The following is a 55350-nucleotide window of genomic DNA, read 5'->3' as shown; positions in this document are numbered from 1 at the left end:
CGAAAAATAAAAAAACTTGGCGGGGCTTCGGTTGGAACCTCTGTGAGGTCGAGCCTTATAGTGAATCGCACATCTCGACCAGTTCGTAAGAGTTTGGACAGATCGGCGTCGATGCTGTGGTCTTCACTCTCTGGGCCAAAAATGACTTTCGGCCTGGTATTACTCATAGCGTTGGAGTCTTCGGACGCCGCTAGGTAGTTAGCAAAACCAGAACCAATCAATCGTACGGTATCGATCAACATATCCCATTCGCGGACATCCGCCGAAAGGGCCTCCTGATACTGCTCCTCAAGCCTGTTCAAACGAAACATTATCGTGCTCCATACATTTTGGCTGCTGAATAGAGCACAACAGAAAGCTTGAAGCAATGGCTTGGCTTGATCGTAAATACCTGCATCACTCTGCCTTTCTCAGCAATGCGTTTACCGTACCAATGCACAAGGCAACAGGGGCATCGAGGGATGGGAAGGCAAACATATTCCCAGATCCACTCTCCGTTACTCGATACAGGTCCTCATGCGCGATACGGTCCGCAAGGTCCTTAGCTACACAGTAGGCGACCACCTTTTCGCCGCATTCGACTCGCCACAGATTTTTATGCCCGAGCAGCGGGCCAACGTCGTCTTTAATCGCTGCACTGGAGATTAGGCTCAGCGTGTAAGTGGTGCTCATCTCTACTTCCTTTTGAGTGAAAGCGAGGATCATACAGTCAACAAACAAAAACCCGACGCAGCGGCCGGGTTTACTCTGTGGTGTCGCGCTGAAAAAGCTGAACACCGTGTCATGAAAACAGGTCGTTATCCGCGTGGAAAGACTTTTTTACGCTGCCTCGCGAATCGCCTCTACAGCGCAATCGATCCAAGCGACTCCAGCCTTAATGACCTCCCGCGCCTTTGCCTCACCGATGCCATTTTCCCTGCCAATTCTCAAAGCTGGCCATTTCGCGCCAAAGTACAACCAGATGAAATTCCCCATCTGTTGATCACGAATTGTCAGGCGGGCGACAGCCCCGTCCAACACCAGGGCCAGATCATCGGTTAATGAGTAGTTCTTAACCCCTCCCTCGCATGGTGTGTTGTCACGTATCAGTGCGTAAAGCGGGGATATGTAACTTGGCACACCCATTCCATCCATTCGCCAAAAACCCCATTGCTCCAACAGCCACTCGGTATCTCCCAACGGTTTGCCGACGTACGTTCGCTTTTTCATGCGGCCTTCCTCGGGTCAGGATCAATTAGTCCAAATAGATCACGCAGTAACCGATCAGCAGGTTTGTTCTTGGCGTTACCTTCGATCAACCAGCGTTGGCCGAAGTCGTGGAAACTGATCTGAGCTCGGCTACCGTGCCAGCTGGCGACCATGTCGAGCAAATACGCCATCGCGATCGGACCTCCAATCTTGGCCTTGGCCAACTCTTCGCCTGCGATCTTCAAAAACTGGCGCTCCAAATCACTCATACTCTTGCGCGGAAGCATTGCAGAAACTCGATCATTCATTGAGTGTTTCCCCTGTACTTACTAGCGAAGGGGCGATTCATCTCGATCTCTTCGTCAGATGGCTCTCGGTGACCGGCGAAGGTGACGAAGCGGGCGTACTGGCCTTGCTGCTGAACGAGACAGGAGCCGACCGGCGCGTGTCTGCACTTGGGCATGATCAGTTCAGTAACGCCGTTCTGCCCCTCTTCGGATTCGTTGTCGCGGTGAACGAGGATAATGCAGTGGGCATCCGCCTCAATCTGGCCGGAGTCGCGTAGGTCGGAGGCGATTGGCTTCTTACCCGGGCGGTTCGTCGAATTGCGGTTCAGTTGCGCCAGCAGGATCACAGGCACCTCCAGCTCCTTGGCAATGTTCACGATGCCGGTCGAGATTTTTCCCAGCTCCGAAGTGCGGTTGAACGCCTTGCCATCGGAGCCGATCAGTCCGATGTAATCGATCACCACCACGTCGAGTCCATGAGCGCGCTGCACCTGGCGGGCGATGCTGCGGATGCGCGCCACGGTCAGCCCGGATTTGTCGGAAACGAACAGCGGAACATCAAGGATCTTGCTCACCGCCGAGGTCATCCGCGGCCAGTCCTCATCCTGCAGTTGACCATCATCAAGTTTTCGCAGGTCAATGCCGCCAATTGAAGCCAGCGCTCGATTGCCCAGCTCCTCCTCCGGCATTTCCAAAGAGAACACCATGCCGACGCCTGCACCGCTGCACGCGATGTGTTGGGCGATCTGCAGGCCGAGTGTGGTTTTACCGCTCCCCGGCAGCCCGGCCACGATGGTGACGGTCTTTTTCCGCAAGCCACGGATGAGCTTGTCCAGATCCCCCAGCCCGGTCGACAAACCTGACAGCACCGTTTTGTTGAACTTTGCGTCGATGGTTTCAACGTTGCGCGCTACCACCTCATCCATCCGTTTGTAGTCCGGCTCACCGGTTTGCAGGTCGCGCAGATCCGCCATTGCCTGCTGGGCGTTGGCGATGATCTCGGCGACCGGTCGGTTCTCGGTTGCTAGTTCGCGCACCGCGTCAGCAGCGTCCACAAGGCGGCGCAGTACGGCCCGCTCTGTTACAACCTTGGCGTAAGCCTTCCAGTTGGCAGTGCTGGGCGTGTTGCGCGCGAGCTCGCCCGCATAGGCCATGGTGCGGGTACCGCTTGGCAAGTACTCGGCGAAGTCATGCAACGTTACAGGGTCAACGGGACAGCCAGCCGCGTGACAGCCGATCATCGTCTGGAACAGCGCAGCATTCTCTGGGTCATGGAAGTCCGACACCTGCACTTGGGCCGTAATGGAGTCGAATAAATCGGAGTCCAACAACATGGCGCCCAACAGAGCGTGCTCCGCCTCATCGCTAAACAGTTCTCGTGTCATACAGCACCTCGCGCGGATGCCCAGTTGAACCCAATAGCCTTCCCGCCGGCCTGGCGCAGGCGGTCGAGCGCTCGGTCTCCGATATAACGAGCCAGATCCGCAGCAGCCAAGTTGGAAACCACGACAGTCGGCAAGACAAGCTGGTAACGGTGATCGATCACCTCATGTAGAACACCTAGTTCATATGCGCTGCCGCTTTGAGCACCAATTTCATCAATCACCAGCAAGTCGAAACTCGCCAGTTCGTCGAGGACATCTTTGTCCGAATACTCGGCGCTGCGATCCATCGCCCTCTTGAAGACACGGATGATTTCAGCTGCGGTGACGATTACCGCTTGAGCCCCGTGCTCACGGATGACTGCCTGGACCATCGCGCAAGCCAGATGGGTTTTGCCGTTACCGACATTGCCGGAAAGGACAAGTGAACGGCCGGCGGCATAGTTATCGGTAAATTGGGCAACATAGGTTTTACAGGCGCCTAGAGCTTTGGCCATACCAGCCCCTCCTTCAGCGGTCCTGTAGGTGTCGAATGTGCACCCGCTAAAACGCGGGGAAATACCAGAGCCTACGAGCAGCCTGTTCAGGTCTTCCGCTTTCTTCCTACCCCTCGCCAGGACGTGAGCCTCCGTCGACTTCGGAGCTGTGTGCAAAGCTTCCCAGTGGCAATTCTTGCAACCACGAGTCAATACAGAGCCGTCGAACTGCTCAATCTCGGAACTGCTCACCGAGCCATGCATCGGGCATTCGAGATCAAAGAAGCGGACACGAGGCTGTCTGCAAAAATTAGAAATTCGCGCCACTCTTCACCTCCGGATACATTTCATGCGAATGGTTCGGCAGACCGTGATAAGCCGAGCTTGCGCTAGCAGCGGCTGGCTTAAGTATGTCGTGCCACCGTTCACCGTTCAGCCAAGTGGACGCCATCGGCACGAACTGCCCCTCATCCTTCGTCCAATCGCGAGATAGGCAGTGTTTGCCCAGCGCAGCCATCATCGTTTGGCGAAGCTCTAAATTCGGGTTCAGTTTTAGCCATGCCCTACGTGCGTCCTTCTTACCCCTCGTGTTCGGGTAAAGCTTCCAGAACTCTTCAAACCCATTCAGCGGATCACCCGAATTGCACGAAGAAATCTCTGCAGTAGTCTTTGTTGTAATCTCTGTAAGAAGATCAGGGCATCCTGCCCCAACCGATTGGGGCAAATTGCCCTCTTCTGATTGGTGCAAAATGCCCTGTTCGATCAGGGCAGCCGATTGATAGTTGATCGTGTAATGGTTTGTCTGGTCATGCTTGGCCTTGGCCAGTTTTTCAACCATAACCAAGCCCTGCTTTTGGAGCGAAGTGAGCGCCCGCTTGACGGTATCGTTCGACCAGAAGGGGAACTGCTTTTGCCACTGTTCGACCGTGTTGTAGACCCAGCGACGCCCCTCATGCTCTACACCTGACTCAGTCTCATTCAGCCAGTATTTAAGCTGCTGCAGCACTATCGCTTCGTTCAGCCCAATCCGTTCTGCAAGCTGCGGATTGATGACCAGGGGGCGGAAGTTGAAAAGAAGACTCATACGTCAGAGCTCCATCTCGTCAGTGACGCGTTTGATGAAAGCGTCGTATGACTCGGCCATTACGAACCCCTGATCTTCCAGAGCCTGCCGATATGCCTTGGCGCTTCCGTAAAGCACCCAGCGCTCACGCTCAGGGAGATTTCGGAAGCCGGCATAGGTAGGCCAAGGCCCGGCGATTTTGCAGGCTGTAGAGAGCTCGGGATGATGCTCTCGCAGAACACTCATCAGTTGTCCTCCCGATCTACAGGAACGAAATCAGCTTCACCATTGCGCATAGCACGCAAGCCCAGCACTGCCGCCGCCGCAACGCGTTCAGCAAAACCAATTTCAAGGTTCGTGTAGCGACCGCCCATACCGACGATGGCGAACTGAATTGCATGAAAAGCTTCGGTTTCGTCAAAAGCCGCCAATGCGCTGACTTCTTCATCGAAGAAAGTCATACCCTTTTCCCAGTCGGCAGCGACGCCAGGGTTGTTCCGGGGCCAATTGACCATGCGCCCCTGAACGTCACGAGCTGTAAAACTCAGGTCGTCGCGCGTACGAATCAGCGGATAGTTGATCAACATCAGCCGACGAGCTTGTTCACCACCAATTGCGTGTGCCATGATTAATACCTCTACGAGATGTGTTGTCCTGGTTGCACAGGACGATTGATAAGCCCGGTTCCCGCCGGGTTTGTTACTTTCTGGACCGGGCGAATTTCATCATCCACCCGTTTGAAATAATGCAAGCCCTGTCCTGGCTGGCGTGTTCAAGCCGCCTTCACCGATTCTTCAAGCATCAGCAAGCTCTGCCGCACATGGCCGATTTCTTTCTGGATGCCTGCCTTCTCGATCTGAGTTACACGCCCATCAGCCATCGCATCATGGACAGCCCGGGAAACGTCCCCGGACTCAGCTGCCAGGTGCACCAAGGCTTGAACCAGACTTTTTCCTTCAGGCTTAACCAGCGGCACCAACTCGTACCCCAGAGCACTCGCCAGTAACTGCAACGGCTCAGGGTTCTTGCTGTGCACCAGAATCTGTAGGAACTGCTCCAGGTTCAGCCGATGCGAGTCGTCATTCGGGTTGCTGCGGTTGAGTAGCGCGGTGTGGCTCATGCCCATCAGGTGAGCCAATTGTTTTGGCCCCGCATCAAGCACTGCCTCATGAATTGCGCGATGTACTTGTTCCATTCGGGAAACCTCTTGGCAGTTGTCGTGGCAGCACATCCTGTCGATGAGCGAAACTTTGCTCATCGGATCAGGCGGCAGATTGCTCGGAGCTGGTAGGTGAATTGCGCAGATAAGCCCAGTCGATATCAGGACGCAGTTCTTCACACGTCACCGCCCTCCCCGACTCACGATCAAGATTGATGGCGAGCCCGGGACCAGCCAGGCGATACCCGTAGGCAATCTGTTTAAGGTTGCCGACGCTGGTGCCGCTTCGCTCTGCTAGAGCATCCAATTGGGCCGGCTCCAAAGAGCGGATGAGGTCTAGTAGCGTCATGGTGATCTCCGAAAGAAGTCCAGATTACACAATGCTAAATCGCATAGCAATAGCGCTTAGTAATTTACCAACTGCTAAATCGAGACCACTATTCGCCCATGGATATGAAAACTCTTCGGGTCGACGCGCTGCGGCGCGTAATCGGCCAACTCAGCCAGAAAGAATTCGCCGACCAGCACGATCTGGATGCTTCCTATTTGTCGCAGATCCTCAATGGGCATCGAGGCTTGGGCGAAAAAGCGGCGCTTAATCTTGAGCAGAAGATCGGCTTGGCACCTGGCGTACTGGTTAACCCGGGCCACTACGGTTCTAACGTTATCGAGGGCGAGTTCACTCGTCATGAGGTCGTTCGTGAACAGTCCCCTGCTTACCAAGCGATGCTAGGAACAGCCTCCCCCAGGGCGATTGCCATCATCGATAAGCTGGCCAGAGCCGCAGCTAAGGGCAAGCTTAAGGAGTCGGATCTGGTGCTGCTGGAAGGCATCGCCGGCCTCCTCGAGAAAGCCAACTCCGAAAAGCCATAAACCCCAGATAGCAAAAGCCCGGCGCTAGGCCGGGCTCTCTCCTTCTACTTCAGCAACTCCTCTTCCCTGCTCTGCCACATAGCCTGAAGCTTGGTGAGCCCCTTTCCGGTGATCAGCGTTGAACAGGTTGGGACTGTGCCGTCTAAAGGATGCTCAAACGTACCCAGCTTCACATCAAGCAGGCCAGCTTCGATCTTCGCTTGGTAAGGCTCATTACTCCTCGTCACCCACCCCTTCTGGCGCATGAACTGCAGCAGGCGCGTACGGCCGGTACCAATGATCTTTGCTGCCTGGGCTGCGTTGTACGTCTTGTGCGACACCGTGACCATGTCGTGGAATGCCACCTTCGGAGCGTCCTGCTCAACCTTCACTTCCAGTTCGTGATTCACTTTGGTCAGTTGCTGCCTTACCTGCTCGACAACACGTTTTTGCTCGACCTGATCGGCCCACGCGCGAGCAGCGGCAACTGGATCAGAGAAGTCAGGCAATGTGGCGATGACGCGCACCGCACCACCCTCAAGCTGATGCCAGCGGTGGATGACCGCCATACGCATTGCCGCGCTGTAGCCGGTTAGAAGGCAGTCTGTATGCTCTCGGTCAAGGAAGTATTCGGTTTGCTGCCGATTCATTCCGTCCAGATAGATGCGCGCAAAATTGCTCACATCTTCCATTAGGTCTTTTGCCATCGCTTGGATGTCGCGCTTCACATCGGGATGGCGCTTTCCTGTTAGGTCGGCGATCTCGCGGGAAGACATGGTGGAGCACGACATGCCTTGTTGGATCTGGAAAGGTGCCGCGATATCGACTGACTGTTCGGTTTGGCTCAATGAGTTGTTCATGCGAGCTTCTCCAGACCTTCTCCTACAGAGTCAATTACTGCTTTGGCTGACTCGACTGCCATGTGAAGCAACCACGCTTGGCTTGGAGATATGACCAACGTTTGCATCCCGGCTTCACACAGCGACTCCCTTACGCTGTAGAGAATGCAAGAGGCTTGGTTGAGAGCGTCCACCGCCGGCACTCTCGACTGCACTGCAAAAAGATTCTGCTTCTCGATGTTGCAAGCAGTGAATGAGCACTCTACGGTTACCGGCACCTTGATAGCGCCAGCATTGAGTTTTTCGTTTACTTCGGTATGCTTGTCCATGACGTTTTTCCTGGAAGATTGACGTTCTGCTTCATCGGCCTCAAGCGTTGGCGCGCTTGGGGCTTTTTCATGTCTACTGTTTTTCATGCCTCATCTCCTGCTCCATCATTTTCTTTAACCGGAAAACCACCTCCCCGTTCGCTGACCTCCCGTTCTCCTCTGACTTCGCGCTCAACCACGCTCTCAAGGGCACGGGTAAACGAATCACCAACGGACTTTTTTCTTGCTTCATCTTCCACCTCCGACGGCACAAAACTGATCACTTATGATCATTTGATACCTCTTAAGATCATCTGTCAATAGTGATCATTGGAGATCATTTGTTCTCTGGTATAGTGATATGAAACCGAGCAATTGAAGCCTCCGGGGACCAAATGACCGATAACAGATCTTTCGCGGAGCGCCTGCTATGGGCGCGCTCCGAAGCGGGTCTTACTCAAAAAGATCTTTCCGAGCAAAGTGGCATCAGTCAGCCTCAGATCGTCAGATACGAGGCTGGCCGCTCCAAACCACGCCTGGGTGGCGCCCTCAAACTGGCCCGTGTTCTGAAAATGGATGCCTACGATCTGATGCCGGAACTGAAGAAGACCACCAAGGAAATCGAGATCCAGCTCAGCGCAGAAGAAGCTAAGGAGTTCGATGCTGAGGCGGAAAAGCTTGGCATTACGACTGAAGAGCTCATGCGAAAATTGACGATCATCGGGCTCCGGATGAAACTTAAGGATCCTGAGACACGCCGCATGATGGAAGAGGAGTTTCCAGGTATGGTTGATCGGTTCGATGCACTGCCAGACCCAGATGAAAATGGAGATCTTGAAATCTCCGAGTAATCCCAAGCCCTACACACCGGGCTTTTTTGCGCCTGTGCTGACTTATCTATTCCACTCGCTATACATACCATCGGGCTCCTCACAAAGCTTCTGTGGTTACGATGGTTTCCAATTATTCACACAAAACTAGCGATTGGAAGGCACTTAAAAGGGCCATCTTCTTTCCGGAAAGGATCAAGACTGAACGTTTTCCGAATTAACCTTTGCTCGCCGATCGGGCTTCATGGGCAGCAACTGCCAACAATGTGTCGAGAATAGTTCTATCTGAGTACCCTCCCCGCCCAACCATTTCCCTGGCGATAGGAGCGGTTGTCTTTCTAATCGTTTCCTCCCCGCCATCTCCAGCTGGAAAAATCAAGTTCGCCATTAACCTGTTAGAAATACTTACCCCTGTGAGTTCAGCCCAAGAAGTAAGATCTATAAATGGTACTACTCCAAGCCTGACCCACGACGCAAAATCTGCTTTTCTATACTGCTTTGGTGAGCCGAGATAGAAATCATCCCTCGCCTTTGCAAGCCACGCTTTAAAAGCCTCAAGCAAAATCGCATCTGGCATCGTTAAATCCACGTCCGCTATAGCATGTAGCGATGTTCTTTTTTGTGACATATAGAGCGGCAGATCTATAAACCCCATAACTTCATATGCAAGTTCTAAATTCCTGCCATCCACATCAAAGTCGTCACAACTTAAATTTTTCCACCACTGATTAGCCTTTTCCTTTGCTTCATCTTTGATCTGTCCTTCCTGCTGTAAATACTGCCGATAAGTCAGTGAATGAATGGATTTGGCATATTCAGACTTAACGCGACCATTCGCACCATCATGCCCACACATAGCCGACAAAACACTGGAATCCTTTAAAGAGATATTTGTTTTGCTCCATATCTCTACGGCAGCCATATATGCCAAATCTTCCTCAGCAAGTGGCATCTTATTATTTTCTCGATAACCAAGCATAAGGAAGAGCTGTTCCCTTGCAAAAAGCTGCTCATACCACCCCGCACTATCAAGCCCCGCTAAAAATTCATAGTTACTTAAAGAAAACCAGCTCGGAATATCTGATACTCCGCGTATAGGATTACTCAGCCGCGCCATTGACGCCTCCAATGCAGTCAACTAGGGGTACATCCAGTCTATCGCCAGTTAGCAAAATGTAATAGCTGAGACGTGATGGTGAGGGACGTGCGATTTGCGAATGACCCGCTAGGCTCCTGAACAGATTTCCGATTTGCGGAAATCGTTAAACCCGGTGCATGAAATGGACTTTGATTATCACTACCTCATTGCCCTTATCTTTGCTGCCGCGGCTTTCTACGAGGCCCTAGCCATCCGGAAGCTGCTGCATAAGCTGAACGATAAAGTAGACAAGTTGGATGCCATTGTCGTCAACCTGGAAAGCCAAGTGGCGGATGCAGCTCACGAAGCGGCGTCAGCTAAACAGGTCGCTCTGAATGCCTGGGACGATGCGAAAAAGCACCATGCCGAAGTCATATCAGCCATAGAGAATTTAAGTAATGGCGAAATTATGTAGTAAGGCCACCTTCTATGGATTTGCTTCATTTCTCCCCCAGTGATTTCCAGGCCTTGCGATGATCGACAGTTGCATCACCAAAAATATATTTGGAGGGGAGGACCGTGCGCGTGGCTACCGCATGGTGCTGGCAACCACCCATCGGGATCCCCCTTGAAGAACCGCAGCGGCGCTACAATCCAATTAACGACTAACGTTAAGCGTTAATAATGATCATAAGTTTTCGCTGCGGCGACACCGAGAGCCTCTTCACCACGGGATCCTCCAGGAGGTGGACGGCTATCTTGACTGTCGCGCAAAGGAAACTGAACATGCTCAATGCGGCGGCCACCATCCAAGACTTAAGCTCACCGCCCGGCAATCGGCTGCAAGCACTACAAGGGAACCGACAAGGTCAACACAGCATCCGAATCAATGATCAGTACCGCATTTGCTTCACCTGGGGTGCTCACGGACCAGAAAACGTTGAAATTGTAGACTACCACTGAGGTGAAATTGTGTTTACTAACGGTATGCGCCCCGTCCATCCGGGCGAAGTTCTCAGGGAAGAATATCTCCATCCCATGGATCTATCCCCTACCGCGCTGGCGAGGCTGCTGAATGTCTCTGCACCTACGGTGCATGATATTGTCCATGAGCGTCGTAATGTCAGCGCTGACGTAGCTCTGCGCTTGGCGACATGCTTCGATACGAGCCCACAGTTCTGGGCCAACCTGCAATCAGCCTATGACATACGCAAAGCAGAAATTGAACACGGTGCGGACATCGCTCAACAAGTCCAGCGTGCTCCAGAGATCGCCTGACAGTAAGCAGCAGGTCGCTCGAAAAAAACCCGGCTATAGACCGGGTTTTTTATGCGCGCGGGAGGGGGCATCTCACTGTACCCATTGCTAATGGTGGTTTAGCTGCCGAGGGTGATACGTTCAGTCTCCTCACCCCGTGTGAAGAGTGAACAGCATGGCCGCACTCGAAAAGCGCTATCCCCGCGAGTGGTTTACCAAGAAGCTGGAGCGGATCTGCCAGAGGCTAGACGAGGCATCCATCCGAACCATCGCTCACAAAGACTTCTTCAACAAAGCAGCTACGTCCCGGGTTGAGATCACTTCGTTATGGGCTGTTGGATCGTACGCCCGCGGCGCAATTACTTGTGGCGACCTAGATCTCGTCCTCGAGTATCGACTCGTTGAAGGCACCCACCCTGCGCCTCGGAAAATAACGATGACTTTCTTCGGCGCTCTTCCGTACGTTAGCTATTACTTCGGAAAACCAGAGAGCAGCACATCAGGTGTCGTTTTCCCTGACGCAATTTTGATCTGGACAGAGCCTGGTTGCGATTGGAGAGCGGCGATCGATTCAATTAAGCCTGTCACCAGCGCCGGCCGCGCAAAACGCGAGACGGACGCCATCCCACTACGACAGGAACAGCTGTACATGGAACCTGAGCGGCTTCAGCAGCTAGTGAACCAGGAGAAAGACGGCATCATCGAGTGGGACTTTGTAGAGATCACCCGGGACGATCTCGAGCCCATCCCGACAGCGGCCGTCAGCGAGCGTGACCGCAGGCTCATTCGAGTCGCGCCAATGATGGGCAAAAAATCTCAAGCGTTAGTACCAGCGATCATTCGATTGATGGCCAAGCACTCACCTTATGGAGATTGGGATGCGTCAGAGAGCCATCGGGGAAAGTTAAAGTGCGGCGCCAAAGTCTTGCATCTCGGTAGGCCCGCTTTACCCTACTACCCGTTTGATGATGAGCCGACTATCGATCAATTCGCGCTGATACCGCATATCAGTGCTAAAGGGCCCAACGGCGCCTGGATGATTCGGAGAGGTCCCAACCATCCCGACGCTCAATCACTCGGGCAAAAGAGCGCCTATTACCTTCTGAGCAATGGAGAGCCAGACATCGTGCGATATCACGACCACGGCAAATCCTGGTCGATCGACTTGCTGCAGCTCTTCAATACACGGAAAGAGGCAGAGGATTTTTCGGCGATGATAAACGAAGATGATGGGGCAGGACGAGTCGAGATCGGAAAAGCTAAAGCACTAGAACTGATCTCACTATTTGCCTTGGCAGACGTCGTCGAGATTGGAGACCACCAGTTCCCGGTAACAAACGCCGGCGCTGCCTACTTTGACAAGGACAAGGCGACGATGGAGGAGATCGCGGCCACCCTCCCCCATACGACCCAAATCAACGCCGAAGCTTGAGCTAAACGCAGACTATAGAAAGTCCGCAAAGGGCGGGATATTTGTAGACGAGAGACTGCTCCACCAGCCGGATACAGAATAGATGATTTGTATGGTGGCACAAGATAGAGCGACATGGCCCGACATTAGGCCGGGCCATGCTGGAGCCTTGTAGGATAACTATTTTGACGCCACTTCTTTAGGAACTCCAAGTGGCACATCCGTGCTATCACCTAATGCACAGTAGGGCTGGTTTTTTGCAGGAATGGAATCACGAATACCAGCATCAAAAAGATCCTTCTGCATGGACGGCCAATTGCTTTTATTGGTGATCTCCCACCCAGACGCTGGAACCCAGCGAGGCAATCCCGCACTTACAGCGCGAGCATTCTCACTCCATGAACTTTGACCTGCGCCTCGAACGGCTCTATAAACTGCCCAACGTTTGAACCCACCCACCCCTTCCTCCTTCATAGCGATGAGAAAAATGTTATCAGCCTGGAGGCGGGTACATGACTGGGTCCAGTACAAGTAGTCGTGGATGGTGGCGGCCTCACTGTAATCTGAGTGCGGCGAAGCGATCGTCCATAGTGGTTTGGGAATGCTGGCGTAATCGGTGACGAAACCTGCAGGTATCGTCACGTAGGTTCCAGATGAACCTATTTCGTAATTTTTGTCTTTAGTTAAGATCCAATAATCGTGCAACGGGAAGGGCTGAACAGGCGTCGGCGGTCCAGCTGCGCACCCAGCCAGAATTAACGATACAAAAACGAGAGTCCATAGTTTCATTTCTACGCCGCTCCTTGTGTTTCCGGAAGCATAGACAGGCAGCATATAAAGGCAAGACGATGAACACAGGCAATTTAACGACAGGGCTGGTATGTGAATTGGTTGGCGAGGTGGGATCATTTTCGTCAATAGGCGGGACGATTCCACGACGGAATAATGTCTACTCGATGTGGTAAGGCCTGAAAGAATCAACCCGAACAATCCTTCCCGCCTTAACCTCGTCAGCGTGGCGGCGGATTTTTTCTTGCTGATCCTTCAGTAAAGCGGAGATTTTCATAAGCGCTATTGCCTCATCAGGCGATTTGCTGCGGCTGGCCATCTTGGTCAACTCGGCGACTGACCAGCCGATGACTGCGGTTGCATCCTCAAGGTCGTAAAACAGCTCCTGCTGGGCTGTTCTGGGTCCGTCGAGCCCTTGTATTAGATCTGCCATCTACTTCACTGCCCTGGTGAGCGCTCGAATCTTTTTCCGTCGGTAGAAACCAAATACAGCCAATCTGAGTAAGGAAGACGAGCGATAATTTTGGTTTTTTCCACCACCGCAGCCATAACCATTCCACGACAGAGCAAGCTAACCCCACCCTGGATTCGTTCACACATAGCATCTGGGCTATCAACGAAATTTGTCTTATTCAACCTGAGCATCACGACTGTTCGCCCTTCAGGGACAGCGCCAATTGGCGGTACAACGAATAGTGTGATCTGCGTGTAAATTGCAATCCCGATTGCTGCGCAAATACCTACGGCGACTAGCTTCTTCATTGGATTTCCTGTCCCTATCCATGGTTTTCGGTCCCGCCTTAGCTATTCGAATATCGCCGTTCAAATAAGCGCGGCACAGCCCGCTCGCTCGCTCGCTCGCCACGACGATGCGCCCCTCTTGGCCTAAGCAGATGCCCCCAGCCAAAATGTAGCACCATTAAATCGCCACTACGAGCAGCACCGCGTTGCACCTGCCGCTCTCTCAACACATTAGCTAAATATCATTTAGCAGTTTGTATTGACCAGTCGTTTAGCGTTTGCTATTTTTGCATCACTTCTCCTTTGCCTCATGGCAGACCTAGAGCCTTCACCAAATTTTGCGAATGCCAACAACGCGGCAGGACTTTGCTCGCCCTAGAGAAACTGAGTCGTTGGCAAGCCTTAACCCGAGAGGAAACGCAGTGAGTACTCAACCACAGAGTCCAGCAAGTGAATTCGCGGAGTTCGGCCAGCGCCTTATAGACCTGGGCATGGCTAGGAAACGAGATCAGACCACCGTGCGAGATCTGCAGGAGCTCGCTAGGGCCTGCGGTATCAAGCTGCTGAACCTTCGCTCAGTATCGAAGGAGGAGCGGAACAATGGCTAAAACAATCCTTCGCGCGTACCAGGCTGGCACTCACTTTTACCTGAACACCGAAAGCTCATCGCCCAGTACTGGACACAGAAACCGTTATCGCCTGTTCAAGACTGAAAACTACGGTCGCGACAAATCGGGTTGGATTCAGGTGGGCTCCATTGCAGGACAAGAGCTGATTGCCATTGAGGGAGAAAAAGCTTTGTTTGATGCGTGCGAGAAGCTGTTCGTCAGCAAGATCCCTCGACGCTACGAACACTATGGGGCAATTCGCGGCAAGCCCGGACGCTGGGAGGGCGAAGCGTTCCCAACTCGTCAGAGCAGTTCGACTGCTGCTAGCTGATGCGTACGCGAATCGATATACGAAGATCGTTCTTTTGCAGTCACCACTCGCGGCCAGGATCACTCATGAACATTCAATTTTTATCGCACGAAGAGCTTTGCGAGCTAACCGGAGCGCGGACCAAGGCTGGACAGATCCTGAACCTAAAGAAAAACGGGATCAGGCACTCAATCAAGCGCAGCGGCTGGCCAGCAGTTACGGCTCTGGCCGTTACCGCCGTAGGGTCGTTCGAAGTAGAAAAACCGTTATGGACGCCAAGAAAGGCATGTTGAGATGGGACGAAGACCAAGTAAACCAGGATCGATTGCTCGGCTGCGGGAACGCAAAAAGGCAAGTGGCCGGATCTACTATTACTACGAACTGGGCGGAAAAGACCGCAAAGAAATCGCGCTGGGCAGCGATTACGGCTTGGCGATTATGGAATACGCGAAACTCGAACGTGATCGAACCGCGGTTGAGTTGGTGGCCAAGGTCGTCACGTTTCGCTACGTGGCCGAGAAATACATGGTCGATGTAGTACCGACCAAGGCGGAGAGCACTCGGAAAGACAACGTGCGGGAACTGAAAAAGTTGATGGCGTTCTTCGATGATCCGCCGGCGCCGCTCGAAACCATCGAACCGCTTCATGTCCGCCAGTATTTAACCTGGCGCAAATCTGCACCTGTTCGGGCAAATCGGGAAAAGGCTCTTTTGAGCGCCATTTGGAACTACGCCCGAGATAAGGGCTACACGTCGCTGGCGAACCCGTGTTCTGGCATCAAGGGCAACAAAGAAACGGGCCGGGACACCTATGTCGAGGATGAACTGTTCAAGCGCGTGCATGACAAGGCCGACGCCGGACTGCGCGATGCCATGGACTTGGCCTATTTGACCGGCCAGCGAGTGACAGACACTCGGCTCATGGATGAACGAGACATACGCGATGACCAGATCTGGGTACTCCAGGGAAAAACGAAGGCCAAGCGGCGGATTGAAGTAACCGGTGAGCTGAAAGTTTTGATTGATCGAATCATGGCCCGAAAGTCCGGACACAAAGTCCGCTCGACGCGGCTGATCGTGGCAGAAGATGGCACTCCGATGACGGAGGCGATGTTGCGCAGGAGATTTGATGTGGCCAGAGAGGCCGCAGGAGTTGAAAAGGCCGAGTTTCAGATGCGTGATTTACGCGCCAAGGCTGGTACCGATAAAGCCGAATCGAGCGGCGACATCATGCAGGCCAAAGATCAACTTGGGCATACCACCGTGGTGATGACCGAGCAGTACATCCGCAATCGTAAGGGCAAAAAGGTCATGCCCACAAAGTGAATTGCGAACCACTGTCAGAATTGCGAACCGGAAACAAACAAGGGTTTGCATCAGCTTTCGCCCGCAAACCCTTGATTTAAGATGGTGCCCGAAGCCGGAATCGAACCGGCACGCCCTTACGAGCGGGGGATTTTAAGTCCCATGCGTCTACCAGTTTCGCCATTCGGGCGGTAGCGCGGTATTGCTCTGCTCAGCCTTGCGGTTGGATCCTGACAGGATGACCGCTTGAAAAGCCGAGCGGGGAATATATACATCACGTCCCGGTGAAGCAAGTTTGGAGTGCGCGATTTGAGAACTAAATATCGCTGACCGCAGAAAATCAAAAAGCCTCAGAAATCAGGGAGCTACGGAGTTTGCTTGAAGTAGAGGCCGAGGTAACTGGCAAATCGCAGCAACAAGACTGGAAATTGTGGCGATAAACTCAAAAGATTCAGATGCTCACCATCACCTTGGCTGCACGGGTGACAGATGTTTCATCGATTGAGATTATGAGCAGGCAACCCAAGTCTGGACGGGATGTCTACGCTAAAGGTTGGCGCCGAAATCAATAATCAAAGGGTATCAGCACGCCCCCCTTCAACCACGATCACGCCTCACAGAACGTCACCAGAGCAGAGCTCAGGGATGTACAAGCAATCAGGAGATTTGATTCCATGCAAATGAGTGACACCGTTCTAAAAGCGTCTTTAAGCCAAGAGGAGCGCTCGGCGATCGCCGAGATCGAAGCGACCACCAATATCCTGCAGCTTGTCACCCGCCTGACCGGTACACGCTTTGCCGGAATCGCAAAATTCACGGAAACGGAATGGATCGTCTGTTCGGCATACGATCCGATTGAACTGGGAATAAACGTAGGCGATACGCTGGATCTGGAAACTACGCTCTGCAGTGAGTTTCGACGAAATCCTCAAGCCCTCTTCCTTCCACAAATCAGCAAGGATGGACGACTGTCGTCACGTCCTGTGGTGAAGCAGTATTCAATTGAAAGCTACGCAGGCGCGCCTGTTTTCCTGCCGGACGGAAGACTCTGGGGTGCCCTATGTGCTCTGGATTCAAGGGCCGTTCTGTTTGATAACCCGGATCTTGCGGACACACTGACGTTATTCGCACGCCTTATTGGCTGCATCTTTTTCTCGAATCTGACGGTGGAAGGTGCCAGCCATATCAAGACCGGAGCGTGTCTGACTGAGTGACCCTACTCAAACGATGCGGAACACCACACTTTTCCCACAAGCAACAAAAAACCCCGTAGATCATTGATCTACGGGGTTTTTGATAGTGGAGGCCGAGGTCGGAATCGAACCGGCGTAGGTGGATTTGCAATCCACTGCATAACCATTTTGCTACTCGGCCTCAAAGTATTTGCTGTCAGTAGCGCAACAACAAACACTGTACAAATTGGAGCGGGAAACGAGACTCGAACTCGCGACCCCGACCTTGGCAAGGTCGTGCTCTACCAACTGAGCTATTCCCGCTTGGTGTGGCGCATTCTATAGAATTAAGAAGCCCCGTCAACCCCTTGATTCAAAAAACTTTTATTTCTTTTCTACATCAGTCTTCAGGTGCGGCCAGGCGGCGCGAAGGTATTGAACCATCGACCACAGGGTCAGCCCTGCCGAGACGATCAGCAGCGTATAACCGAGCACGACCCAGAAGCTCAATGCCTTTGGATGAGCCAGCAGAATCACCAACGCGAGCATTTGCGCCGCTGTTTTCCATTTGCCGAGATTGGAAACGGCCACCTGTGCCCGGGCGCCGAGTTCGGCCATCCATTCGCGCAGCGCCGAAATCACGATCTCGCGACCGATGATGACTGCTGCGGGCAGCGTAAGCCAGAGATTGCCGTGTTCCTGCACCAGCAAGACCAGGGCAACAGCGACCATCAGCTTGTCGGCGACCGGATCGAGAAACGCCCCGAACGGTGTGCTTTGCTCCAATCGGCGCGCCAGATAACCATCGAGCCAGTCGGTTGCAGCCGCAAAGGCAAAAACCGAAGCGGAGGCCATGTAACTCCATTGGTAAGGCAGATAGAACAGCAATATGAAGATCGGGATGAGCAGGACGCGTAGAACGGTAATCAGATTAGGGATATTCATCGGCACAACTGGCTACGAGGTGAAGGGGCATTCTACTCACTATGCAGGTTCGCATAAATCGACTCAGCGAGCTTTTTACTGATCCCCGGGGCTTTGGCGATCTCTTCGATGCTTGCACGAGACAGCTCCTGCAATCCACCAAAATGTTTCAACAGGTCACGGCGGCGCGTCGGCCCTACCCCTGCGACACCCTCAAGCGTCGAGGTTCGGCGGGTCTTGCCGCGACGGGCGCGATGCCCCGTAATTGCAAAGCGGTGTGCCTCATCGCGGATCTGCTGAATCAGGTGCAACGCGGGCGAATCGCCGCGCAAGGTGAACTCGTGCGCTGCATCATTCAGATACAACGTTTCGAAACCGGCCTTGCGCGTGGCGCCTTTGGCGACGCCCAACAGGATCAGATCCGGCACGGCCAGTTCGTTGAGCACATCGCGGGCCATCGACAATTGGCCCTTGCCACCGTCAACCAGCAGGATGTCCGGCAACTTGCCCTCTCCGTCCTTGAGTTTGCTGAACCTGCGGGTCAGCGCCTGGTGCATGGCCGCATAATCGTCGCCGGCAGTGACGCCTTCGATGTTGTAGCGGCGGTAATCCGACTTGATCGCGCCTTCCGGCCCGAACACCACGCAGGAGGCAACCGTCGCTTCGCCGCTGGAATGACTGATGTCGTAGCATTCCAAACGTTGCGGCGGCTCATCCAGATTCAGCACTTCGGCCAGCGCGTCGAATCGCGCGGCGGTGTGCTGACGGTTGGCCAGACGCGCGCCCAACGCTTGCTCAGCGTTGGTCGCGGCCAGTTGCTGCCAGCGCGCACGGGTACCGCGCACCCGGTGACTGATGGCCAATTCGCGGCCGCGCAAGGTATGAATCCCTTCGATCAGCGCTGGAAAATCTTCGTGAACCACATTCACGATCAGTTCGCTCGGCAAATCGCGCTCGGGGCTGCTGATGTAGTACTGGCCGAGAAACGCCGCCATGACTTCGGAAACGTTTTCCTCGATGCCGACCTGCGGGAAAAAATTCTTGCTGCCCAGCACTCGCCCGCCGCGCACGCTGATCAGGTGAACACAGGCGCCGCCGGGGTTGACGAATGCGGCAATCACGTCGATATCGCCGGTTCCGCCTTCCATGCTCTGCTGGTCCTGTACCCGGCGCAGCAATCCGATCTGGTCACGCAATTCGGCCGCGCGCTCGAACTCGAGATTGATCGCTGCCTCTTCCATCGCCGTGGACAGCTCGTTGGTCAGCGCATGGCTGCGACCTTCGAGGAACATCACCGAGTGGCGCACGTCTTCGGCGTAGACGTCAGGCTCGACCAACCCCACGCACGGCGCCTTGCAGCGTTTGATCTGGTATTGCAGGCACGGACGGGTGCGGTTCCTGTAATAGCTGTCTTCGCACTGGCGAACGAAAAAGGTTTTTTGCAGGATGCTCAGGCTTTCGCGTATGGCACCGGCACTCGGATATGGGCCGAAATACTTGCCCTTGGCCTTTTTTGCCCCGCGATGGATGCTCAGGCGCGGAAACTGCCCGTCGGAGAGAAACACGTACGGATAGGATTTGTCGTCGCGCAGCAGGATGTTGTACGGCGGGCGCCACTCCTTGATCAGCGTCTGTTCCAGCAGCAGCGCTTCGGTTTCGTTGGCGGTGATGGTCGTCTCGACCTGAGCGATACGGCCGACCAGTGCGGCCGTCTTCGGCGCCAGCCCGGTCTTGCGAAAGTAGCTCGCCAGACGTTTCTTCAGGTTTTTCGCTTTGCCGACATAGAGCAGGCGCGCTTCGCTGTCGAACATGCGATAGACGCCGGGCCGACCGCTGACGGTCGACAGGAAAGCACTGGAATCAAATTTCTCGGTCATGGTCAGGCGCTGGCATCCACCATGCCGTGACGCACCGCGAGCAGTGTCAACTCGACGTCGCTGCTGATCGAAAGCTTCTCGAAAATGCGATAGCGGTAGGTATTCACGGTTTTCGGCGACAGGCACAACTTGTCGGAAATGATCTGGACCTTCTGGCAACCGACAATCATCAACGCAATCTGGATTTCCCGCTCGGACAACGCATCGAACGGCGAATCATTGGTGGGCTGGAATGATTTGATTGCCAACTGCTGAGCGATCTGCGGACTGATGTAACGCTGCCCGGCGAAGACCAGACGAATGGCCTGAACCATTTCCGGCAGACCCGCGCCCTTGGTCAGGTAACCAGCCGCCCCGGCCTGCAGCAAACGCGTCGGGAAAGGGTCTTCCTCGCACACCGTAACGGCAACCACCTTGATGTCCGGGTGGCTGCGCAGCAGCTTCCGCGTGGCTTCGAGGCCGCCAATGCCGGGCATCTTGACGTCCATGAGCACTACGTCAGGCTTCAATTCACGGGCCTTGATCAGGGACTCTTCACCTGACTCGGCCTGACCCACCACCTGCAGGCCATCGATATCGGCCAGCATTCGTGTAATGCCTGTGCGAACGAGATCATGGTCGTCGACCACTAGCACCCTAATCAAGCAGACACCTCGCGATATGGTCTTATTGGGATGCCGGACACCTTAGCAAAAAGTGCCAGACAGACCTAGCGGAAAGCCGCATTTAAAAAGTTTCAATTCATCATTCAGGGCTTGCCGGCTGTGGGTTTCAGAGCACAGCTGTACTCAAATCAAGCTGCATCCTGAGGAAACACTCATCCCTGCCCACGATGCGCAGTCCTTTGCGTGCATACAGTTCTTGCGCCCGGTTATTGTCAAACACTGTCAGTCGCAGTGCCGGTCGTCTTGCCTGACGAGCCATTTCGGTAACTTGACCAATGGCCCAGGAACCGGCGCCCTGCCCTTGCCAGGGATGATCAATCTGCAATTCGCGTATGTACAGCGCCAGCGCATCCTCGCTCAGACTGAAAAAACCGATCGCCAGTTCATCCTGGATGATCATCCAGTTGTCACGATACTGCCAGCCTGCGTCGAACGCCTCGTCCTGCCACAACAGGTCGTGGTCAATGTAATAGCGCAGCATGTTGCGACAGGTCAGATCCCGCGCAAAAGCAAGATCATCACGGGTGGCATGCCGGATTCGATAACTCATTCAGCTTTCTCAATGACTGCAAAGTTGCCCTTCACCCGCATGGTTTGCCAGCGATAGGCGTTTTGAGCGGCGGGCAATAGCATTTTCTGATTGCTGATGCGTATCAGCGTCGAGTAAGCTCGGCGCATTCAACGGAGACAGCACATGTTCAACACCCTTCCACAGTCTTGCACCACCAGCGCCCTGCGCTCGGTCGCGGCTGCCCGGGTGAATCACACTTGCGCTCCTGACAATTTTTATTTTGGGTATTGGTTTAGCCACTGGCGCGCCTGATACCCAAACGGCGCCCATGATAACGGGTCGCCTACCAGAGATTTCTCAACCCCCGGTCGGCCTCCCGACCGGGGGTTTTGTTTTTTCAGGCCCATCACTTTCAGCGACACACCACATTTCGAGGATTACACCATGAACCACGCCACTTATTACCGTTACGACAGCTTTAGCGCCTGACGATTTACCAGCCTCCGCTCGGGACAGCCTGCCGCCTCCGATCGGTCACCCACAGGTGGCAAACACACATGCCTAGCCAGTACGGCCATTTGTCGAACACCCCAGTAGGGCCGAGTGCGCGGGAAAAACCCGCCATCCGCCCAGGAAGACCGAACATGAACTCTTCAGTTTCCGCTTTGCCGCTGTCCACCCTCGATTCTGCCAACGAAGCACTGACCCTGCGTCTGCCCAGCTCGTTGCAGCTCAAACAGCAATTGCCGCTCAGCCATTCCCTGCATCAACAGGTCAACACTCATCGCCAGGCGGTGCGCGCCATCCTTGACGGTGAAGACCCACGCCTGCTGGTCATCGTTGGCCCCTGCTCTATCCATGACCCGCAATCAGCGATTGAGTACGCCAGCAAACTCGCTCGTCTGGCCGAAGATGTCAGCAGTGAAATGCTGCTGGTCATGCGCGCCTACGTCGAAAAGCCGCGTACGACGGTCGGCTGGAAAGGTCTGGCCTACGATCCGCATCTGGACGGCACTGACGATATGGCTGCCGGTCTGACGCTGTCGCGCGGACTGATGCTGGAAATGATCCAGCTCGGACTACCGGTCGCTACCGAACTCCTGCAACCCATGGCCGCCAGCTACTTTGATGACCTGCTGAGCTGGGTGGCCATTGGAGCCCGCACCACCGAGTCGCAGATCCACCGCGAAATGGCCAGTGGCTTGAACATGCCCGTGGGCTTCAAGAACGGCACCGACGGCGGCGCCGCCATTGCTGTCGACGCCATGCGCTCGGCAGCCCATGCGCATCGGCACTTCGGCGTGGACAGCCAAGGGCATCCGGCGATCGTGCAGACAGCTGGCAACGCTGATACCCACATCGTGCTACGCGGAGGCCATCAAGGGCCGAACTACGATGCAAGCAGCGTGGCCAACATCAGCGCCGAGCTCAGCCGACTGAAGATCCCCAACCGGATCATGGTCGATTGCAGCCATGCCAACAGCGGCAAGGATCCACTGCGTCAGCCAGCCGTGTTCAACGAGGTGCTTGAACAACGCCTGCGTGGCAACCACTCGCTGATCGGCGCGATGCTGGAATCTCATCTGTTCGAAGGCTGCCAGCCGCTGAGCACCTCTCTACGCTACGGCGTATCGATAACTGATGGCTGCCTCGGCTTTGACGCAACGGAACAGTTGCTGACCGACGCCGCACGGCGCCTCGCTAACGCCAGGGCCTGATCGCAGATCGCCCTCCCGTTCCATACGAAGCGCGGAGGGCTGACCTTCCCCAGGTTATGCCACTATGCTGATCCGCCTCACGGCAGATTGCTGACTGGTATCGTCCAGACGTTCGATGGTGTAGGCAATCTCCACCGTCGTGCCGTGGTGCTCGCGCCAGAACCGATGGGGAACAATGAAACTCACCGGTTGCCCGGCCGCCTCCCGAGTGATTTCAAGATCATCGCGATGACTGAAAAAATCACCATCGCACTTGAGATAGACCAACTCGTCTTCCTGCACCAGCGGGTCTTCAATCAGAATGGAAACCCCCTCTATCGAGTCCTTCACCGACAGCACATCATCGATCGTCCCAACAATATCCGGCGCGGCCAGTTCAGCACGCACTGCCGGCCCAATGAAAACCGTCGCAGGCTCCGAGGTTCGGATGGCTCCACAGCGTTGTTCAACACGGTAGGCGACCACCACCTCGCCACCACGATGCGCTTCGACGTAGCTGGCCGGCACCCAGAAGGACAGGCTTTGCGCGACGGCGCAGGCCTCGACCTTCAACGAGTCGGTGAATATTTCAGGCGAAGCATCTCCATGCCACGACAGCATGATCCGGTCGCCCGCTGACATCCGAGCGTAAGGCTGCAGGGTCACCAGGGTGCCTTCGACCACTCGCGACGGCTCCAGCGCTCCGTTTACCGAGCCTTCTATTTGCGGCGCCAACAGATGCGGTCCAACGTCCCCGACAGACAGTTGCAGGCGAGCAGATTCCACTGCCTTGGGCGCGGACGCACTTTGCAGTGTCCAGTAAACCTCCAGCGAGCCCCCGTCCAGCGCAGCGACATGCATCGCCTTGATGACGAAGATGACGTCTTTGCCAACCTGGACCTGGCTGATGAATCGAACACTCTCGTATTGATAGGCAAAGCCTTCGATATCCAGCCCCTCCCAAGACAGCACGATCTGATCGCCGCAGCTCATGTTGGCATAAGGGGAAATGCGAACGATGGCCTTGGCCAGCGAAGGATCCAACACGCTCCCTTGGAGCCCGTCAATCGTTGGCGCGACCAGAGGTTCGATAGACACTTCGGCAACCATCGGCTGGCGCATCCGCCAGCAAAACTCGATTTCATGGCTATTCATTTTCGCTTCCACTCCCTGGAAAACGTGCCGCCCCGAATGACGACACTGACATCTACATTGAGGACCTCTTTGAACGTTCCGGATGTCAGCCGAATCCACCGCGACAACGGCGTAACCGCTACTCGCAAAGTAGGCAACAGCAGAGGTCACGCGGTTATGCCGACAAACGACCCACTGAACTTCCGATTCGGATTTCACAGCTCTCCGAAATTTCGTACGCCTCGTAGTCCATTTTCAAACGCAATGTGAAGCCTCTTCGTACTTCTTCAACGGGATGAGTGTTTTAGAGTGGCCCGGTGATTTCCCGATGAACTTCTACGAAAAAGGTAAGAACATGCAACGGAATGCTACAACTCGTTATCCCATCCTGTTGGTCCACGGTCTGTTCGGGTTCGAGCATATCGGTCATTTCGAGCTGTTCCATGACGTCAAGTCCGCGCTGAAAACGGCCGGATGTCGATTGTTTGTTCCACACCTTTCGGCCACCCACGACAATGAAATGAGGGGCGAGCAACTGCTGTCACAGATTGCTTGCGTGCTGCGAGGCACAGGCGCGAAGAAAGTCAACCTCATAGGACACAGTCAAGGCGCACTCGCTGCACGCTATGCGGCGGCGCTTGCACCAGACGTCGTCGCTTCGGTCACCTCCGTCAGTGGCCCGAACCATGGCTCGGAGCTCGCCGACTTCCTGCGCAGGGCACTGATTCCGGGCAAGCTTCCCGAAGCCGTCGCACAGAATGTCGCAACGCACTTCGCCGACTTACTGTCGCTACTGAGCGGCAGCGCGACATTGCCGCAGAATGCGTTAGCCGCACTCAACGCATTGACCACGGTCGGCGTCGGTCAATTCAATGACAAATTTCCCCAGGGACTGCCGCAAACCTGGGGCGGCCACGGTCCTGAGCAAGTCAACGGCGTGCGCTATTACTCGTGGAGCGGGGTTGTTGCGCAAACCAGGCTGCCAGTGCTGGATCCGGTTCAAGCAACCTGCCGGGTCCTGTCGCAATATTTCACCACCGAACCCCAGCAGAATGATGGTTTCGTCGGACGCTTCAGTAGCCATCTCGGCCAAGTGATCCGTTCCGATTACCCAATGGATCATTTGGCCAGCCTGCGGCGGAGCGCGGGCACAAAAGCGCCCTCGCCGGATCCGATCGACCTGTACGTCGAACATGCCCAGCGTCTGCAAGCGGCGGATCTATGAATCGGGCAAGGAACGCAGAATGGAACTTTGCCGAGAATTCGCCGACTGATTCCGGTACGCTCCACCTTTTATTGAAACAGTTCGGAGAATTCCCCATGGCCAAAGCCACTGCCCGCCACATCCTGGTTTCCAGCGAAGACAAGTGCAACGAACTCAAGGCTCAGATCGAAGCCGGCGCCGATTTCGCTGAAGTCGCCAAAGCCAACTCCACCTGCCCGTCCAGCCGTCAGGGCGGCGATCTGGGCTCGTTCGGTCCAGGCCAGATGGTCAAGGAATTCGACACCGTGGTATTCAGCGCGCCGATCAACGTCGTGCAAGGCCCGGTAAAAACCCAGTTCGGTTATCACCTGCTGGAAGTCACCAGCCGTCAGGACTGACTCGTCGTCCGATTGCTGACAACGGCCCGCCTTCTGGTGGGCCGTTGTGTTTCAGTTACACATACGGCTGGCGAGTGGCGCGCGGGTCGCGTACAACTTGCGCTTATCGATTTTGCGTTCCAAGGCTGACGATGCGACTGGTTTTTCCCACACTGATGCTCACCGCCCTCGCCTTTCTCATTGGCGCCGCTGGCGTGAACGCTGCCCCGCAACACGCACTGACCGTTTACGGCGAACCGGCCAAATACCCCGCCGGTTTCAGCCATTTCGACTACACCAATCCGCAAGCGCCGAAGGGCGGGACGATGCGGCGCTCGGCCATCGAGATCGGCCACTTCGACCATTTGCTGCCTTATATAGACAAAGGCATCGGCGTGACGCAGATCGACGGCCTGCTGTACTCGCCGCTGGCCCAACGCTCGCTGGACGAGCCTTACACCGTCTATGGTCTGGTTGCGCAGAAGATGGAACGTTCGGACGACGGTCTTTCGCTACGTTTCTTCATCAACCCGAAGGCGCGCTTTGCCGATGGCAAACCGATTACCGCCGAAGACGTGCGCTACACCTACAACCTGCTGATGACCCAGGGCAGCCTGCGTTATCGCACCCAGTTTGCCGACGTCAAAGGCGTCGAAATCGAGGCACCGCTGACCGTGCGCTTCGACTTCAAAAGCAACGAAAACCGAACTTTGCCGCTGGACATCGCGACCTTGCCGGTATTCCCCGAACACTGGTGGAAGAGCCGCGATTTCGCCGGCGGCGGTGGTTATGAACCGCCGCTGGGCAGCGGGCCGTACCGGGTTGGCAAGGTCGACTCCGGGCGCAGTATCACGTTCGAACGCAATGGCGACTGGTGGGGCAAGGACCTGCCGGTCAGCCGCGGCCTGTACAACTTCGACCATTTCAGCATCGAGTATTTCGGCGACACCGATGTCGCCCGCCAGGTGCTGCGTGGTGGCGCCTATGACTACAACCGCGAGTTTTCCGCGACCGGCTATTCGATCGGCTACGACAGCCCTGCCCTCAGCGATGGCCGTTTGCAGAAGGCCCACCTCGCCACTGAAGCGCCGCAATCGGCCCAGGGTTTCGTGTTCAACCTGCAAAAGCCGATGTTCCAGGACCGCCGCGTGCGCCAGGCACTGGCGATGCTCTGGGATTTCGAATGGAGCAACCGGCAGATGATGCGTAACGTCTATATCCGCCAGCAGAGTTACTTCTCCAACACCGACCTCGCCGCCCGACAGTTGCCCGATGCGCAGGAGTTGAAAATCCTTGAACCGCTGCGCGGTCAGGTGCCTGAGGAAGTGTTCAGCACAGTCTTCGAAGCGCCGAAGACCGATGGCAGCGGCATCATCCGTGACAAGCAGTTGCAAGCCCTGCAACTGCTCGAGCAGGCCGGCTGGAAACCGGATGGCGACCAGTTGGTCAACAGCGCCGGCGAACCGCTGAGCTTCACTTTTCTGGTCAGCCAGAATGGAATGGACCGCCTGCTGTTGCCTTACAAGCGCACGCTGAAACAGATCGGCATCGAGCTCAATATTCGCCGCATCGACTCCTCGCAATACGTCAATCGCCTGATGAGTCGCGACTACGACATGATCGTCACCGGCTATCCCGTTAGCACTTCTCCGGGTGGGGAATTGCTCAACTACTTCGGCTCGGCAGCGGCCAACGACCCGGGCGCGAACAACTACATGGTGCTGAAAAATCCGGCAGTCGACACTTTGATCAACGGCCTGATTCGCGCCTCGACCCAATCAGACATGCTGCATTACGCCCATGCGCTGGACCGGGTGCTGCAATGGAACTACTACTGGATTCCCAACTATTACCCGCCGGGCACCTCGACCGTCTGGTGGAACCGCTTCGGCATTCCAACGGTGCAGGCGAGCAACGACGAAGCCATCGAGAGCTGGTGGGAAATCAGCCGCACGCCGCTGACCAATCAGCAAATGACCGCTGAGAAAATCAGTCGCAGCAGACCCGGAGGGCCGCACTGATGTGGGGTTACATACTGCGGCGCCTGCTGCTGATCATTCCGACGCTGGTGATCATCCTGCTGGTCAATTTCGTGATCATTCAGGCCGCGCCCGGCGGACCGGTCGAACAAGCCATCGCCCACCTGCAAGGCATTGGCGGTGCCAGTGTCGGCGGCGGTGCCAGCGAGACATCGAGTACTGCATCGCGCGCCAGCCGTGGCCTCGATCCGCAGCTGATCAAGGACATCGAAAAGCAGTATGGCTTCGACAAACCGGCCCACGAGCGTCTGTGGCTGATGCTGAAGAATTACGCGCAACTGGACTTCGGCAAGAGCTTCTTCCGTGGCGCAACAGTCACCGACCTGATCCTGGAAAAGATGCCGGTGACCATTTCGCTCGGGCTGTGGGCGACGCTGATCACCTATCTGGTGTCGATCCCGCTGGGCATCCGCAAGGCTGTGCACCACGGCAGCCATTTCGATATCTGGAGCAGCACGGCGATCATCATCGGTTACGCCATGCCGGCGTTTCTGTTCGCGATGTTCCTGATCGTCGTATTCGCCGGCGGCACTTCGCTGAACTGGTTTCCGGTGCGCGGGCTGGTGTCGGACAACTTCGAATCGCTGTCGACACTGGGCAAGATTGCCGATTACTTCTGGCATCTGGTGCTGCCGGTCACGGCGCTGGTGATCGGTGGATTCGCGACGCTGACGATCCTTACAAAAAACTCGTTCCTCAATGAAATCACCCGACAGTACGTAGTGACGGCCCGCGCCAAAGGCTTGAGCGAACGCCGCGTGCTGTACGGACACGTGTTTCGCAACGCCATGCTGTTGGTGGTCTCGGGGATACCTCAGGCGTTCATCAGTGTGTTCTTCGCCGGCTCGCTGCTGATCGAAGTGATCTTCTCCCTCGATGGCCTTGGGCGCATGAGTTACGAAGCAGCGGTATCGCGGGATTATCCAGTGGTGTTCGGTTCACTGTTCATCTTCACCCTGTTCGGCCTGCTGATAAAACTGATCGGCGACCTGTGCTACACCCTGGTCGACCCGCGTATCGACTTCGCCGCGAGGAATGCCTGATGTTCAAGCTCTCGCCTTTGGGTCGTCGCCGTTTCGAACGTTTCAAGAAAAACCGTCGTGGCTGGTGGTCGCTGTGGCTGTTCATCGGCCTGTTCATCCTGACGCTGGGTGGCGAGTTGATCGCCAACGACAAACCGTTGATGGTCAGTTATCAGGGCCAGTGGTACTTCCCGGTGTTCAAGCGCCATACCGAACAGGAGTTCGGCGGGCAACTGCCGTTTCAGGCCGATTATCGCAGCGAGTACGTGCAGAATCTGATTCGCAAGGACGGCGGCTGGTTGCTGTTCCCGCCGATTCCGTTCAGCGATGACACGCCCAACTATGACCTGAACAAACCGGCGCCGAGCCCACCAACTTCGGTGAACTGGCTGGGCACCGACGATCAGGCGCGCGATGTGCTGGCGCGGGTCATCTTTGGCGCTCGGGTGTCGATTCTGTTTGCCTTGATGCTGACATTTGTCAGTGCGCTGATCGGTATCGCCGCCGGCGCATTGCAGGGGTATTACGGTGGCTGGGTCGACCTGCTCGGACAACGCGTGCTGGAGGTGTGGTCGGGGCTGCCGGTGCTGTATCTGCTGATCATCCTCTCCGGTTTCGTCGAGCCGAATTTCTGGTGGCTGCTGGGGATCATGGCGCTGTTTTCCTGGTTGGCGCTGGTGGACGTGGTGCGCGCCGAGTTCCTGCGCGGGCGCAATCTGGAATACGTCAAAGCAGCGCGCGCCCTGGGCCTGACTGACCGCAAGGTGATCTTCCGGCACATCCTGCCCAACGCAATGAACGCGACGCTGAGTTACCTGCCGTTCATTCTGACCGGAGCGATTTCGACGCTGACCGCGCTGGATTTCCTCGGCTTCGGCATGCCGGCCGGCAGCGCTTCGCTGGGTGAACTGATCGGTCAGGGCAAGCAGAACCTGCAAGCACCGTGGCTCGGGTTGACCGCGTTCTTTACCCTGGCGCTGATCCTCTCCTTGTTGGTATTCATCGGCGAAGCGTTACGTGACGCTTTTGACCCTCGATCCTGAAGCGTGACCATGACTGAAAACCTGATTGAAATCCGCCACCTCAATGTCGCCTTCCATGGTCAGACTGTGGTGCGTGACCTGTGCCTGGATATCCGCCCCGGTGAGTGCCTGGCTCTGGTCGGCGAATCGGGCTCGGGGAAATCGGTGACCGCGCATTCGATCCTGCAACTGCTGCCTGAGAGCGAGGCGCAAACCCGTGGCAGCATCCGCTATCGCGGGCAGGAACTGCTCGGTGCTGATCCGAAGGTCTTGCGAGAACTGCGCGGCAATCGCATCGCGATGATCTTTCAGGAGCCGATGACTTCGCTCAATCCGTTGCACACCATCGAAAAGCAGATCGGCGAAACTCTGTTGCTGCACCGCGGCCTCGGCGGCAAGCAAGCGCAGCAGCGCATTCTCGAATTGCTCGGACTGGTCGGCATTCAAAAGCCCAAGGAACGCCTGAAAGCCTATCCGCATCAACTCTCTGGCGGGCAACGGCAACGGGTGATGATCGCCATGGCCCTGGCCTGCGAACCGGAGTTGTTGATTGCCGACGAGCCGACAACGGCACTGGATGTCACCGTGCAACGCAAGATTCTCTTGCTGCTCAAGTCCCTGCAACAGCGCCTGGGCATGTCGCTGCTGCTGATCAGTCACGATCTCAATCTGGTGCGCAGCATCGCGCAGCGGGTGTGTGTGATGAAGGCTGGCGAGATCGTCGAGCAGGCACCCTGCGAAACCCTGTTCACCGAACCCAAACACCCTTACAGCTGCGTGCTGTTGAACGCTGAGCCGGAAGGTGAAGCCCTGCCCCGTGACGAACGTGAAAATGTGCTGGAAGTCGCTGACCTGCGCGTCGATTTCCAGGTCGGCGGCGGGCTGTTCAGGCGCAAGCAGTATCTGCGCGCAGTCGATGGCATCAGTCTGAATATTCAGCGCGGCAAGACCTTGGGCATTGTTGGCGAATCCGGTTCGGGCAAGTCGACGCTGGGTCAGGCGATCCTGCGCTTGCTGGATTCCGAGGGCAGCATTCGCTTTCAGGGCGAAGCGCTGGACGGCCTCAATCAAAAGCAGCTGCGGCCGTGGCGGCGGCAGATGCAGGTGGTGTTTCAGGACCCGTTTGGCAGCCTGAGCCCGCGCATGTCGGTGGCACAGATCATCAGCGAAGGTCTGGAAGTGCATTGCGAGTCGACCGCTAATGAATGTGATGAGCAAGTGATTCGCGTGCTCAAGGAAGTCGGCCTCGACCCGGAAAGCCGCCATCGCTACCCGCACGAATTTTCCGGCGGCCAACGCCAGCGCATTGCCATCGCCCGGGCTTTGGTGCTGAAACCGGCGCTGATCCTGCTCGATGAACCGACCTCGGCCCTCGATCGCACCGTACAGAAACAAGTGGTCGCCCTGCTCCGTGATTTGCAGGAAAAATACGGTTTGACCTACCTGTTCATCAGCCATGATCTGGCGGTGGTACGCGCGTTGGCACACGACATGATCGTGATCAAGGACGGTCAGGTGGTCGAGCGTGGTGCCAGTCACGACGTATTTGACAACCCGCAGCATCCCTACACCAAAGAGCTGTTGGCGGCGGCGCATCCGGGGTAGGTTTTTTTCTGTAAATCCGCGGCGCGGCATTCGCGAGCAGGCTCGCTCCCACATTGGAATGCAGTCCCCTGTGGGAGCGAGCCTGCTCGCGAACGGGCCGGTACCGGCAACAAACAATCAGGATCAGCCTCCATGAACACCACCGAAAGCCTCAAGGACTACCAACGGGTGCGCACTCTGGCGATCCGTTCGCTGTTCGAGATCATCGAGCAATCCAGTGAGGGCACGGTGATTGTCGATCGCGATGCGAACATCGTCTGGATGAACGAACGCTATGCCCGGCGCTTTGGTCTCGATTCAGCGGCAGGCGCTATCGGCAAACCCTGCGAAAGCGTGATCCCCGGCAGCCTGCTGCGCGAGGTGGTGCGCACCGGTCGGCCGATTCTGCTGGACATGCAGGACACGCCAAAGGAGCCGCTGGTGGTGATGCGCCTGCCGATCCACGACGATGCCGGCAGCGTGATAGGCGCCATCGGCTTTGCCCTGTTCGACGAGTTGCGCACGCTGTCGCCGATGCTCAAGCGTTACCTGAGCATGCAGGAAGAACTCGCCTCGACCCGCTCACTGCTGCGTGCGCGGCAGACCAAATACAACTTCGCCCATTTCATCGGTACCAGCGCCGCCAGCCTTGAAGTCAAACGACGTGCGCGACGAAGCGCCAGCGCTGATTCGCCCGTGTTGCTGTTGGGAGAAACCGGCACTGGCAAAGAGTTACTCGCACAAGCCATTCACAGCGCTTCGCCGCGCGCGCACAAAGCCTTCGTCAGCATCAACAGCGCGGCAATTCCCGAGGCGCTGCTGGAGGCCGAGTTCTTTGGCACGGCACCCGGCGCCTTTACCGGCGCCGACCGCAAGGGCCGCACCGGCAAACTGCAGATCGCTCAGGGTGGCACGCTGTTTCTCGACGAGATCGGCGATATGCCGCTACCGCTGCAAAGCAAACTGCTGCGCGTGTTGCAGGAAAAGGAGTTCGAACCGGTCGGCTCCAATGAAGTGATTCAGAGCGATGTGCGGGTAATCGCCGCGACGTCGACGGATTTGCAGGCGGCGATCAAGCGCGGCGAATTTCGCGCCGATTTGTACTACCGCCTCAATGTCCTGCCGATCCAGGTGCCGCCGCTGCGCGAACGTCTCGATGATCTGCCGGCGCTGAGCGAGGCGATTCTCGAAGAACTGCGCAGCCAGCATGAACTGCACCGCGATGCGCTGGCGCTGTTGGGCCAGCATGCCTGGCCGGGCAACATCCGTGAGTTGCGCAATGTGTTGGAGCGGGCGGCGTTGCTCAGTGATGACCTCATGCTGACCGAGCAGGATATTCGCGGGGCGATTGGCACGTTTACTCCCGTTGCGCGGACGTCCGAGCCGAGCACGCACGCATCGGCTCGGGAGACATTCGCGCAGGCGCGGGCGCGCTTTGATCGGCAGTTGATCGAATCGACCCTGGCGCAATGCGCGGGGAAGGTACCGGAGGCTGCGGTTCGGCTGGGTCTGGGGCGGTCGACGCTGTACAAGAAAATGGCTGCGCTGGGGATTGTCGAGTCTACATAAAGAGATATCGAATCTCTGCATGAAGACAAAACAAAAGCTTCGCGAGCAGGCTCGCTCCCACAGGGAAATCCATGTCAAATGTGGGAGCGAGCCTGCTCGCGAAGGCGTCGGCCCATTCAAAAAAAATCTCAACTAAGAGACAAAAACAGCTCCCAGAACGCGACCCTGATCTAATTTCCATATATTTCAAACAGTTAGAAGATTGGCACAAATCTCGCTAACCCCTCTCCGCACCCGTTCCACCCACAAAAATAACAATCCTGGAGAGACACACCATGAGTGTGATCATTGCCTTGGCAGCCCTGACGCTGCTGATGCTCGCCGCTTACCGTGGCTACAGCGTCATCCTCTTCGCCCCGATCGCCGCCCTCGGCGCGGTGCTGCTCACCGATCCGTCCGCCGTTGCCCCCGCGTTCACCGGGGTGTTCATGGACAAGATGGTCGGTTTCATCAAGCTCTACTTCCCGGTATTTCTGCTCGGCGCGGTGTTCGGCAAGCTCATCGAACTGTCCGGTTTCTCGCGCTCGATCGTCGCCGCTGCGATTCGCCTGCTCGGTACCAAACAAGCAATGCTGGTGATCGTGCTGGTGTGCGCCCTGCTCACTTATGGCGGCGTGTCGTTGTTCGTCGTTGTCTTCGCCGTTTATCCGTTTGCAGCGGAGATGTTCCGCCAGAGCAATATCCCCAAGCGTTTGATTCCGGCGACCATTGCCCTCGGTGCATTCTCGTTCACCATGGACGCCCTGCCCGGCACGCCGCAAATCCAGAACATCATCCCCAGCACCTTCTTCAACACCACCGCATGGGCGGCGCCGTGGCTGGGTGTGATCGGCACGATCTTCGTGTTCTGCGCCGGCATGCTATTTCTGCAGCGCCAACGCAACAAGGCGCAACGTGCCGGCGAAGGCTACGGCACTGAACTGCGCAACGAACCGGAAACTGCCGAAGACCTGAAACTGCCCAACCCGTGGATTGCCCTGTCGCCATTGCTGGCCGTGGGCATCATGAACCTGCTGTTTACCCAGTGGATTCCGCAGTGGTATGGCAAGACCCACAGCCTCGCACTGCCGGGCATGGCCGCGCCGGTCACTACCGAAATCGCCAAGCTCACGGCGATCTGGGCGGTGCAGGCGGCGTTGCTGGTCGGCATCCTCATGGTGCTGGCGTTCGGCTTTAAGGCGATTAAAAGCAAGCTCGCCGAAGGCAGCAAAAGCGCGGTCAGCGGTGCGTTGCTCGCAGCCATGAATACGGCGTCTGAATACGGCTTTGGTGCGGTAATCGCTTCGCTGCCGGGCTTTCTGGTGCTGGCCGACTGGCTCAAGCAGATTCCCAATCCGTTGGTCAACGAAGCCATCACCGTGACGCTGCTCGCCGGCATCACCGGTTCGGCCTCGGGCGGCATGAGCATTGCGCTGGCGGCGATGTCCGAGCAGTTCATCAGTGCAGCACATGCGGCGAATATCCCGTTGGAAGTGCTGCACCGCGTGGCCGCGATGGCCAGTGGCGGCATGGACACCCTGCCGCACAACGGCGCGGTGATCACCCTGCTGGCGGTGACCGGATTGACCCACCGCGAAGCCTACAAAGACATTTTCTGTATTACGCTGATCAAGACCCTCGCGGTTTTCGTGGTGATCGGCACTTTCTACGCCACTGGTATTGTGTGAGGTATTCATGACCACTCTTTCCGGCAAGACAGCTTTGGTGACCGGCTCCACCAGCGGTATCGGCCTGGGCATCGCGCTGACTCTCGCGAAAGCTGGCGCCAACCTGATTCTTAATGGCTTCGGCGATGCTTCGAAGGTGATCGCCGAAGTCGCTCAGTTCGGCGGCAAGGTCGGCCATCATCCCGCCGATGTCAGCGACCCGGCGCAGATTGCCGACATGGTCGCCTACGCCGAGCGCGAGTTTGGCGGCGTCGACATTCTGGTCAACAACGCTGGCATTCAGCACGTTGCGGCGGTAGAAGAGTTTCCGGTTGAGCGCTGGGATTCGATCATTGCGATCAACCTGTCATCGGTGTTCCACAGCACCCGTTTGAGCCTGCCGGGCATGCGCCGCAAGAACTGGGGGCGCATCATCAATATCGCCTCGGTGCACGGCCAGGTCGGCTCCATCGGCAAAGCCGCGTACGTCGCCGCCAAGCATGGCGTGATCGGCCTGACCAAAGTGGTCGGGCTGGAAACCGCGACCAGCAATGTCACTTGCAATGCGATCTGTCCGGGCTGGGTGTTGACGCCGCTGGTGCAGAAGCAGATCGACGATCGCGCGGCCAAGGGGGTCGATCCGCAGCAGGCGCAGCATGATCTGCTGGCGGAAAAACAGCCCTCGCTGGAGTTCGTCACACCGCAGCATCTGGGTGAGTTGGTGCTGTTCTTGTGCAGCGAAGCCGGCAGCCAGGTGCGCGGCGCGGCGTGGAACATTGATGGTGGCTGGCTGGCGCAATAAACACCTGGCCATTGTGGGAGCGAGCCCGCTCGCGAATGCGGTTTATCAGACACAGTTCGGGATACTGAGACAACGCTTTCGCGAGCAGGCTCGCTCCCACAGGGAATGATCTCCCTGGCCTGTACGAATCCGATAAGAAGAGGCAAACCCATGTCCGACATCCTCTGGCAACCCGACACCCAGCGTATCGCCGGTTCGCGTATGGATGCCTTCCGGCGCGATATCAATCAGCGGCATTCGCTCAAGCTCGACGGCTACCCTGCCCTGCACCAATGGAGCATCGATCAGCGCCCGGCGTTCTGGCAGGCGATCGTCGATTTCTTCGACATCCGCTTCCACACTCAGCCCGACGCCGTCTTGCGTGAAGGTGCAGAAATGCCCAGCGCCGAGTGGTTCCCCGGCGCGACCCTGAACTTCGCTGAACACCTGTTGCGCCGACGCGACGATGCCGTGGCCGTGATCGCAGTTGCAGAGAATGGTCAGCGCGAACAACTGACCTGGGCCGAGTTGGCCGAACAGGTCGCCGGGTTTCAGGCGAGCCTGCGCGCGGCGGGCGTTGGCCGGGGTGATCGCGTGGCGGCGTGCATGCCCAACACCTGGCAAACCCTGGTGGCGATGCTGGCCACTACCAGCCTCGGCGCGATCTGGTCCTGCTCGTCGCCCGACTTCGGCACCCACGGCGTGATCGATCGCTTTGGCCAGATCGAACCGAAAGTGCTGCTCACCTGTGCCGGTTATCAATACGCCGGAAAAACCCTGGATCAGACCGCCAAGCTCAACGAAATCCTTGCACAACTGCCGTCACTGCAGCAGTTGATCATCGTCCCGTACGCCCGTCCGCAAGCGCGCATCGAGGATTATCAAACCCACGCTGATGTCTGCTTGTGGGAAGACTTCTATCAACCCGGCGGCGAACCGGTTTTCACCCCGGTGCCGTTCAATCATCCGCTCTACGTGCTGTACTCCAGCGGCACCACTGGCGTGCCGAAATGCATCGTCCACAGCACCGGCGGCGTGCTGCTGCAACACGTCAAGGAACATGGTTTGCACTGCGACCTCGGTCCCGGTGATCGCTTGTTCTACTACACGACCTGCGGCTGGATGATGTGGAACTGGCTGGTCTCGGCACTCGCAGTGGGCAGCGCCGTGGTGCTCTACGACGGCTCGCCGTTCCACCCGGATCACCAGCGCCTGCTCGACCTGATCGACGATGAACGCATCAGCGTGTTTGGCACCAGTCCGAAATTCCTCGCGACGCTGGAAAGCAGCGGCGCCAGGCCACGGGAAAGCCATGATTTGAGCAGTTTGAAAACGCTGCTGTGCACAGGCTCGGCTTTGTCACCGCAAAGCTACGATTTCGTTTATCGCGACTTCAAAACCGAGGTGTGTCTGGCCTCGATGTCCGGTGGCACCGACATCGTTTCGTGCTTCGTCAATGGCAACCCGCTGTCAGCGGTACGTCGCGGAGAAATCATGGGCAAGAGCCTGGGCATGGCCGTCGAGGTGTGGAACGACGCTGGCCAGCCGGTGATCGGTGAGAAAGGTGAACTGGTCTGCACACGGCATTTCCCGGCGATGCCGATCGGCTTGTGGAATGACCCCGACGGCTCAAAACTCCGCCAGTCCTATTTCAGCCTGTTCCCCGGCGTCTGGGCACAGGGTGATTACGCCGAGCAAATGCGCGATGGAGCCATGATGATCCATGGCCGCTCGGATGCGGTGTTGAATCCGGGCGGCGTGCGCATCGGCACGGCGGAGATTTATCGGCAGGTCGAGAAAATCAGTGAAGTGCTGGACAGCGTCGCCATCGGTCAGCAATGGCAGGAGGATGTGCGCGTCGTGTTGTTCGTGCGTTTGCACGAAGGCGTCGAGCTGGATGAAGGGCTTGAACAGCGAATCCGCGAAGTGATCCGCGCCAATACCACACCCAGGCATGTTCCCGCACGCATCGTCGCAGTAACCGATATACCGCGCACCATCAGCGGCAAAGTCGTAGAGCTGGCGGTGCGCGATGTCGTGCATGGGAGGCCAGTGAAAAATACCGATGCACTGGCCAATCCCGAAGCGCTGGAGCAGTTTCGGGATCGGCGCGAACTGGCCATGACCGAAGTTATTCAACACTGAATTTCGTCTGGCGCAGCCTCAATTCAGCTGTATTACAACTTCACCGGTGAGGGGCTGATCTCCACTGGCTTCGATCGCTGCGCGCATGATGCTGAGATTCAGCGAAAACAACGCTTCGTTGGTTTTCAACAAACTGAGCAAGGCAATAACGAGCATCAGCGAGTCTGCATTGAGGAGCGCTTGAGCGCTTTCGTGAAAACTGCCAGTGATAGGCTCAGACCGGGGCAAGCGTCCCTTTGCCAAGTTTAGTAAAGGCGCCACATCCAAACCGACCTTACCATCTCGGGTCGCCCCCTCGGCAGTGATCAGACTGGTCTTGGCGGGGTTGACCCGAATCATTTCGTGGATGAGGTCATCAGCGATTTCGCCGTAACCTGTCAGGCTGAATCGCTGGTTGAAGTTACGTGTATTGACCGTCATGTACTGAACACGCTTTTTATCTGTAGCTCCTGCGCTCTTCCATTTACTGTAATCGAATGGATTTACCTCAATGACGCCATCATCTAGTTTCAGGCTATCCAACAGGAAATTACTGGCGGACGTTCCGCCGAAATCCAGCCTGATGGCGCTTAGCAGATTGGACAATTCGTCACGCGCCGCCGAGGTACTGCCAAAAAACAATCCAATCGCGGGGTCGGTTTTGAAATTCAGCGCCGGCGAGCCCAGCATTTCAATTGCGCTGTCTATTTTGAAACGGGCCAGTGGCAGACTGCGCTCGAGAATGTGAGCTGTAAAAACACCCGGAACCGGTTTCTGCAGTAATGGCAGACTAAACTTCTCTTGCAGGTCGAAATTGACGAGTCGTTTTCCCCACGGCTTACCTAGCCGATTGGCCGCGTACCACTCACTGCTTTTCTTGATGGCACAGACATTGAAAGAAGACGCGGTGCTTCCAAGCGGGCGCCACCTCCCGAAACCAACATCGGTAGCATTCGCCAGCTTGTGAAATTCCCGCGCCGTACCGGTCAGTCTGCTCATCTGGACAACGGCAGATTCCACGACTTTTGCGCCCGACGCGCCCAAGTGCATGACGCTTTTGAACAATGCTTTTGACGCTTGGTATCCAGCAGTTGGCAATCCATCAATCGGATTGAAAGTCGAGACTGTCAGAGAAATGCCAAACCTGACGAGGCTGCCGATTTTTGCCGTCAACGAAACTGTTTTGGCTGCGATATGCAGAATTTTAGCCGGGGCACCCAGTACAGTGAAGAAAATACCGATAGCATCCATCGTGCACGCGTAAATTCCGTCAACCACCTGATTTCTATTTCCGGAAGCCAAGTCTTCGATACATTTCTTGAACGGGACACACAGGTCAATAATATACGTCAGCACCTCGTTATAAGTGTTCTCCGCACGCTCTTTATCAGTGTATTCGGTGAAGACTTCCCTGAAATCCTGGAGGCTGCCCAATGGTCTGTTCTTCACAACAAATTGGGCAATATTTTCGATATGCTTATTTACGAAAAACTGATAATGATTACGAACGACCCGCGACGCAGAAGTCGGAGCGATAACAGTGCCAAGTTTCTCTATAACCATAATCCCAGAGGCATTCGGCGACGGCTTTTTTCCGACAATGTAGCTATCGAAATCAGTTGGAACGTTATGCGTGGGGGGCAAAGGGAAAAATGCATCATCGGGCTTCCCTGTATATTCAACCCTTCCAGGCATGTTCATTTTTTGGGTATAAATAATCAATTTGCCTAGCTCATCGTTTCTTCTGCACTCCCCCAGCAAGGTAAACATTTCATAGCATAAAGTCTGATTATTCCCGAAGGAAGCTATCATAATTACGCCGAACCGCCCCACCGCCTGGTCTTTCTTGAGCTGAACCTCGATATTTTTGGGCGGCTGATTACCCGCGCCGACCAAGTTATAATTAGCCGATGACGGATAGTAAATCTCTGCAACCGAAGGACGTACAGTAAAAAACGTGATCTTGCTTGAGGCAAAGATATCTCGATCGGCTCGAGGCATTCCTGCTATCGCCAGCTTTATGTTTGAAGCCATCGCCTTATGAATATTGCAGTGATAGCTAACGAGCTCAGCTTCGAATGCTGGTTTGATGGCAGGCAAGGCCAAAAGCTGCGGATACTTATCGAAAATGCCGGGCTCTTTATTCCAATCCCATGTTCCGGACGCCAGCAACCCTTCGATATGAAGATCAAGCATCGACACTCTCATTGCAGAATAAGTCTCAGGACGCAAAAGAGGTTGTTCAATAACATCAAAATCAGCAACCGCCTGCTTCAATGCAGTCATCGCCAGTCGTTTCCGATTGGGCGGAGCCGCCCCAAATGCCTTGATTCCCAAAACAATATCATCCACGTGCGTTTTATACGCATTCAAAGCGTCTTGAGCTGCTGTAAGAGCAGACGTGCTCAGTTGCTCATGAGTGATGACTTCATTCATCAATGCCCAGTCAATGATAGGGTCGATCGCAGTAATACCTTGCAGCTCCCCCAGTACCGGGCTGACCGTTTCCATGCTTGCAAACTTCATGACTTGTTCATATGTCATGAAGCGAGAGACGCCTCGACAATTGATCTCGATAAAGCTCACCGCCTGGCAAAACGTCACCCAGCCGATCGAGCCAGCGTAAAGCTCTTGGGGCAGATTTTTAACCAAGAGACAAGGCGCTACATGAGCCAGGAGCAGGTGGGAAGCGAGAGGAATAATCGAGTGCGAATGGCCCTTTGCTACAAGGTAAGCCTCAAAATTTTCACGTATGGCATATAACGGCCTATCAGCCATGGTGCTCGAATCGTATATATCAAAGGTTCCGATGCAGTTGCGCTTACCAGTAACGCCTATGGATGAATCCAACTGCAAAATTATTGCGGTGAGCAATACCTGAGCTAGATCGTCACCACTGATTTCCTCGGAATCCTTCGCCCCCCACCAGTCCAGTGCAATGACGTATTCCTTGGCAATTTTCTGCGACGCTGGATGACGAACCAGCATTGCAACGACCTCGTTAGCGCTGTCCCAATTAACGGTAGTAACGTTATACGGTCTGACGCTTCTGAAGATTGTGTTAAGTAGATTCTCATTCGCAGGGAAAAGTTTACTCGTCACTGCGCGAATCTCTGCACACTGCTGTGGTGTCAAGGTGATCGACGTATCATTTAGCCCAGTTATCTGCCCCCAGTAATTACCAAAATCATCTCCTTCAGGCCACTTCCACTCCAAAAAGCCAATCAAGCTTTCTAGTTTTTCTCTGTCATCCGGCACGTTGAACCCGTGAAAACGCAACCACTGCGACAACAGCACTGCGTTATCAAGGTGAACGAATCCACCAAGACCTGCTGCAATAGCAACTAACTTCTCGAACTTCTCATTCGCGTCGGGATTACTCTTGACGTTATCCGATACATCCATCCACCCTTCATGAGTAACGTATATGTGAATTTCACCCGAAGACGTAACCCTACTGTAGGTGCCGGAGCCGAGTAAGCTCATCAGATCCTGAAGCATCTCGCTGGCCGGTTTCTGTAAACGTCCAAAAGAGGATTCAGGCGAGAGCCAGATGATCTTTTGGTCGTCGTTTGAAATATCCCGCGCAACGTCTTCCGGAGCTTCAACAAGAAATCTTTTCAACTGGCCTAGAAGTGCCATTCGTTCTAATTCATCTGCGGCAGAACAACGCACATTATCGGCAGCGCTCAATTTGGAAAGAGCACCTGCACCACATCGATTTTTCATTTTATTGACCTATTTATTTACATGGACTTGCTATCGAGATCGCAAATCTAATAAAAACAGGCGAAACCACAACTAACCAAGTATTAGTCTAGATTTCAAACATCTATCACCTGACCGCTCAGCCGCCTACAGACACGACAACTTACTCCACCAACCCCCAATCCCCTGTCGATGCTTTTTCGTTGATTGGAGAATCAAGTTTAAGCTTGATGCCTAACCGTAAGTTGTTTGTCGAATCCGCGTTTTTCAAAGCTTCTTCTACTGTAATAACACGCGCAAGGACTAACTGTAACAGTGCAGCATCGAATGTCTGCATGCCTGAGTCTTCGGATTTCTCCATGATACTTTTCAACTCAGCCAACTCATTGCGACGGAGCGCATCAGCAACAGTCGGCGTACCTAATAACACTTCCACGGCCGCCCTGCGCTGGCCGTCGACAGTGCGTACCAAGCGCTGCGAGATAAAGGCTTTCAGGTTGTTGCCCAATGTCTGCAACAGCTGCTCGCGCTTCTCCTCGGGAAACATATTGATGATGCGATCCAGCGCCTGATTGGCATTGGTCGCATGTAATGTCGACAACACCAGATGCCCTGTATCGGCAAACGAGAGCGCATGCTCCATGGTTTCGCGGTCACGGATCTCACCAATCAGGACGACGTCCGGTGCCTGGCGTAAAGTGTTCTTCAGTGCAGCATGAAAGCTGCGCGTATCGACGCCAACCTCACGCTGATTGATGATCGAGCGCTTGTGCCGATGGATATATTCGATCGGGTCTTCGATGGTCACGATGTGTCCGGCACTGTGGCGGTTGCGATGATCGATGAGCGCCGCCAGGGAGGTCGACTTGCCCGAACTGGTAGCGCCGACAAAAAGAATCAGGCCACGTTTGAGCATCACCGTTTCCAGCAACACCGGCGGCAGTTTCAAGTCTTCGAACCGCGGGATGTCGAGCTTGACGTTGCGGATAACGATCGAAACGTCGTTGCGCTGCTTGAAAATGTTCACCCGGAACCGGCCGACGCCCGTTCGGGAGATTGCCAGGTTCATTTCAAGATCCCGGTCGAACTCCCGGCGCTGCTCGGCGTCCATCAGGGAGGTGGCGATGGCCGCGGTTTCGCCAGGTTTGAATGGCTGATCGCTGAGCGCCGTCAGCACACCATCAATGCGAGCGCTCGGTGGTGCGCCGGTGGAAAGGAAGAGATCCGAACCGTTTTTTTGCGACAATGTTGACAACAGTGCATCGATTTCCATGGCTGAAAGCACCCGCGAAGCATTGAATGAGCAGATTTGGCCTACGCTTGGCGCGGCTCCTGCAACAATGATAGACCCCGTCTCACCGAACCACGCTCAGGATTGAAACATGAATGCTGTACCCACCACCGATGACGCCCAGGCCCTGATCGCCCGCACCGACTGGAGCCGCAGTCCGCTGGGCGCCGCCGGCACCTGGCCGCAGAGCCTGCGCACAGCGGTGGACATCGTGATTCATTCGCCGATGCCGATGCTGCTGTTGTGGGGGCCGCAACTCACGCAGATCTACAACAATGGCTTTGCCCTGCTCGCCGGCAGCAAGCATCCCGAAGCCTTCGGCCAGCCAACGCATGAGATCTGGCCGGAAGTGCGGGATTTTGCCGTGCCGATCTACCAAGCGGTGCTGCAGGGTCAGGTGCGCAGCTTCAGCGAGCAGCGTTTCAGCGTGCAGCGGGACGGCAAAAAAACCGATTTCTGGCTGGATCTGACCTACAGTCCGATTCGTGATGAAACCGCACAGGTCGCTGGAATTCTGATCACTGCCATTGAGACCAACGAGCGCCGCCGTATTGCCCTGGAGTTGCAGCGCCGTTCCGAGGAAAGCCTCAAGGCTCAGCGCCAGTCCGAAGAGCGTCTGCAACTGGCCCTTGCCGCCGCCGACGCCGTCGGAACGTGGGACTGGGACATTGGCGAAGACCGATTCATTGCCGATGCGCATTTTGCCGAACTGCATGGCGTTGATCCGAGCAAGGCCGGGCAATTGCCGATCAGCGAATATATGCACGGGGTGCACCCCGAAGACCGCGCAATGGTTGCGCGCGGCATCAAGCACTGCATCACCCACGGCACCGAGTACGCTGAGGAATATCGCTTGTTGCAGGCCGATGGCACGCTGCGCTGGGTGTTCGCGCGCGGGCGTTGCTACAAGGATCATCATGGTCGGCCGATGCGCTTTCTCGGCGCGGCGCTGGACCTGACCGAACGCAAACACACCGAACAAGCGCTGCGTCAGAGCCAGACCGAATTGCAGTTGATCATCAACGCCATGCCGATCCTGATCAGCTATGTCGACGCCGAAGAACGTTTTCGCTTGAACAACGCAGCGTATCTCGACTGGTACGGCCTCACACCGCAAGAGTTGTACGGGCGCAAGATTCGCGAAGTCATCGGCGAAGAGGCGTATTTCCTGCGCGCACCGTACATCGCCGAAGCGCTGGCCGGGCGCGCCTGTTCCTTCAGTTTCTACACACCGCACCGCGATGGCAGCATCCGTCATGCCCTTATGAATTATCTGCCGCGACATGGTGCGGACGGTGCAGTGAACGGCTTCTACATCTTTGTCATCGACGAGACCGAGCGCAAGAAAACCGAGGAAGCCCTGCGCAATCTCAACGAGACCCTCGAAGAGCGGGTCAGCGCGCGCACCGAGCAACTGGCTCAGGCCAACGAGCGTTTGCAGAACGAGATGTTCGAACGCGAGCGCGCCGAAGATGCCTTGCGCCACGCGCAGAAGATGGAAGCCGTCGGCCAGCTCACGGGTGGCATCGCCCACGACTTCAACAACATGCTCACCGGCATTATCGGCAGTCTGGACTTGATGCAGCGCTACATCGCCAATGGTCGTGCCGACGAGATCGGCCGTTTTACCGAAGCGGCCGTGTCATCGGCCAATCGCGCGGCGGCGCTCACGCATCGCTTGCTGGCGTTCTCGCGGCGCCAGTCGCTGGACCGCAAGCAACTGAACGTCAATGAGCTGGTGCACTCGCTGGAAGATCTGATCCGCCGCACCAAAGGCGATCCGATCGACCTGCAACTGCGCCTGCCCGAAGACGTTTGGCCGGTGAGCACCGACGTCAGCCAGCTGGAAAATGCCTTGCTCAATCTGGTGATCAACGCCCGCGACGCGATGCCCGAAGGCGGCACGTTGCTGATCCAGACTGCCAACGTTTACCTCGACAGCAGCGACATCACCATTCTCGAACCGGTCAAGGCCGGGGAATACGTCATGCTCGCGGTCAGCGATAACGGCACCGGCATGACTCCGTCAATTCGCTCCAAAGCGTTCGATCCGTTCTTCACCACCAAGCCGATCGGCCAGGGCACCGGGCTCGGGCTGTCGATGATCTACGGTTTCGCCCAGCAATCCGGTGGTCACGTCAGCCTCGACAGCGTGCCGGGGCAAGGTACTTGCGTGCGCCTGTACTTGCCGCGCTTGCTTGAGCCGACGCCGGAAACCTCATCTGTGAAGAAAGCCGAACCGATTGCTGCTTCATCTTCTGGCGAAACCGCAATCGTGGTCGAGGATGACGCGGCGGTGCGCATGCTGGTGCTCGATCTGCTGAGGGAGCTGGGCTACAAAACCTTCGAAGCGGCAAACGCCAAAATCGCCCTGCACTTGTTCGAGTCCGCGCAACGTGTCGATCTACTGGTCACCGATGTCGGGCTGCCCGGCATGAACGGTCGCCAGTTGGCGGAAATTGCGCGCCAGCATCGTCCCGGCCTTAAAGTGCTGTTCATGACCGGTTACGCGCAGATTGCTGCCGAGCGCCAGGGCTTTCTTGAAGAGGGCATGGACATGGTCGCCAAGCCTTTTGTCCTGGAAGTGTTGGCGAGCAAGATTCGCAAGTTGAGCAACCCGACCCCGTGACTTGAGGCATAATCGCGCGCCCCGCTGTCACCCCGTTATCAGGTATTGCACGATGAAAGCCCAAGCCCGCCACATTCTGGTGAAAACTGCCGAAGAGGCCGAACAACTCAAACAGCGCATCGCCAAGGGCGAAGCATTCGATGTGCTGGCGAAGAAGTTTTCCACCTGCCCGTCCGGCAAACGCGGCGGTGATCTGGGCGAAGTACGTCCAGGACAGATGGTCGGCGCGATTGATGCGGTGATTTTCAAGAAACCACTGCGCACCGTGCATGGACCGATCAAGAGCAAGTTTGGTTATCACCTGGTGCAGGTGTTTTATCGGGATTGATCGGCTGGCTGTCGAGCTTCTTCGCGAGCAGGCTCGCTCCCACATTTCGACCGGATTTTCATTGTGGGAGCGAGCCTGCTCGCGAACCGATTGCGCAGCAAGCGGCCATTCTCTGACTACCTGGGGATCAACGCCCCTGGCACCTGTATCACCTGACTGGCCAATTCATGTCCCGCTTGGGCCGCCTCTGCCGGGCTGCCGCCGAGCAAGCGCCGGGCCAGATACGCCGCACTGAACGAATCCCCCGCCGCCGTGGTGTCGACAACCTTGTCGACCTTTTGCGCCGGCACCTCAAACGCCTCCCCCTGACAACGAATCAGGCACGCCTCGGCGCCACGCTTGAGCACCACTTCTGGCGTGCCAATCTGCGCATACGTCGCAAACACCTCAGCGCAATCGGCAAACCCGAACAACGCCTGTTCGTCATCCACGGTGAGCAACGCCAGATCGACATAAGGCAAGACGCTGCGATACGCCGCCCGCGCCTCTTCCACAGAAGCCCACAAGCGTGGACGGTAGTTATTGTCAAACACGATGCGCGCATCGCGCTGCCGGGCTTCGCTCAACGTCTTGATCAGGCGGGCACGGCCTTGCATGCCAAGTACGGCGAGGGTGATTCCGCTGAAATACAGCACGTCGTAGTCCGGCAAGGCCGCGAGAATCGGCTCGGCCGCAGGAGTGGTAAAGCAATCGCGTACCGCCGCTTCGTTGCGCCAGTACAGAAAGCGCCGCTCGCCGTTGGCGTCGGTCTGTATGCAATACAAACCGGGAAGCCGACCGGGCAAGCGCTGCACCAGATCGAGGCCGATGCCTTCGCTGCGCCAGATCTGGCACATTGCGTCACTGAAACTGTCATCGCCCAGCGCGGTAACGTAATCGACTTGCGCCTTGTCGCCCAGCGCGCGGGACAGGTACACGGCCGTATTGAGGGTATCGCCACCGAAGCTTTGCTGCAGACTGCCGTCGGCACGTTGTTGCAGTTCGATCATGCATTCGCCGATCAGGGCGATGCGTGGGGTGTTGCGGAGGATTTTCATCGGGTGGGATCTCGGGTGGTTCAGTGGTGGCTAAGCGGGCGTCTTCGCGAGCAGGCTCGCTCCCACATTCAAATGCGTCCTCTGTGGGAGCGAGCCTGCTCGCGAAATAGCCGCCGCAACGCAATCTCAAGCCTTAGAAACAAGTCGCCATGGTCTCGATGACCGCCAACTGCTCATCCACCAGCAACCCCACCCGCCATTTATCGAACGTCAGGCACGGATGCGAAGTACCAAAGGAAATGATGTCGCCGACCCGCAGTTCTACACCCGGCGCCACGGTCATGAACGCATGCTGATCCATCACCGCCGTGACCTTGCACGCACCGATATCATCACCTGTCGCCGGCACCACACCGGCCTTGTAGCGCAACAACGGCACCGGCAAACCGGCGTCGAATGCGACGTCGCGCTTGCCCAGAGCGATCACCGCGAAACCCGGTTCCGGCAGCGACTGCACATGAGCCCAGACTTCCAGCGCTGGGCGCAGGCCTTCGTGCAGATCGCTGCGACGGTCGAGCACGCAGCACTGCGCCTCTTTGTAGATACCATGGTCGTGGGCCACGTAACTGCCCGGGCGCAACACGCTGAGGAAACGGCCAGCGGCGTTCTGGGTTTCGAAAGATTCGGCGATCAGGTCGTACCAGGCCGAACCCGACGCAGTGATGATCGGTCTGGCGATGGCAAAGGCGCCGCTGTCCTGTAGCTGCACCGCGAGGCGAACCAGCGACGCGGCGAATTCGCGAATGCCACTGACCGCATGATCGCCATGAATCACGCCTTCGTAACCTTCAATGCCGGTCAGTGCCAGCGCCGGTTGCGCATCGATGGCCTTGGCCAGCTCGATGACTTCCTGCTCGCTGCGGCACCCGCAGCGCCCGCCAACCACGCCATATTCGATCATCACGTTGAGCTTGACCCCACGGGAAGCGAAGTAAGCCCCGAGGTCGGCGACGTTGTCCGGGTGATCGACCATGCAATAGAAATCGAACGTCGGATCGGCGAGCAGATCGGCAATCAACGCCATGTTCGGCGTGCCGACCAATTGATTGGCCATCAACACCCGACGTACGCCGTGAGCATAAGCGGCGCGGGTCTGGGTAGCGCTGGCGAGGGTGATGCCCCAGGCGCCGGCGTCGAGCTGTCGCTTGAACAGTGCCGGGGTCATGCTGGTTTTGCCGTGGGGCGCTAGTTCGGCGCCGCTGTCGCTGACAAATTTCTGCATCCAGCGAATGTTGTGCTCCAGGGCCTCGCGGTGCAGCACCAGCGCTGGCAGGCTGACGTCGCGGGTCAATTGCGCGCCGAGGGTGGCGTCACCTTTTTCTACGGCAGAGTTGATGGCAGTGGTCATGGTCCAGTCCTCACAGTCGCGGCCGCAGGCAGCCGCGGTTATTCGTTGATCCGCCGGGCGAGGCTGTTGGCGCTCTCGATCAGCACCCGGCGATAGTCGTTGTAATTGTTTTTCGCATCGGCCCGAGGGGCGACGATGCACAACGTGCAAATGGCCACGCCTTGCGGGTCTTTCACCGGCGCGGCGAAGCAATGGGTGAACGTGTCGGCGACGCTGTCGAAGGAAAAGAAGCCATCGATACCGGCCTGACGAATCTCCGCCAGAAAGCGTTCCAGTGGCAGACGTTCGCCGTCGGGCAGGATGTAGTCGTCCTCGTCGATCAGGTCGATGATCTGCTGATCGCTTAAATGCGCGAGCAGCAGGCGCCCGGAGGCGGTCCACGGGATCGGCGCGTTTTCGCCGATATCCGATGAGATGCGGAAATGCCGCTCGCCCTCCTTCATCAACGCCACCGTGTATTTGCGCCCGTTGAGCAGGCACATCTGCGCGGTTTCGCGGGTTTGGCTGACGATCTCCTGCAAGGCGTGATCGGCTTCGCGGCTGAGGTCGAAATGGCGCAGATGCGCTTGGCCGAGGAAGTACAACTGGCGGCCGAGATAGACGTGGCCGTCCTTGCCCACCGGTTCCAGAATCCGCCGTTCCAGCAAGGATGCGACCAGCTCGTAGACCGTGGATTTCGGGCCGCCGATGCCGTTGGCGATGTCGTTGGGGCGTAAGGGCTGGCCGATTTCCTTGAGAAAATCGAGGATATCGAACGCCCGGTCCAGACCACGTGCCCGGCGCTTGATGGTGTCTTCGGTCATGTCAGTGGTTTCCATTCAAAGTCGCCGGGAGTTTACCGAGAGTCCAGTGTCGCCTGTTACATCGCTTTCGCGAGCAGGCTCGCTCCCACAGGAAAACGCATTCCAAATGTGGGAGCGAGCCTGCTCGCGAAGAGGGCTGCACTTGTTTCAGGCCTTCTTCTTGTAGGCAATGCAGTCGATCTCAACCTTGCAATCAACCATCATGCTCGCCTGCACGCAGGCCCGCGCCGGGGCGTGTTCGGGTTTGAAATACTCGGCGAAGACCTTGTTGAAACTGCTGAAATCACGTGGATCGTCCAGCCAGACGCCAGCGCGGACCACATCTTCAAGGCCATAACCAGCCTCTTCGAGAATGGCGATCAGGTTCTTCATGGTCTGGTGGGTCTGTTCGACAATGCCGCCGACGATGATCTCGCCATCCACCGCCGGTACCTGGCCGGACACATGCAGCCAGCCATCCGCTTCGACTGCGCGGGCGAATGGACGAGGCTGGCCGCCGGCGGCGGTGCTGCCGGTGCCGTAACGCGTAATGCTCATGGGTGTTTCTCCTGATTGCAAAAGTGCAGATTCAAAACCGCGTGCTTTTGAGAAATTCCGCCAGACGCGGCGATTGCGGGCGTTCGAACAGTTCCTTGGGAGGCCCCTGCTCTTCGATTCGCCCTTGATTCATGAAAACGATCTTGTCCGAGACCTCGAAAGCGAAACGCATTTCGTGGGTCACCAACAACATGGTCATGCCGTCCTCGGCCAGCCCCTTGATCACGTTGAGCACCTCGCCAACCAGTTCCGGGTCGAGGGCTGAGGTGACTTCGTCAAAGAGCATCAGGCTCGGGTTCATCGCAATCGCTCGGGCAATCGCTACGCGCTGTTGCTGACCGCCGGACAACTGACCGGGAAAGTGATTGCGCCGCTCCAGCAGGCCGACACGCTCCAACCATTTTTCGGCAAGCACCACGGCTTCGTCCTTGTGCATCTTCTTCACCTTGAGCAGGCCCAAGGTGACGTTCTGCAAGGCGGTCAGGTGCGGAAACAGGTTGAATTGCTGGAACGCCATGCCGGTCATCGCGCGATGGCGAGCAATGACCTTTTCCGGGTGACGTACGCGTTTACCGTTGACCTCGTCATAGCCGATGGATTCGCCGTCGAGCAGAATCTGCCCGCCCTGAAACTCTTCGAGCATGTTCACGCAACGCAGCAGCGTGGTCTTGCCCGAGCCACTGGAGCCGATCAGCGTAACGACGTTGCCACGCTGCATGCTCAGGTCGACACCCTTGAGCACTTCCACCGCGCCGTACTGTTTGTGCAGACCGCGAATATCCAGCAGCGCCTGATTCTGTGAAGCAACTTGAGCTTGAGTCATGGCAAGGCCACCCGCTTTTCAATGTGCCGGCCGAGTAATTCGATGCCGTAGTTGATGACGAAGAACAGAAAACCGGCGAACAGGTAGAACTCCAGGGTCATGAAGTTTCGGGCGATGATCTGTTGCGTGCTGAGCAGCAATTCGGCGACGCCGATCACCGAGAGCAAGGTCGAAGCCTTGACGATTTCGGTGGACGAGTTGACCCAGGTCGGCAAAATCTGCCGCAGCGCCTGAGGCAACAGTACGTAGCCGAGGGATTGGTAGAACGTCAGACCGATGGCTTTGCCCGCCTCCATCTGCCCGCGCGGCAGGGCTTGCAAGGCGCCACGGACGATTTCGGCGACGTGCGAGCCGCAGAACAGCGTCAGGCCCAGGGCTCCGGCCTGAAACGCGCTGATCTGCCAACCGAGCGCCGGCGCCATATAAAAGCAGGCCAGCACCAGCACAAACACCGGCGTGCCGCGAATCAGATCGACGTACAGCCGAAACGGCGCGCGCATCCAGAATCTGCCGTAAGTCAGGACCAGGCCGGCGACCACACCAAGCAGCGTGCCCAGCACAATGGCCAGCGCCGAGACCTGCACACTGGTCAGAAAGCCCTGCCACAATGGCTCGCGCGCGACCCACAATTCATGCAACCAACTGGGAGATTCGTACATCGCAGCCTCCTATCGGCGGATCGCCAGACGCTGCTCGAGGTAACGCAGCAGCATGGCAATGAGGTAACAGGCCGCGACATACAACGCCGTGGTCACCAGCCAGGTTTCGATCACCCGGTAGCTCTCGACGTTGATCTTGCGCGCGTAATAGGTCAGCTCCGGTACCGCAATCGCAGCCGCCAGCGAGGTGTCCTTGAACAGCGAAATGAAGTTGTTCGACAGCGCCGGCAACACGTTGCGCAGCATCACCGGCACGGTGACGTAAGCCTTGACCTGCCATTCACCGAGACCGATTGCCAGCCCGGCTTCGCGCTGGCCTTTGGGAATGCTCAACAAGCCGCCACGGAAGACTTCGGTCAGGTACGCGCCGGCATACAGCGACAGCGTGATGATGAACGAAGGAATCTTGTCCAGACGAATGCCAAGGCTGGGCAGCGCAAAGTAGATCAACAGAATCAACACCAGGATTGGCGTGTTGCGCACCACCGTGACGTACACCGAGGCCAGCACCCGCAAGGCGCGATGCTTCGACAGCAGGGCGAACGCCATCAGCAGGCCGATCACGCAGCCGATGGCGATCGACACCAGCGCCAGCTGCAAGCCCAGACCGAGCCCCGCCAGCAAGGTGTCGAAATCGCGCCACACGGCGGCAAAGTTCAACTGATAATTCATGGTCAGCAGTACCTTGAGCGGGGCGACTGAAATCGCCCCACTCTCACGGGATCATCTGAATTCGACTGGAAAACCGATCGCGGGCGACGGCAGATCGACACCGAACCATTGCTTGAAGGAGGCGGCGTAGGTCGGGAACTCAACCCCGGTCATGGCTTCATGCAGCGCGGTGTTTACGAAGTTCAGCCAGTCCTGATCGCCACGTTTGACTGCGCAGGCGTAAGTCTGCGGGCTCCAGGCATAGCTCGGGCTGCGGTAGCGGCCCGGGTTCTGCACCATCAGGTATTTGACCGACGACTGATCGGTTGCGGCGGCATCGGCACGGCCAGAGTTCACTGCCTGATACATCAGGTCGACGCTGTCGTACTGATCGACCTTGGCCTTGGGCAATGCCTGATGCACCAATTCTTCGGCGTATACGTTTTGCAGCACCGCAACGGTAACGTCATCGCCCGCCGCCTGCAGGTCTTCGATTTCCTTGTACTTGCTGTTATTCGGCAACAGCAGGCCGACGCCTTCGCGGTAGTACGGCAGAGTGAATGCCACTTGCTGGGCACGGCTGGCGGTGACGGTGATGAACTGGCAGCTCATGTCGACCTTGTCGGTCAGCAGATTGGGAATCCGCGCATCGGACGACTGCACCACGAACTCGACTTTACTCGGGTCGTTGAACAGTCCCTTGGCCACCATCCTGGCGATGTCGATATCAAAACCCTGCAACTTGCCGTCCGCGCCCTGAAAGTGCCACGGCGCGTTGGTGCTGCCGGTGCCCACGATCAACTTGCCACGGGCGAGAACACTGTCGAGCTTGCTGTCGGCCGCCTGGGCCAGACCCATGACCGAGGAAGAAGCCGCAAGGACAAAAACACACGCTTTGAACAACGAAGGATGGCGACGCATGGCAAGCACTCCACAATTGTGTTTATTCCGCTATACCGGAACACGGTTTGTTACTACGGAATAGACAGCAGAAAGTGTGCCACAGGAATCTCGCGAAATCTGTAACTGCGTTGAACGCTTTTGGAATCAACAAGATATGGTTCCTGGACCAAAGGGTTTGGCCCAACCAGGAGCGAAGGAAACACCTGACAAAGCCAGGAAAGGGGTAATGCGTTCCCAACTTGGGTCAGATCGCGCCGTTGTGGTGCGAATCAGGGTGACAGTTGAACAAGACCCGGTATCAGCGCTTTAGCGCCTGCCTGTAGACATCACCACCCTGCCGTTTCGCGACGGCTATCACCGTGACGACAGCACTTCTCGTGGTTACGCCGTCCACCTGTAATTTCTGACAGTAGACCCCGACGTGCCTACTCCTTTAACGTCAAGGAACCTATCCGCTCGTTGAAAAGGACCCTTCGATGAACGTCACCAACACATCTTCCGCGCTGGCCCCGGTTTACCGCAAAGCCCTGAAAACCTGGCGTCCGGTCATTCTTTATTTCGCCAATGAACACTGCCCCGCCTGCGAATGGGCCGGGCCGATCTTTCGGCAGATTGCCGAGCCTTACCGACTGCGCGCCAACATCTATATGCTCAACACCAGCCAATCGCCCAAGCACCCGAATGTCACGGGCACGCCAACAGTGCTGTTCTATAAAAACGGCAGGCTGCTGAAAAAGCTCAAAGGTATCGGCACTGAAGAAACCCTCGCACGGGATTTCGCCGTGCACATCGGCAAGACCAAAGCCCCCTTTGCCGCGCGTAAACGGAAGCATGATCTGCCTTGGCTGCGTCAGACACTTCGTACTTTGCGTACCGTCCCACATGGGCGCCTACGGAGGATGTACTGAACGAGCCTCCTCAGAGGTATGGAGTGCCTGCCAAATTGCCTTCGCGAGCAGGCTCGCTCCCACATTGACCGCGTTGCAATGTGGCAGCGAGCTTGCTCGCAAAGAGGCCGGCACAGCTTTTAGAAAACGCAAGTATTACGCGGCAGCGCGCTCCAGCAACACCCGCGTCACCCGCCGCTCTTCCACCGCTTTGACAGTCAGTTGCCAGCCCTCGTATTCCAGTCGATCACCGGTCATCGGCAAGCGATCCAGCAGACTCATCACCAACCCGGCCATCGTCTGATAATCCTCGGTCGGCTCGGCATCGAAGCCGGTACGCTGGCGAACGCGAGCCAAGGGCAGCGCGCCGCTGACCAGAAACCCGCCGCGCTCTTCGACTACGTCCGGGCCTTCGATTTCGCTGGCATCGGGTAGTTCGCCAGCGATCGATTCGAGGATGTCGGTCATGGTCAATACACCGACGAAATCGCCAAACTCGTTGACCACGAAAGCGATGTGGGTCGAGGCCGCGCGCATCTGTTCCAGGGCATTGAGGATTGAGTAACTGTCGAGCAGATTGACGGTCTTGCGAGCCAGATGCTCCAGGTTCGGCTCGTTGCCCGCCAGATATTCCTTGAGCAGTTCCTTCTTGTGTACGAAGCCCAGCGGCTCGTCCACCGCGCCATCGCGAATCAACGGCAAGCGCGAGTAGGACGAATGCATCAACTTCGTGCGAATGGTTTCGGCGTCATCCGCAAGATCAATCAGGTCAACGTCGGCGCGCACCGTCATCAGGTTGCGAATCGGCCGCTCCGCCAATTGCAGCACACCGCTGATCATCACCCGCTCACGACGGTCGAACAGCTCGGCCACCGGCGCTTCACCGTTGTCCAGCAGGTCGGAGATTTCCTCGCCAACCTCCTCCGCCGCCAGTTTGCGCCCGCCGAGCAGACGCATCACCGCATGTGCCGTGCGCTCACGCATCGGCCGCACGCCCTGCATCGAACGTTTGCGCCGAGCCCGGGCGATCTGGTTGAACACCTCAATCAGGATCGAGAAACCGATGGCCGCGTACAGGTAACCTTTCGGGATATGGAAGCCCAGACCTTCGGCGGTCAGGGCAAAACCGATCATCATCAGGAAGCCAAGGCACAGCATGATCACGGTCGGATGTGCGTTGACGAAGCGGGTCAGCGGCTTGCTGGCGACGATCATCAGGCCGATGGAAATGATCACGGCGATCATCATCACCGCCAGTTCATCGACCATGCCCACGGCGGTAATCACCGCGTCGAGCGAGAACACCGCGTCAAGCACCACGATCTGCGCCACGATCGGCCAGAACAGCGCGTAGGTCGTGTTGGTCGAGCGCTCGCCGACATGGCCTTCGAGGCGCTCATGCAACTCCATCGTCGCCTTGAACAACAGGAACACGCCACCGAACAGCATGATCAGGTCGCGGCCGGAGAAGCTCTTGTCGAACACCTCGAACAACGGTTGCGTGAGCGTAACCAGCCAGGAAATGCTCGCCAACAGGCCCAGGCGCATGATCAACGCCAGCGACAAGCCGATGATCCGCGCGCGATCACGCTGATGCGGCGGCAGTTTGTCGGCAAGAATTGCGATGAACACCAGGTTGTCGATACCCAGCACCAGTTCCAGCACGATCAGAGTCAACAGGCCTAACCAGGCCGTGGGATCCGCTAACCATTCCATAAAACGTCTCGATCTCTCTTCAGTGAATTCAGGCGGCCGGACACGGCGAAGCGCAACGCGAAGGCTCAAGAGCCGCGTTATCAACCATAGTCGGGGGTCGGAAGACGGGATGCTGCGAAAGGATCAAGACCGCGCAACGTTGCGCTGGAGAGTGCTGACTGGGAGGCTCCGAGAGGGTGTTCATGTAGATCCTGAATGAAAAATGGCCTTCGAGCGTACAGGGTCGACTGGTCCGCTCCACAGCGGTAAATCATTTCAAAATCTGTATGAATCAATGTAACCGAAGATTTTCAGCGTTGCCGAAAAAGCCTTCGCGAGCAGGCTCGCTCCCACGGGGTGCGAGCGGTGCGGCGGATTTCAGCGTAGACCCAGCTCATCGATATGCTGATACTGCGCTTGCAGCGCGGTCGCCAGATCCTTCGCCCGGCCCAGTCGAATCGGCCCGCGTTCGATGTCGATCAGCAATCCCGGGCACGCCAGCACCGGCAACCCCGACAGCTCTTTCAAGCGACCATCGGTCACGATCAGACAGCGTTGCTGTTCGGCGGGAAAGCGCTTGCGTCTAACCGTCAGCCATTGCTGCGCCTGTTCCAGCGCCGCGAGCAACGGCGTGCCGCCACCAGCGCCCAGGCCGGCGAGCCAGACACTCAGGCCGCTTGAGGCCTTCAAGCCTTGCACCTGCCATTTCGGCGCAGAACCACTGGCGGTCAGCAACGCCAGCCGCGCCCGCTGGCGGTAAGCATCGTCGAACAACTGCGCGAGCAGGCCCTTGGCATCGCTCAAGGCCTGATGGCGACGG

The 55350-nt window shown here is 56.7% G+C and carries 59 protein-coding genes and 3 tRNA genes (2 of these 62 cut by a window edge); 24 read left to right on the top strand and 38 right to left on the bottom strand.

Annotation, left to right across the window (positions count from 1 at the left end):
• The 11 genes from AB4O45_RS25270 to AB4O45_RS25220 all read right to left on the bottom strand — a co-directional run.
• Positions 1-311, bottom strand: the 5' portion of a protein-coding gene (locus AB4O45_RS25270) for a hypothetical protein (protein ID WP_460160745.1). It extends 139 nt beyond the left edge of the window; 311 of the gene's 450 nt are visible here — the first part of the coding sequence; the start codon lies at positions 309-311; the stop codon falls past the left edge of the window.
• Positions 312-396: 85 nt separating this feature from the next.
• On the bottom strand, positions 397-672 hold the full coding sequence (locus tag AB4O45_RS25265; protein ID WP_460160744.1) for a hypothetical protein: 276 nt from the start codon (positions 670-672) through the stop codon (positions 397-399).
• 147 nt (positions 673-819) lie between these two features.
• Positions 820-1209, bottom strand: coding sequence for an antiterminator Q family protein (locus AB4O45_RS25260; protein WP_460160743.1), 390 nt, complete (start codon positions 1207-1209; stop codon positions 820-822).
• The gene (locus AB4O45_RS25255) at positions 1206-1496 is read right to left on the bottom strand and encodes a hypothetical protein (RefSeq protein ID WP_460160742.1); all 291 of its coding nucleotides are present in this window, start codon (positions 1494-1496) and stop codon (positions 1206-1208) included. The genes AB4O45_RS25260 and AB4O45_RS25255 overlap by 4 nt, the downstream gene beginning before the upstream one ends.
• Positions 1493-2860: a replicative DNA helicase gene (locus tag AB4O45_RS25250; protein WP_460160741.1), complete on the bottom strand. Its 1368-nt coding sequence runs from the start codon at positions 2858-2860 to the stop codon at positions 1493-1495. The genes AB4O45_RS25255 and AB4O45_RS25250 overlap by 4 nt, the downstream gene beginning before the upstream one ends.
• Positions 2857-3354 carry an ATP-binding protein gene (locus AB4O45_RS25245; RefSeq protein WP_240998073.1) on the bottom strand — a complete coding sequence of 166 codons (498 nt, stop codon included), beginning with the start codon at positions 3352-3354 and terminating at the stop codon, positions 2857-2859. The genes AB4O45_RS25250 and AB4O45_RS25245 overlap by 4 nt, the downstream gene beginning before the upstream one ends.
• Before the next feature lie 289 nt (positions 3355-3643).
• A complete protein-coding gene (locus AB4O45_RS25240) occupies positions 3644-4417 on the bottom strand; it encodes a helix-turn-helix domain-containing protein (protein ID WP_460160740.1) in 774 nt (257 codons plus the stop codon).
• 3 nt (positions 4418-4420) lie between these two features.
• A complete protein-coding gene (locus tag AB4O45_RS25235; protein ID WP_460160739.1) occupies positions 4421-4642 on the bottom strand; it encodes a hypothetical protein in 222 nt (73 codons plus the stop codon).
• A complete protein-coding gene (locus AB4O45_RS25230; RefSeq protein ID WP_460160738.1) occupies positions 4642-5022 on the bottom strand; it encodes a hypothetical protein in 381 nt (126 codons plus the stop codon). The genes AB4O45_RS25235 and AB4O45_RS25230 overlap by 1 nt, the downstream gene beginning before the upstream one ends.
• 146 nt (positions 5023-5168) lie before the next feature.
• Positions 5169-5654, bottom strand: coding sequence for a phage regulatory CII family protein (locus AB4O45_RS25225; RefSeq protein ID WP_460160737.1), 486 nt, complete (start codon positions 5652-5654; stop codon positions 5169-5171).
• 4 nt (positions 5655-5658) lie between these two features.
• Positions 5659-5904, bottom strand: coding sequence for a YdaS family helix-turn-helix protein (locus tag AB4O45_RS25220; RefSeq protein ID WP_460160736.1), 246 nt, complete (start codon positions 5902-5904; stop codon positions 5659-5661).
• 98 nt (positions 5905-6002) lie between these two features.
• Between AB4O45_RS25220 and AB4O45_RS25215 the strand changes: the two genes are divergently transcribed.
• The gene (locus tag AB4O45_RS25215; protein ID WP_460160735.1) at positions 6003-6428 is read left to right on the top strand and encodes a hypothetical protein; all 426 of its coding nucleotides are present in this window, start codon (positions 6003-6005) and stop codon (positions 6426-6428) included.
• A gap of 44 nt (positions 6429-6472) precedes the next feature.
• On the opposite strand, the gene AB4O45_RS25210 is transcribed toward AB4O45_RS25215, so the two are convergent.
• The 3 genes from AB4O45_RS25210 to AB4O45_RS25200 are packed head-to-tail and all read right to left on the bottom strand — an operon-like array spanning position 6473 to position 7807.
• A complete protein-coding gene (locus AB4O45_RS25210) occupies positions 6473-7267 on the bottom strand; it encodes a phage antirepressor KilAC domain-containing protein (protein WP_460160734.1) in 795 nt (264 codons plus the stop codon).
• Complete coding sequence (locus AB4O45_RS25205) at positions 7264-7662, bottom strand: DUF3077 domain-containing protein (protein ID WP_460160733.1); 399 nt, start codon at positions 7660-7662, stop codon at positions 7264-7266. The genes AB4O45_RS25210 and AB4O45_RS25205 overlap by 4 nt, the downstream gene beginning before the upstream one ends.
• On the bottom strand, positions 7649-7807 hold the full coding sequence (locus tag AB4O45_RS25200) for an Arc family DNA-binding protein (protein WP_460160732.1): 159 nt from the start codon (positions 7805-7807) through the stop codon (positions 7649-7651). The genes AB4O45_RS25205 and AB4O45_RS25200 overlap by 14 nt, the downstream gene beginning before the upstream one ends.
• 142 nt (positions 7808-7949) lie before the next feature.
• Between AB4O45_RS25200 and AB4O45_RS25195 the strand changes: the two genes are divergently transcribed.
• Positions 7950-8405 carry a helix-turn-helix transcriptional regulator gene (locus tag AB4O45_RS25195; protein ID WP_460160731.1) on the top strand — a complete coding sequence of 152 codons (456 nt, stop codon included), beginning with the start codon at positions 7950-7952 and terminating at the stop codon, positions 8403-8405.
• A 196-nt stretch (positions 8406-8601) separates the two neighbouring features.
• Here the strand turns inward: AB4O45_RS25195 and AB4O45_RS25190 are convergent, their stop codons facing one another.
• Positions 8602-9501, bottom strand: a complete 900-nt coding sequence (locus AB4O45_RS25190; protein ID WP_460160730.1) for a DUF6387 family protein — start codon at positions 9499-9501, stop codon at positions 8602-8604.
• A 163-nt stretch (positions 9502-9664) separates the two neighbouring features.
• Here AB4O45_RS25190 and AB4O45_RS25185 point away from each other — a divergent pair, with 163 nt between their 5' ends.
• From AB4O45_RS25185 to AB4O45_RS25170, 4 genes are all read left to right on the top strand, one after another.
• Entirely contained in the window at positions 9665-9937 is a 273-nt protein-coding gene (locus AB4O45_RS25185) for a hypothetical protein (RefSeq protein ID WP_460160729.1), read from the top strand.
• Positions 9938-10146: 209 nt separating this feature from the next.
• Positions 10147-10425 carry a type II toxin-antitoxin system RelE/ParE family toxin gene (locus AB4O45_RS25180; protein WP_460160728.1) on the top strand — a complete coding sequence of 93 codons (279 nt, stop codon included), beginning with the start codon at positions 10147-10149 and terminating at the stop codon, positions 10423-10425.
• A 24-nt stretch (positions 10426-10449) separates the two neighbouring features.
• The gene (locus AB4O45_RS25175; protein ID WP_460161522.1) at positions 10450-10740 is read left to right on the top strand and encodes a HigA family addiction module antitoxin; all 291 of its coding nucleotides are present in this window, start codon (positions 10450-10452) and stop codon (positions 10738-10740) included.
• 154 nt (positions 10741-10894) lie between these two features.
• Positions 10895-12151 (top strand): hypothetical protein, encoded by a 1257-nt coding sequence (locus AB4O45_RS25170; RefSeq protein WP_460160727.1) that lies wholly within the window; start codon positions 10895-10897, stop codon positions 12149-12151.
• A gap of 159 nt (positions 12152-12310) precedes the next feature.
• Here AB4O45_RS25170 and AB4O45_RS25165 read toward each other — a convergent pair whose 3' ends face one another.
• The 3 genes from AB4O45_RS25165 to AB4O45_RS25155 form a co-directional block, all read right to left on the bottom strand.
• Positions 12311-12919 (bottom strand): DUF1353 domain-containing protein, encoded by a 609-nt coding sequence (locus tag AB4O45_RS25165; protein ID WP_460160726.1) that lies wholly within the window; start codon positions 12917-12919, stop codon positions 12311-12313.
• Between the two features lie 160 nt (positions 12920-13079).
• The gene (locus AB4O45_RS25160; protein WP_460160725.1) at positions 13080-13352 is read right to left on the bottom strand and encodes a hypothetical protein; all 273 of its coding nucleotides are present in this window, start codon (positions 13350-13352) and stop codon (positions 13080-13082) included.
• Between the two features lie 5 nt (positions 13353-13357).
• Positions 13358-13681, bottom strand: a complete 324-nt coding sequence (locus tag AB4O45_RS25155; RefSeq protein ID WP_460160724.1) for a hypothetical protein — start codon at positions 13679-13681, stop codon at positions 13358-13360.
• Positions 13682-14260: 579 nt separating this feature from the next.
• Here AB4O45_RS25155 and AB4O45_RS25150 point away from each other — a divergent pair.
• The 3 genes from AB4O45_RS25150 to AB4O45_RS25140 all read left to right on the top strand — a co-directional run bounded on the left by AB4O45_RS25150 (position 14261) and on the right by AB4O45_RS25140 (position 15904).
• Complete coding sequence (locus tag AB4O45_RS25150) at positions 14261-14599, top strand: hypothetical protein (protein WP_460160723.1); 339 nt, start codon at positions 14261-14263, stop codon at positions 14597-14599.
• A 65-nt stretch (positions 14600-14664) separates the two neighbouring features.
• Positions 14665-14871, top strand: a complete 207-nt coding sequence (locus AB4O45_RS25145; RefSeq protein ID WP_460160722.1) for a DUF4224 domain-containing protein — start codon at positions 14665-14667, stop codon at positions 14869-14871.
• Position 14872: 1 nt separating this feature from the next.
• A complete protein-coding gene (locus tag AB4O45_RS25140; RefSeq protein WP_460160721.1) occupies positions 14873-15904 on the top strand; it encodes a tyrosine-type recombinase/integrase in 1032 nt (343 codons plus the stop codon).
• Between the two features lie 82 nt (positions 15905-15986).
• Here the strand turns inward: AB4O45_RS25140 and AB4O45_RS25135 are convergent.
• Positions 15987-16073 (bottom strand) — tRNA-Leu (locus AB4O45_RS25135).
• A gap of 490 nt (positions 16074-16563) precedes the next feature.
• Between AB4O45_RS25135 and AB4O45_RS25130 the strand changes: the two genes are divergently transcribed.
• Positions 16564-17097 carry a GAF domain-containing protein gene (locus AB4O45_RS25130; protein WP_164488345.1) on the top strand — a complete coding sequence of 178 codons (534 nt, stop codon included), beginning with the start codon at positions 16564-16566 and terminating at the stop codon, positions 17095-17097.
• Between the two features lie 86 nt (positions 17098-17183).
• Here AB4O45_RS25130 and AB4O45_RS25125 read toward each other — a convergent pair.
• The 6 genes from AB4O45_RS25125 to AB4O45_RS25100 all read right to left on the bottom strand — a co-directional run bounded on the left by AB4O45_RS25125 (position 17184) and on the right by AB4O45_RS25100 (position 21071).
• Positions 17184-17257, bottom strand: a tRNA-Cys gene (locus tag AB4O45_RS25125).
• A gap of 46 nt (positions 17258-17303) precedes the next feature.
• A tRNA-Gly gene (locus AB4O45_RS25120) sits at positions 17304-17379 on the bottom strand.
• A 60-nt stretch (positions 17380-17439) separates the two neighbouring features.
• On the bottom strand, positions 17440-18000 hold the full coding sequence (gene pgsA / locus AB4O45_RS25115; RefSeq protein WP_041478738.1) for a CDP-diacylglycerol--glycerol-3-phosphate 3-phosphatidyltransferase: 561 nt from the start codon (positions 17998-18000) through the stop codon (positions 17440-17442).
• Between the two features lie 32 nt (positions 18001-18032).
• The gene (uvrC, locus tag AB4O45_RS25110) at positions 18033-19856 is read right to left on the bottom strand and encodes an excinuclease ABC subunit UvrC (protein ID WP_460160720.1); all 1824 of its coding nucleotides are present in this window, start codon (positions 19854-19856) and stop codon (positions 18033-18035) included.
• Between the two features lie 2 nt (positions 19857-19858).
• Positions 19859-20500, bottom strand: a complete 642-nt coding sequence (gene gacA, locus AB4O45_RS25105; RefSeq protein WP_024012761.1) for a response regulator transcription factor GacA — start codon at positions 20498-20500, stop codon at positions 19859-19861.
• Positions 20501-20627: 127 nt separating this feature from the next.
• Positions 20628-21071: a GNAT family N-acetyltransferase gene (locus tag AB4O45_RS25100; RefSeq protein WP_460160719.1), complete on the bottom strand. Its 444-nt coding sequence runs from the start codon at positions 21069-21071 to the stop codon at positions 20628-20630.
• Between the two features lie 605 nt (positions 21072-21676).
• Here AB4O45_RS25100 and AB4O45_RS25095 point away from each other — a divergent pair.
• Positions 21677-22750, top strand: a complete 1074-nt coding sequence (locus AB4O45_RS25095) for a 3-deoxy-7-phosphoheptulonate synthase (protein WP_305382876.1) — start codon at positions 21677-21679, stop codon at positions 22748-22750.
• Between the two features lie 54 nt (positions 22751-22804).
• Here AB4O45_RS25095 and AB4O45_RS25090 read toward each other — a convergent pair whose 3' ends face one another.
• The gene (locus AB4O45_RS25090) at positions 22805-23884 is read right to left on the bottom strand and encodes a hypothetical protein (RefSeq protein ID WP_460160718.1); all 1080 of its coding nucleotides are present in this window, start codon (positions 23882-23884) and stop codon (positions 22805-22807) included.
• Positions 23885-24218: 334 nt separating this feature from the next.
• Here AB4O45_RS25090 and AB4O45_RS25085 point away from each other — a divergent pair, with 334 nt between their 5' ends.
• From AB4O45_RS25085 to AB4O45_RS25040, 10 genes are all read left to right on the top strand, one after another.
• Positions 24219-25088, top strand: a complete 870-nt coding sequence (locus AB4O45_RS25085) for an esterase/lipase family protein (RefSeq protein ID WP_150635935.1) — start codon at positions 24219-24221, stop codon at positions 25086-25088.
• Positions 25089-25183: 95 nt separating this feature from the next.
• The gene (locus tag AB4O45_RS25080; RefSeq protein ID WP_041478733.1) at positions 25184-25465 is read left to right on the top strand and encodes a peptidylprolyl isomerase; all 282 of its coding nucleotides are present in this window, start codon (positions 25184-25186) and stop codon (positions 25463-25465) included.
• Positions 25466-25596: 131 nt separating this feature from the next.
• Positions 25597-27465, top strand: a complete 1869-nt coding sequence (locus AB4O45_RS25075) for an extracellular solute-binding protein (protein ID WP_460160717.1) — start codon at positions 25597-25599, stop codon at positions 27463-27465.
• Positions 27465-28526: a microcin C ABC transporter permease YejB gene (locus AB4O45_RS25070; RefSeq protein ID WP_041478731.1), complete on the top strand. Its 1062-nt coding sequence runs from the start codon at positions 27465-27467 to the stop codon at positions 28524-28526. The genes AB4O45_RS25075 and AB4O45_RS25070 overlap by 1 nt, the downstream gene beginning before the upstream one ends.
• Positions 28526-29548 carry an ABC transporter permease gene (locus AB4O45_RS25065; protein ID WP_041478730.1) on the top strand — a complete coding sequence of 341 codons (1023 nt, stop codon included), beginning with the start codon at positions 28526-28528 and terminating at the stop codon, positions 29546-29548. The genes AB4O45_RS25070 and AB4O45_RS25065 overlap by 1 nt, the downstream gene beginning before the upstream one ends.
• Before the next feature lie 9 nt (positions 29549-29557).
• Positions 29558-31132: an ABC transporter ATP-binding protein gene (locus tag AB4O45_RS25060; protein WP_150635514.1), complete on the top strand. Its 1575-nt coding sequence runs from the start codon at positions 29558-29560 to the stop codon at positions 31130-31132.
• Between the two features lie 132 nt (positions 31133-31264).
• A complete protein-coding gene (locus AB4O45_RS25055) occupies positions 31265-32680 on the top strand; it encodes a sigma-54 interaction domain-containing protein (protein ID WP_315434979.1) in 1416 nt (471 codons plus the stop codon).
• Between the two features lie 275 nt (positions 32681-32955).
• Positions 32956-34347 carry a GntP family permease gene (locus AB4O45_RS25050; protein WP_016774505.1) on the top strand — a complete coding sequence of 464 codons (1392 nt, stop codon included), beginning with the start codon at positions 32956-32958 and terminating at the stop codon, positions 34345-34347.
• 7 nt (positions 34348-34354) lie between these two features.
• A complete protein-coding gene (gene hbdH, locus AB4O45_RS25045; protein WP_460160716.1) occupies positions 34355-35128 on the top strand; it encodes a 3-hydroxybutyrate dehydrogenase in 774 nt (257 codons plus the stop codon).
• A gap of 150 nt (positions 35129-35278) precedes the next feature.
• Complete coding sequence (locus AB4O45_RS25040) at positions 35279-37252, top strand: acetoacetate--CoA ligase (RefSeq protein WP_460160715.1); 1974 nt, start codon at positions 35279-35281, stop codon at positions 37250-37252.
• 18 nt (positions 37253-37270) lie between these two features.
• Here the strand turns inward: AB4O45_RS25040 and AB4O45_RS25035 are convergent, their stop codons facing one another.
• Together AB4O45_RS25035 and AB4O45_RS25030 are read right to left on the bottom strand one after the other, a co-directional pair.
• A complete protein-coding gene (locus tag AB4O45_RS25035; protein ID WP_460160714.1) occupies positions 37271-40960 on the bottom strand; it encodes a hypothetical protein in 3690 nt (1229 codons plus the stop codon).
• 142 nt (positions 40961-41102) lie between these two features.
• Positions 41103-42212 (bottom strand): PilT/PilU family type 4a pilus ATPase, encoded by a 1110-nt coding sequence (locus AB4O45_RS25030; RefSeq protein WP_095179759.1) that lies wholly within the window; start codon positions 42210-42212, stop codon positions 41103-41105.
• A gap of 109 nt (positions 42213-42321) precedes the next feature.
• Here AB4O45_RS25030 and AB4O45_RS25025 point away from each other — a divergent pair, with 109 nt between their 5' ends.
• Both AB4O45_RS25025 and AB4O45_RS25020 read left to right on the top strand, forming a co-directional pair.
• The gene (locus tag AB4O45_RS25025; RefSeq protein ID WP_460160713.1) at positions 42322-44859 is read left to right on the top strand and encodes a hybrid sensor histidine kinase/response regulator; all 2538 of its coding nucleotides are present in this window, start codon (positions 42322-42324) and stop codon (positions 44857-44859) included.
• A 52-nt stretch (positions 44860-44911) separates the two neighbouring features.
• Positions 44912-45187, top strand: coding sequence for a peptidylprolyl isomerase (locus tag AB4O45_RS25020; RefSeq protein ID WP_007912322.1), 276 nt, complete (start codon positions 44912-44914; stop codon positions 45185-45187).
• Positions 45188-45303: 116 nt separating this feature from the next.
• Here AB4O45_RS25020 and kdgK read toward each other — a convergent pair whose 3' ends face one another.
• The 8 genes from kdgK to AB4O45_RS24980 all read right to left on the bottom strand — a co-directional run bounded on the left by kdgK (position 45304) and on the right by AB4O45_RS24980 (position 51966).
• On the bottom strand, positions 45304-46224 hold the full coding sequence (kdgK, locus tag AB4O45_RS25015; RefSeq protein ID WP_150635519.1) for a 2-dehydro-3-deoxygluconokinase: 921 nt from the start codon (positions 46222-46224) through the stop codon (positions 45304-45306).
• A gap of 133 nt (positions 46225-46357) precedes the next feature.
• Positions 46358-47572 (bottom strand): amino acid deaminase, encoded by a 1215-nt coding sequence (locus tag AB4O45_RS25010; RefSeq protein ID WP_460160712.1) that lies wholly within the window; start codon positions 47570-47572, stop codon positions 46358-46360.
• 38 nt (positions 47573-47610) lie between these two features.
• On the bottom strand, positions 47611-48375 hold the full coding sequence (locus tag AB4O45_RS25005; protein WP_041478714.1) for an IclR family transcriptional regulator: 765 nt from the start codon (positions 48373-48375) through the stop codon (positions 47611-47613).
• 147 nt (positions 48376-48522) lie between these two features.
• The gene (locus tag AB4O45_RS25000) at positions 48523-48912 is read right to left on the bottom strand and encodes a RidA family protein (RefSeq protein ID WP_016774497.1); all 390 of its coding nucleotides are present in this window, start codon (positions 48910-48912) and stop codon (positions 48523-48525) included.
• A gap of 31 nt (positions 48913-48943) precedes the next feature.
• Positions 48944-49735, bottom strand: coding sequence for an amino acid ABC transporter ATP-binding protein (locus AB4O45_RS24995; RefSeq protein WP_041478713.1), 792 nt, complete (start codon positions 49733-49735; stop codon positions 48944-48946).
• Positions 49732-50394, bottom strand: a complete 663-nt coding sequence (locus AB4O45_RS24990) for an amino acid ABC transporter permease (protein WP_024012747.1) — start codon at positions 50392-50394, stop codon at positions 49732-49734. Before AB4O45_RS24990 ends, AB4O45_RS24995 begins: the two co-directional genes overlap by 4 nt.
• Before the next feature lie 9 nt (positions 50395-50403).
• The gene (locus tag AB4O45_RS24985; protein ID WP_024012746.1) at positions 50404-51066 is read right to left on the bottom strand and encodes an amino acid ABC transporter permease; all 663 of its coding nucleotides are present in this window, start codon (positions 51064-51066) and stop codon (positions 50404-50406) included.
• A 51-nt stretch (positions 51067-51117) separates the two neighbouring features.
• Entirely contained in the window at positions 51118-51966 is an 849-nt protein-coding gene (locus tag AB4O45_RS24980; RefSeq protein ID WP_460160711.1) for a transporter substrate-binding domain-containing protein, read from the bottom strand.
• Positions 51967-52424: 458 nt separating this feature from the next.
• Between AB4O45_RS24980 and AB4O45_RS24975 the strand changes: the two genes are divergently transcribed.
• The gene (locus AB4O45_RS24975; RefSeq protein ID WP_150742008.1) at positions 52425-52856 is read left to right on the top strand and encodes a thioredoxin family protein; all 432 of its coding nucleotides are present in this window, start codon (positions 52425-52427) and stop codon (positions 52854-52856) included.
• A gap of 135 nt (positions 52857-52991) precedes the next feature.
• Here AB4O45_RS24975 and AB4O45_RS24970 read toward each other — a convergent pair whose 3' ends face one another.
• Both AB4O45_RS24970 and AB4O45_RS24965 read right to left on the bottom strand, forming a co-directional pair.
• Entirely contained in the window at positions 52992-54551 is a 1560-nt protein-coding gene (locus AB4O45_RS24970) for a TerC family protein (protein WP_076563197.1), read from the bottom strand.
• 357 nt (positions 54552-54908) lie between these two features.
• A protein-coding gene (locus tag AB4O45_RS24965) for a vWA domain-containing protein (protein ID WP_460161521.1) crosses the window boundary here: on the bottom strand, positions 54909-55350 show its 3' portion. Its footprint extends 251 nt past the window's final position; the window shows 442 of its 693 coding nt (coding positions 252-693); the start codon falls outside the window, past its right edge — the gene reads right to left on this strand; the stop codon is at positions 54909-54911.

It is taken from the genome of Pseudomonas sp. S2_B10 (assembly GCF_054668425.1).
This window is presented reverse-complemented; position numbering and strand designations above follow the sequence as displayed.

Coding starts and splice junctions, on each gene's coding strand:
- AB4O45_RS24975 (WP_150742008.1), top strand. CDS start 52,425: ATGAACGTCACCAACACATCTTCCGCGCTGGCCCCGGTTTACCGCAAA.
- AB4O45_RS25035 (WP_460160714.1), bottom strand. CDS start 40,960: ATGAAAAATCGATGTGGTGCAGGTGCTCTTTCCAAATTGAGCGCTGCC.
- AB4O45_RS25020 (WP_007912322.1), top strand. CDS start 44,912: ATGAAAGCCCAAGCCCGCCACATTCTGGTGAAAACTGCCGAAGAGGCC.
- AB4O45_RS25070 (WP_041478731.1), top strand. CDS start 27,465: ATGTGGGGTTACATACTGCGGCGCCTGCTGCTGATCATTCCGACGCTG.
- AB4O45_RS25160 (WP_460160725.1), bottom strand. CDS start 13,352: ATGGCAGATCTAATACAAGGGCTCGACGGACCCAGAACAGCCCAGCAG.
- AB4O45_RS25040 (WP_460160715.1), top strand. CDS start 35,279: ATGTCCGACATCCTCTGGCAACCCGACACCCAGCGTATCGCCGGTTCG.
- AB4O45_RS25100 (WP_460160719.1), bottom strand. CDS start 21,071: ATGAGTTATCGAATCCGGCATGCCACCCGTGATGATCTTGCTTTTGCG.
- pgsA (WP_041478738.1), bottom strand. CDS start 18,000: ATGAATATCCCTAATCTGATTACCGTTCTACGCGTCCTGCTCATCCCG.
- AB4O45_RS25260 (WP_460160743.1), bottom strand. CDS start 1,209: ATGAAAAAGCGAACGTACGTCGGCAAACCGTTGGGAGATACCGAGTGG.
- AB4O45_RS25205 (WP_460160733.1), bottom strand. CDS start 7,662: ATGAAAAACAGTAGACATGAAAAAGCCCCAAGCGCGCCAACGCTTGAG.
- AB4O45_RS25145 (WP_460160722.1), top strand. CDS start 14,665: ATGAACATTCAATTTTTATCGCACGAAGAGCTTTGCGAGCTAACCGGA.
- AB4O45_RS25060 (WP_150635514.1), top strand. CDS start 29,558: ATGACTGAAAACCTGATTGAAATCCGCCACCTCAATGTCGCCTTCCAT.
- AB4O45_RS25075 (WP_460160717.1), top strand. CDS start 25,597: ATGCGACTGGTTTTTCCCACACTGATGCTCACCGCCCTCGCCTTTCTC.
- AB4O45_RS25185 (WP_460160729.1), top strand. CDS start 9,665: ATGGACTTTGATTATCACTACCTCATTGCCCTTATCTTTGCTGCCGCG.
- AB4O45_RS25080 (WP_041478733.1), top strand. CDS start 25,184: ATGGCCAAAGCCACTGCCCGCCACATCCTGGTTTCCAGCGAAGACAAG.
- AB4O45_RS25140 (WP_460160721.1), top strand. CDS start 14,873: ATGGGACGAAGACCAAGTAAACCAGGATCGATTGCTCGGCTGCGGGAA.
- AB4O45_RS24985 (WP_024012746.1), bottom strand. CDS start 51,066: ATGAATTATCAGTTGAACTTTGCCGCCGTGTGGCGCGATTTCGACACC.
- AB4O45_RS25085 (WP_150635935.1), top strand. CDS start 24,219: ATGCAACGGAATGCTACAACTCGTTATCCCATCCTGTTGGTCCACGGT.
- AB4O45_RS25155 (WP_460160724.1), bottom strand. CDS start 13,681: ATGAAGAAGCTAGTCGCCGTAGGTATTTGCGCAGCAATCGGGATTGCA.
- AB4O45_RS24980 (WP_460160711.1), bottom strand. CDS start 51,966: ATGCGTCGCCATCCTTCGTTGTTCAAAGCGTGTGTTTTTGTCCTTGCG.
- AB4O45_RS25055 (WP_315434979.1), top strand. CDS start 31,265: ATGAACACCACCGAAAGCCTCAAGGACTACCAACGGGTGCGCACTCTG.
- AB4O45_RS25220 (WP_460160736.1), bottom strand. CDS start 5,904: ATGACGCTACTAGACCTCATCCGCTCTTTGGAGCCGGCCCAATTGGAT.
- AB4O45_RS24990 (WP_024012747.1), bottom strand. CDS start 50,394: ATGTACGAATCTCCCAGTTGGTTGCATGAATTGTGGGTCGCGCGCGAG.
- AB4O45_RS25245 (WP_240998073.1), bottom strand. CDS start 3,354: ATGGCCAAAGCTCTAGGCGCCTGTAAAACCTATGTTGCCCAATTTACC.
- AB4O45_RS25050 (WP_016774505.1), top strand. CDS start 32,956: ATGAGTGTGATCATTGCCTTGGCAGCCCTGACGCTGCTGATGCTCGCC.
- AB4O45_RS25065 (WP_041478730.1), top strand. CDS start 28,526: ATGTTCAAGCTCTCGCCTTTGGGTCGTCGCCGTTTCGAACGTTTCAAG.
- hbdH (WP_460160716.1), top strand. CDS start 34,355: ATGACCACTCTTTCCGGCAAGACAGCTTTGGTGACCGGCTCCACCAGC.
- AB4O45_RS25210 (WP_460160734.1), bottom strand. CDS start 7,267: ATGAACAACTCATTGAGCCAAACCGAACAGTCAGTCGATATCGCGGCA.
- AB4O45_RS25255 (WP_460160742.1), bottom strand. CDS start 1,496: ATGAATGATCGAGTTTCTGCAATGCTTCCGCGCAAGAGTATGAGTGAT.
- AB4O45_RS25265 (WP_460160744.1), bottom strand. CDS start 672: ATGAGCACCACTTACACGCTGAGCCTAATCTCCAGTGCAGCGATTAAA.
- AB4O45_RS25225 (WP_460160737.1), bottom strand. CDS start 5,654: ATGAGCAAAGTTTCGCTCATCGACAGGATGTGCTGCCACGACAACTGC.
- AB4O45_RS25095 (WP_305382876.1), top strand. CDS start 21,677: ATGAACTCTTCAGTTTCCGCTTTGCCGCTGTCCACCCTCGATTCTGCC.
- AB4O45_RS25025 (WP_460160713.1), top strand. CDS start 42,322: ATGAATGCTGTACCCACCACCGATGACGCCCAGGCCCTGATCGCCCGC.
- AB4O45_RS25240 (WP_460160740.1), bottom strand. CDS start 4,417: ATGAGTCTTCTTTTCAACTTCCGCCCCCTGGTCATCAATCCGCAGCTT.
- AB4O45_RS25030 (WP_095179759.1), bottom strand. CDS start 42,212: ATGGAAATCGATGCACTGTTGTCAACATTGTCGCAAAAAAACGGTTCG.
- AB4O45_RS25195 (WP_460160731.1), top strand. CDS start 7,950: ATGACCGATAACAGATCTTTCGCGGAGCGCCTGCTATGGGCGCGCTCC.
- AB4O45_RS25000 (WP_016774497.1), bottom strand. CDS start 48,912: ATGAGCATTACGCGTTACGGCACCGGCAGCACCGCCGCCGGCGGCCAG.
- kdgK (WP_150635519.1), bottom strand. CDS start 46,224: ATGAAAATCCTCCGCAACACCCCACGCATCGCCCTGATCGGCGAATGC.
- AB4O45_RS25165 (WP_460160726.1), bottom strand. CDS start 12,919: ATGAAACTATGGACTCTCGTTTTTGTATCGTTAATTCTGGCTGGGTGC.
- AB4O45_RS25175 (WP_460161522.1), top strand. CDS start 10,450: ATGCGCCCCGTCCATCCGGGCGAAGTTCTCAGGGAAGAATATCTCCAT.
- AB4O45_RS25230 (WP_460160738.1), bottom strand. CDS start 5,022: ATGGCACACGCAATTGGTGGTGAACAAGCTCGTCGGCTGATGTTGATC.
- AB4O45_RS25150 (WP_460160723.1), top strand. CDS start 14,261: ATGGCTAAAACAATCCTTCGCGCGTACCAGGCTGGCACTCACTTTTAC.
- AB4O45_RS25010 (WP_460160712.1), bottom strand. CDS start 47,572: ATGACCACTGCCATCAACTCTGCCGTAGAAAAAGGTGACGCCACCCTC.
- AB4O45_RS25190 (WP_460160730.1), bottom strand. CDS start 9,501: ATGGCGCGGCTGAGTAATCCTATACGCGGAGTATCAGATATTCCGAGC.
- AB4O45_RS25180 (WP_460160728.1), top strand. CDS start 10,147: ATGATCATAAGTTTTCGCTGCGGCGACACCGAGAGCCTCTTCACCACG.
- AB4O45_RS25130 (WP_164488345.1), top strand. CDS start 16,564: ATGAGTGACACCGTTCTAAAAGCGTCTTTAAGCCAAGAGGAGCGCTCG.
- AB4O45_RS24970 (WP_076563197.1), bottom strand. CDS start 54,551: ATGGAATGGTTAGCGGATCCCACGGCCTGGTTAGGCCTGTTGACTCTG.
- uvrC (WP_460160720.1), bottom strand. CDS start 19,856: ATGACCGAGAAATTTGATTCCAGTGCTTTCCTGTCGACCGTCAGCGGT.
- AB4O45_RS24995 (WP_041478713.1), bottom strand. CDS start 49,735: ATGACTCAAGCTCAAGTTGCTTCACAGAATCAGGCGCTGCTGGATATT.
- AB4O45_RS25005 (WP_041478714.1), bottom strand. CDS start 48,375: ATGACCGAAGACACCATCAAGCGCCGGGCACGTGGTCTGGACCGGGCG.
- AB4O45_RS25090 (WP_460160718.1), bottom strand. CDS start 23,884: ATGAATAGCCATGAAATCGAGTTTTGCTGGCGGATGCGCCAGCCGATG.
- AB4O45_RS25250 (WP_460160741.1), bottom strand. CDS start 2,860: ATGACACGAGAACTGTTTAGCGATGAGGCGGAGCACGCTCTGTTGGGC.
- AB4O45_RS25200 (WP_460160732.1), bottom strand. CDS start 7,807: ATGAAGCAAGAAAAAAGTCCGTTGGTGATTCGTTTACCCGTGCCCTTG.
- AB4O45_RS25170 (WP_460160727.1), top strand. CDS start 10,895: ATGGCCGCACTCGAAAAGCGCTATCCCCGCGAGTGGTTTACCAAGAAG.
- AB4O45_RS25215 (WP_460160735.1), top strand. CDS start 6,003: ATGGATATGAAAACTCTTCGGGTCGACGCGCTGCGGCGCGTAATCGGC.
- AB4O45_RS25235 (WP_460160739.1), bottom strand. CDS start 4,642: ATGAGTGTTCTGCGAGAGCATCATCCCGAGCTCTCTACAGCCTGCAAA.